This window comes from Acinetobacter sp. AOR14_HL (assembly GCF_027855175.1).
Taxonomy (GTDB): domain Bacteria; phylum Pseudomonadota; class Gammaproteobacteria; order Pseudomonadales; family Moraxellaceae; genus Acinetobacter; species Acinetobacter calcoaceticus.
Genome location: NZ_JAKTII010000022.1, coordinates 57672 through 115342, shown reverse-complemented (window position 1 = coordinate 115342; position 57671 = coordinate 57672). Strand labels below are relative to the sequence as shown.

At 38.1% G+C, this 57671-nt stretch carries 57 protein-coding genes and 1 riboswitch (2 of these 58 cut by a window edge); of the genes, 18 read left to right on the top strand and 39 right to left on the bottom strand.

Annotation, left to right across the window (positions count from 1 at the left end; all coding sequences use genetic code 11):
* The 3 genes from MKL38_RS18635 to MKL38_RS18625 all read left to right on the top strand — a co-directional run.
* Positions 1–295, top strand: partial view of a hypothetical protein gene (locus MKL38_RS18635; protein WP_270904073.1) — the 3' portion only. It extends 107 nt beyond the left edge of the window; the window shows 295 of its 402 coding nt (coding positions 108–402); its start codon lies beyond the left edge, outside the window; it ends in the stop codon at positions 293–295.
* 95 nt (positions 296–390) lie between these two features.
* Positions 391–1335, top strand: a complete 945-nt coding sequence (locus MKL38_RS18630) for an ABC transporter permease (protein ID WP_270904072.1) — start codon at positions 391–393, stop codon at positions 1333–1335.
* On the top strand, positions 1335–2216 hold the full coding sequence (locus MKL38_RS18625) for an ABC transporter ATP-binding protein (protein ID WP_270904071.1): 882 nt from the start codon (positions 1335–1337) through the stop codon (positions 2214–2216). Before MKL38_RS18630 ends, MKL38_RS18625 begins: the two co-directional genes overlap by 1 nt.
* 48 nt (positions 2217–2264) lie before the next feature.
* On the opposite strand, the gene MKL38_RS18620 is transcribed toward MKL38_RS18625, so the two are convergent.
* The 5 genes from MKL38_RS18620 to MKL38_RS18600 all read right to left on the bottom strand — a co-directional run bounded on the left by MKL38_RS18620 (position 2265) and on the right by MKL38_RS18600 (position 6216).
* Complete coding sequence (locus MKL38_RS18620; RefSeq protein ID WP_270904070.1) at positions 2265–3287, bottom strand: ABC transporter substrate-binding protein; 1023 nt, start codon at positions 3285–3287, stop codon at positions 2265–2267.
* On the bottom strand, positions 3284–5095 hold the full coding sequence (atzF, locus tag MKL38_RS18615; protein WP_270904069.1) for an allophanate hydrolase: 1812 nt from the start codon (positions 5093–5095) through the stop codon (positions 3284–3286). Before atzF ends, MKL38_RS18620 begins: the two co-directional genes overlap by 4 nt.
* A gap of 12 nt (positions 5096–5107) precedes the next feature.
* The gene (locus MKL38_RS18610) at positions 5108–5542 is read right to left on the bottom strand and encodes a CopG family ribbon-helix-helix protein (RefSeq protein ID WP_001118705.1); all 435 of its coding nucleotides are present in this window, start codon (positions 5540–5542) and stop codon (positions 5108–5110) included.
* Between the two features lie 4 nt (positions 5543–5546).
* Complete coding sequence (locus MKL38_RS18605; protein ID WP_017390353.1) at positions 5547–5672, bottom strand: hypothetical protein; 126 nt, start codon at positions 5670–5672, stop codon at positions 5547–5549.
* Between the two features lie 190 nt (positions 5673–5862).
* Entirely contained in the window at positions 5863–6216 is a 354-nt protein-coding gene (locus MKL38_RS18600; protein ID WP_270904068.1) for a winged helix-turn-helix transcriptional regulator, read from the bottom strand.
* Between the two features lie 92 nt (positions 6217–6308).
* Between MKL38_RS18600 and MKL38_RS18595 the strand changes: the two genes are divergently transcribed.
* The gene (locus tag MKL38_RS18595) at positions 6309–6845 is read left to right on the top strand and encodes an NAD(P)H-dependent oxidoreductase (RefSeq protein WP_270904067.1); all 537 of its coding nucleotides are present in this window, start codon (positions 6309–6311) and stop codon (positions 6843–6845) included.
* Positions 6846–6885: 40 nt separating this feature from the next.
* Here MKL38_RS18595 and uca read toward each other — a convergent pair whose 3' ends face one another.
* The 4 genes from uca to MKL38_RS18575 form a co-directional block, all read right to left on the bottom strand.
* A complete protein-coding gene (gene uca / locus MKL38_RS18590) occupies positions 6886–10491 on the bottom strand; it encodes an urea carboxylase (protein ID WP_270904066.1) in 3606 nt (1201 codons plus the stop codon).
* A 2-nt stretch (positions 10492–10493) separates the two neighbouring features.
* A complete protein-coding gene (locus tag MKL38_RS18585) occupies positions 10494–11147 on the bottom strand; it encodes an urea amidolyase associated protein UAAP2 (protein ID WP_005041686.1) in 654 nt (217 codons plus the stop codon).
* A 15-nt stretch (positions 11148–11162) separates the two neighbouring features.
* Entirely contained in the window at positions 11163–11903 is a 741-nt protein-coding gene (locus MKL38_RS18580) for an urea amidolyase associated protein UAAP1 (RefSeq protein ID WP_270904065.1), read from the bottom strand.
* 28 nt (positions 11904–11931) lie between these two features.
* Positions 11932–12027: riboswitch (guanidine-I (ykkC/yxkD leader) on the bottom strand.
* A 295-nt stretch (positions 12028–12322) separates the two neighbouring features.
* Positions 12323–13273 (bottom strand): 3-hydroxyacyl-CoA dehydrogenase NAD-binding domain-containing protein, encoded by a 951-nt coding sequence (locus MKL38_RS18575; protein WP_270904064.1) that lies wholly within the window; start codon positions 13271–13273, stop codon positions 12323–12325.
* Positions 13274–13477: 204 nt separating this feature from the next.
* Here MKL38_RS18575 and yddG point away from each other — a divergent pair, with 204 nt between their 5' ends.
* A complete protein-coding gene (gene yddG, locus MKL38_RS18570; RefSeq protein WP_270904063.1) occupies positions 13478–14404 on the top strand; it encodes an aromatic amino acid DMT transporter YddG in 927 nt (308 codons plus the stop codon).
* Positions 14405–14436: 32 nt separating this feature from the next.
* Here yddG and MKL38_RS18565 read toward each other — a convergent pair whose 3' ends face one another.
* Positions 14437–15510: an alpha/beta hydrolase gene (locus MKL38_RS18565; protein WP_270904062.1), complete on the bottom strand. Its 1074-nt coding sequence runs from the start codon at positions 15508–15510 to the stop codon at positions 14437–14439.
* A gap of 229 nt (positions 15511–15739) precedes the next feature.
* On the opposite strand from MKL38_RS18565, the gene MKL38_RS18560 reads away from it, so the two are divergent.
* Together MKL38_RS18560 and MKL38_RS18555 are read left to right on the top strand one after the other, a co-directional pair.
* Complete coding sequence (locus tag MKL38_RS18560) at positions 15740–16171, top strand: SRPBCC family protein (protein ID WP_045125272.1); 432 nt, start codon at positions 15740–15742, stop codon at positions 16169–16171.
* Between the two features lie 362 nt (positions 16172–16533).
* Positions 16534–16767, top strand: a complete 234-nt coding sequence (locus MKL38_RS18555) for a hypothetical protein (RefSeq protein WP_003651015.1) — start codon at positions 16534–16536, stop codon at positions 16765–16767.
* A gap of 53 nt (positions 16768–16820) precedes the next feature.
* On the opposite strand, the gene MKL38_RS18550 is transcribed toward MKL38_RS18555, so the two are convergent.
* The 14 genes from MKL38_RS18550 to MKL38_RS18485 form a co-directional block, all read right to left on the bottom strand.
* The gene (locus tag MKL38_RS18550) at positions 16821–17375 is read right to left on the bottom strand and encodes a TetR/AcrR family transcriptional regulator (RefSeq protein ID WP_270904061.1); all 555 of its coding nucleotides are present in this window, start codon (positions 17373–17375) and stop codon (positions 16821–16823) included.
* A 701-nt stretch (positions 17376–18076) separates the two neighbouring features.
* A complete protein-coding gene (locus MKL38_RS18545) occupies positions 18077–21238 on the bottom strand; it encodes a hypothetical protein (RefSeq protein ID WP_270904060.1) in 3162 nt (1053 codons plus the stop codon).
* 355 nt (positions 21239–21593) lie between these two features.
* Entirely contained in the window at positions 21594–22814 is a 1221-nt protein-coding gene (locus tag MKL38_RS18540) for a chloride channel protein (RefSeq protein ID WP_270904059.1), read from the bottom strand.
* A 303-nt stretch (positions 22815–23117) separates the two neighbouring features.
* Positions 23118–24836: an acetyl/propionyl/methylcrotonyl-CoA carboxylase subunit alpha gene (locus MKL38_RS18535; RefSeq protein ID WP_270904105.1), complete on the bottom strand. Its 1719-nt coding sequence runs from the start codon at positions 24834–24836 to the stop codon at positions 23118–23120.
* A complete protein-coding gene (locus MKL38_RS18530) occupies positions 24836–26419 on the bottom strand; it encodes an urea amidolyase family protein (RefSeq protein WP_270904058.1) in 1584 nt (527 codons plus the stop codon). Before MKL38_RS18530 ends, MKL38_RS18535 begins: the two co-directional genes overlap by 1 nt.
* 32 nt (positions 26420–26451) lie before the next feature.
* The gene (locus tag MKL38_RS18525; protein WP_270904057.1) at positions 26452–27267 is read right to left on the bottom strand and encodes a putative hydro-lyase; all 816 of its coding nucleotides are present in this window, start codon (positions 27265–27267) and stop codon (positions 26452–26454) included.
* A 2-nt stretch (positions 27268–27269) separates the two neighbouring features.
* A complete protein-coding gene (locus MKL38_RS18520) occupies positions 27270–28034 on the bottom strand; it encodes a LamB/YcsF family protein (protein ID WP_270904056.1) in 765 nt (254 codons plus the stop codon).
* Positions 28035–28068: 34 nt separating this feature from the next.
* Entirely contained in the window at positions 28069–29322 is a 1254-nt protein-coding gene (locus MKL38_RS18515) for an NRAMP family divalent metal transporter (RefSeq protein ID WP_003650999.1), read from the bottom strand.
* Between the two features lie 342 nt (positions 29323–29664).
* A complete protein-coding gene (mumR, locus tag MKL38_RS18510; RefSeq protein WP_127491274.1) occupies positions 29665–30576 on the bottom strand; it encodes a LysR family transcriptional regulator MumR in 912 nt (303 codons plus the stop codon).
* A gap of 91 nt (positions 30577–30667) precedes the next feature.
* Positions 30668–30847, bottom strand: coding sequence for a zf-HC2 domain-containing protein (locus MKL38_RS18505; protein WP_017400102.1), 180 nt, complete (start codon positions 30845–30847; stop codon positions 30668–30670).
* Entirely contained in the window at positions 30841–31461 is a 621-nt protein-coding gene (locus MKL38_RS18500; protein ID WP_270904055.1) for an RNA polymerase factor sigma-70, read from the bottom strand. The genes MKL38_RS18505 and MKL38_RS18500 overlap by 7 nt, the downstream gene beginning before the upstream one ends.
* A gap of 2 nt (positions 31462–31463) precedes the next feature.
* The gene (locus tag MKL38_RS18495; RefSeq protein WP_270904054.1) at positions 31464–32219 is read right to left on the bottom strand and encodes an HvfC family RiPP maturation protein; all 756 of its coding nucleotides are present in this window, start codon (positions 32217–32219) and stop codon (positions 31464–31466) included.
* Positions 32170–33033 carry an HvfB family MNIO-type RiPP peptide maturase gene (locus tag MKL38_RS18490; protein ID WP_270904053.1) on the bottom strand — a complete coding sequence of 288 codons (864 nt, stop codon included), beginning with the start codon at positions 33031–33033 and terminating at the stop codon, positions 32170–32172. Before MKL38_RS18490 ends, MKL38_RS18495 begins: the two co-directional genes overlap by 50 nt.
* A gap of 69 nt (positions 33034–33102) precedes the next feature.
* Complete coding sequence (locus tag MKL38_RS18485) at positions 33103–33375, bottom strand: HvfA family oxazolone/thioamide-modified RiPP metallophore (RefSeq protein ID WP_270904052.1); 273 nt, start codon at positions 33373–33375, stop codon at positions 33103–33105.
* 164 nt (positions 33376–33539) lie between these two features.
* Here MKL38_RS18485 and MKL38_RS18480 point away from each other — a divergent pair, with 164 nt between their 5' ends.
* Complete coding sequence (locus MKL38_RS18480; protein ID WP_270904051.1) at positions 33540–34145, top strand: HvfX family Cu-binding RiPP maturation protein; 606 nt, start codon at positions 33540–33542, stop codon at positions 34143–34145.
* Positions 34146–34269: 124 nt separating this feature from the next.
* On the opposite strand, the gene MKL38_RS18475 is transcribed toward MKL38_RS18480, so the two are convergent.
* The 6 genes from MKL38_RS18475 to MKL38_RS18450 form a co-directional block, all read right to left on the bottom strand.
* Complete coding sequence (locus MKL38_RS18475; protein WP_270904050.1) at positions 34270–35214, bottom strand: DUF4424 family protein; 945 nt, start codon at positions 35212–35214, stop codon at positions 34270–34272.
* A gap of 124 nt (positions 35215–35338) precedes the next feature.
* Positions 35339–35683: a hypothetical protein gene (locus MKL38_RS18470; RefSeq protein WP_005047854.1), complete on the bottom strand. Its 345-nt coding sequence runs from the start codon at positions 35681–35683 to the stop codon at positions 35339–35341.
* A gap of 312 nt (positions 35684–35995) precedes the next feature.
* Complete coding sequence (locus MKL38_RS18465) at positions 35996–36454, bottom strand: hypothetical protein (protein WP_270904049.1); 459 nt, start codon at positions 36452–36454, stop codon at positions 35996–35998.
* Between the two features lie 250 nt (positions 36455–36704).
* Positions 36705–36899 (bottom strand): hypothetical protein, encoded by a 195-nt coding sequence (locus tag MKL38_RS18460; RefSeq protein WP_270904048.1) that lies wholly within the window; start codon positions 36897–36899, stop codon positions 36705–36707.
* A gap of 174 nt (positions 36900–37073) precedes the next feature.
* On the bottom strand, positions 37074–37391 hold the full coding sequence (locus MKL38_RS18455; protein WP_270904047.1) for a hypothetical protein: 318 nt from the start codon (positions 37389–37391) through the stop codon (positions 37074–37076).
* Positions 37392–37531: 140 nt separating this feature from the next.
* Positions 37532–38236, bottom strand: a complete 705-nt coding sequence (locus MKL38_RS18450) for a hypothetical protein (RefSeq protein WP_270904046.1) — start codon at positions 38234–38236, stop codon at positions 37532–37534.
* Positions 38237–38557: 321 nt separating this feature from the next.
* Here MKL38_RS18450 and MKL38_RS18445 point away from each other — a divergent pair, with 321 nt between their 5' ends.
* Positions 38558–38734 carry an ArsR/SmtB family transcription factor gene (locus MKL38_RS18445; RefSeq protein WP_270904045.1) on the top strand — a complete coding sequence of 59 codons (177 nt, stop codon included), beginning with the start codon at positions 38558–38560 and terminating at the stop codon, positions 38732–38734.
* Positions 38735–38792: 58 nt separating this feature from the next.
* Here the strand turns inward: MKL38_RS18445 and MKL38_RS18440 are convergent, their stop codons facing one another.
* The 4 genes from MKL38_RS18440 to MKL38_RS18425 form a co-directional block, all read right to left on the bottom strand.
* Positions 38793–39500, bottom strand: a complete 708-nt coding sequence (locus tag MKL38_RS18440; protein WP_270904044.1) for a hypothetical protein — start codon at positions 39498–39500, stop codon at positions 38793–38795.
* A 130-nt stretch (positions 39501–39630) separates the two neighbouring features.
* The gene (locus MKL38_RS18435; RefSeq protein ID WP_205469531.1) at positions 39631–40401 is read right to left on the bottom strand and encodes a hypothetical protein; all 771 of its coding nucleotides are present in this window, start codon (positions 40399–40401) and stop codon (positions 39631–39633) included.
* Positions 40402–40481: 80 nt separating this feature from the next.
* Positions 40482–41036 carry a TetR/AcrR family transcriptional regulator gene (locus MKL38_RS18430; protein WP_270904043.1) on the bottom strand — a complete coding sequence of 185 codons (555 nt, stop codon included), beginning with the start codon at positions 41034–41036 and terminating at the stop codon, positions 40482–40484.
* Between the two features lie 732 nt (positions 41037–41768).
* Entirely contained in the window at positions 41769–42011 is a 243-nt protein-coding gene (locus tag MKL38_RS18425; protein WP_045435854.1) for a CPCC family cysteine-rich protein, read from the bottom strand.
* 218 nt (positions 42012–42229) lie between these two features.
* Here MKL38_RS18425 and MKL38_RS18420 point away from each other — a divergent pair, with 218 nt between their 5' ends.
* Complete coding sequence (locus MKL38_RS18420) at positions 42230–42739, top strand: GNAT family N-acetyltransferase (protein WP_270904042.1); 510 nt, start codon at positions 42230–42232, stop codon at positions 42737–42739.
* Positions 42740–42750: 11 nt separating this feature from the next.
* Here the strand turns inward: MKL38_RS18420 and MKL38_RS18415 are convergent, their stop codons facing one another.
* Positions 42751–43350: a TetR/AcrR family transcriptional regulator gene (locus MKL38_RS18415; RefSeq protein ID WP_270904041.1), complete on the bottom strand. Its 600-nt coding sequence runs from the start codon at positions 43348–43350 to the stop codon at positions 42751–42753.
* Between the two features lie 180 nt (positions 43351–43530).
* Between MKL38_RS18415 and MKL38_RS18410 the strand changes: the two genes are divergently transcribed.
* From MKL38_RS18410 to MKL38_RS18400, 3 genes are read left to right on the top strand one after another with little or no spacing between them, the layout of a single operon-like run.
* Entirely contained in the window at positions 43531–44583 is a 1053-nt protein-coding gene (locus MKL38_RS18410; protein ID WP_270904040.1) for a sugar phosphate isomerase/epimerase family protein, read from the top strand.
* A 21-nt stretch (positions 44584–44604) separates the two neighbouring features.
* A complete protein-coding gene (locus MKL38_RS18405) occupies positions 44605–45504 on the top strand; it encodes an alpha/beta fold hydrolase (protein WP_270904039.1) in 900 nt (299 codons plus the stop codon).
* Positions 45488–46402, top strand: a complete 915-nt coding sequence (locus MKL38_RS18400) for an alpha/beta hydrolase (protein WP_270904038.1) — start codon at positions 45488–45490, stop codon at positions 46400–46402. The genes MKL38_RS18405 and MKL38_RS18400 overlap by 17 nt, the downstream gene beginning before the upstream one ends.
* Before the next feature lie 121 nt (positions 46403–46523).
* On the opposite strand, the gene MKL38_RS18395 is transcribed toward MKL38_RS18400, so the two are convergent.
* Positions 46524–48470 (bottom strand): acid phosphatase, encoded by a 1947-nt coding sequence (locus MKL38_RS18395; protein ID WP_270904037.1) that lies wholly within the window; start codon positions 48468–48470, stop codon positions 46524–46526.
* 152 nt (positions 48471–48622) lie between these two features.
* Entirely contained in the window at positions 48623–49996 is a 1374-nt protein-coding gene (locus MKL38_RS18390) for an EAL domain-containing protein (protein WP_270904036.1), read from the bottom strand.
* Between the two features lie 369 nt (positions 49997–50365).
* Between MKL38_RS18390 and MKL38_RS18385 the strand changes: the two genes are divergently transcribed.
* From MKL38_RS18385 to MKL38_RS18370, 4 genes are all read left to right on the top strand, one after another.
* A complete protein-coding gene (locus MKL38_RS18385) occupies positions 50366–50872 on the top strand; it encodes a sigma-70 family RNA polymerase sigma factor (RefSeq protein ID WP_004642252.1) in 507 nt (168 codons plus the stop codon).
* Between the two features lie 30 nt (positions 50873–50902).
* Positions 50903–51859: a FecR domain-containing protein gene (locus MKL38_RS18380; RefSeq protein WP_270904035.1), complete on the top strand. Its 957-nt coding sequence runs from the start codon at positions 50903–50905 to the stop codon at positions 51857–51859.
* A gap of 68 nt (positions 51860–51927) precedes the next feature.
* On the top strand, positions 51928–54471 hold the full coding sequence (locus MKL38_RS18375; RefSeq protein WP_270904034.1) for a TonB-dependent siderophore receptor: 2544 nt from the start codon (positions 51928–51930) through the stop codon (positions 54469–54471).
* 153 nt (positions 54472–54624) lie between these two features.
* The gene (locus MKL38_RS18370) at positions 54625–55323 is read left to right on the top strand and encodes a DUF1826 domain-containing protein (RefSeq protein WP_270904033.1); all 699 of its coding nucleotides are present in this window, start codon (positions 54625–54627) and stop codon (positions 55321–55323) included.
* 43 nt (positions 55324–55366) lie between these two features.
* Here the strand turns inward: MKL38_RS18370 and MKL38_RS18365 are convergent, their stop codons facing one another.
* A complete protein-coding gene (locus MKL38_RS18365) occupies positions 55367–55837 on the bottom strand; it encodes a Csu type fimbrial protein (RefSeq protein ID WP_270904032.1) in 471 nt (156 codons plus the stop codon).
* Between the two features lie 519 nt (positions 55838–56356).
* Between MKL38_RS18365 and MKL38_RS18360 the strand changes: the two genes are divergently transcribed.
* Positions 56357–56794, top strand: a complete 438-nt coding sequence (locus tag MKL38_RS18360; protein WP_270904031.1) for a DUF2147 domain-containing protein — start codon at positions 56357–56359, stop codon at positions 56792–56794.
* Between the two features lie 103 nt (positions 56795–56897).
* Here MKL38_RS18360 and MKL38_RS18355 read toward each other — a convergent pair whose 3' ends face one another.
* On the bottom strand, positions 56898–57671 hold the 3' portion of the coding sequence (locus tag MKL38_RS18355; protein WP_270904030.1) for an AraC family transcriptional regulator. It continues 177 nt past the right edge of the window; the window shows 774 of its 951 coding nt (coding positions 178–951); the start codon falls outside the window, past its right edge; it ends in the stop codon at positions 56898–56900.

The window sequence follows — 57671 nt, the reverse complement described above, 5'->3', positions numbered from 1 at the left end:
AGATAGTTTCGATCAAAATTTTAAGATGGTCACGGTTCAAGGCCACAGCATTGGTTTCGCCGAAGTGCATAGTTTATTTAGCCAAAATATCGGGAACAAACCTTCTTTAAAAATCGACATTATTAAGAGTACAGCTTTATACGAATTTGAAAATTATTGTTGGGTGCAATATCAGGAACATCAGCAAACGAGTGAAACCGAGACAGTACGGACTTCTACAGCCTGCATTAAAGTAGAAGGCGAAAAATGTTATTGGACTTATTTGCATGAAACTTTAGTTCCCTCATCTTATTAACTCATCTAGAGCACCTTAAAGATGGCACTTATTTTGCTTAACAATATTACGTTTTATGAAAATCGTAATACTGATCAAAATGGGGAGCTCTCGATATGGGTTATGTTGCAAAGGAATTTACGCGAAAGAACAAGCTGATTCTCAGTATTTGTTCTTTCGTTATTCCAATATGTCTTTGGTGCGCAATCAGTTACTTACCTTTTGTTTGGCATCATCAAGTACAAATCACGAGTTCGGGAAGTGTTTCTTACTTACAAGTAGGAAGTCGTGTTGATAAAAATGTGTTCTATCTCGAGGCACAAAATGCAGTCAATCGAAATTCTGCACCACCACAAGGTATTTTGGTCAATCCGATTTATTTACCCGCTCCTCATGAAGTCGCTCAAGCTTTGGTGACTGCATTTACTACGCCACCCGAACAACCTGATTCGCCGTGGTTTCATCAAAGTTTATGGCACAGTATTAAACTGGTATTTTCAGCTTTTTTCATATCTTCATTAATCGGGATTCCACTAGGTATTTTGTGTGGTTTTTCTAAGCGCATTTCACTGTTAACAGAGCCTTTTGTCGAGTTTTTCCGTTACTTACCTGCTCCTGCCTTTGGTGCACTTGCAGTGGCAATTTTAGGGATTAATGATGCACCTAAAATTGCAATTATTCTGATTGGTACGCTTTTTCAGCAAATTCTAATTATTGCCAATACCACCCGAATGGTAGATCGAAGCTTAATTGAAGCTGGCTATACCCTTGGCACCAATAAGCTCAAAAGTTTATTTCACGTGGTGATTCCTGCTGCCTTACCTGATATTTATCGAGACTTACGTGTGCTATTGGGCTGGGCTTGGACCTATTTAATTGTTTCAGAGTTGATTGGTACAACCTCTGGTATTACTTGGTTTATTACCCAACAGGCACGCTATCAAAACTTTGACAATGTCTATGCGGCTATTTTGATTATTGGGGTGATTGGACTGGTCTGTGATTGGGTATTAATGAAGTTAGGTGAGCGGATGTTCACTTGGAAAGTAGGAGCAAAGTAATGAATGATTCAACATTTAACGCGCATGAATACTTTCAAAAAATTTATGAACGTCCTGTTATTTTAGAAGCTAAACAACTGAGCCAAGTCTTTAAGCATGGACAAAGCGAACGCACTGTTTTAAATAAGCTCGATTTAAAAATTCATAAAAGAGAATTTGTTTGTGTGATTGGTCCTTCTGGTTGCGGTAAATCGACACTGAGCCGTGTCATTGCAGGTTTAGACGCATACCATAGTGGTGAAGTTTTAGTAGACGGCGAATGCATTACGGGTCCATGTCCTGAACGCGGCATGGTGTTTCAGGGTTATACCCTTTTCCCTTGGAAAACTGTAAAAGAAAACGTGATGTTTGGCCCACAAATGCGAGGAGCTAGTCAAATGACAGCTGAAGCTCAAGCACGCGAATGGATCAATATTATTGGTTTGGAAAAATATGAAAATCAGTATCCACACCAACTTTCTGGTGGTATGAAACAGCGCGTTGCGATTGCTAGAGCTTTAGTTAATCAACCTAAAATCTTACTCATGGATGAACCTTTTGGTGCACTCGACCCACACACTCGTCAAAAAATGCAAAAACACTTAATGGATTTATGGCAAAACATTGATATCACCATTATTTTTGTGACTCATGACATGGATGAAGCCATTTTACTGGCAGACCGAATTGTGGCACTCAAAGCCAACCCAGGTGAAGTTAAGGAAATTATTGAAGTTAATTTACCACGTCCACGCTCACTGGACTTAATGACTACCCCTGAGTTTAAACAGCTCCGCTCACGGGTAGATTATCTAGTACATGCTGAAGAAGATGAACTTGACCCAGCTTTGCAAGATTTACCAAAAATTCCGCGTATGACTCAGGTCAGTACAGAGAAATAAGTAAGACATTAAAAAGCCCAAGCTGAACTTGGGCTTTTTTTATTTGGCTTATTTGAGCTGTTCTATCAGTGTTGGATAAATCAGCCCATCTACATTTTGTTCAGTTTTATAAATACCGTTTTCAACGTTAAATTTATTGACGTGATAAGTAGAGCCATAAATCGAGTCAAAACCTTCCGATTTAGCAAATACTTTTTTATTGGCATTGATATCTAATAAATGTGTACCGCTGACCATCGACTCATATTGTTTTGGGTCGACCCCTGAACGGTTTGCCATAATTTTAACTGCATCGGCATGAGTTGCAGGGTCATTAATATATTTAACTGTTTTGTCCCACACCTGAATGATTTTTTTCCATTCTTCTTGATGTGCAGTTAAGTGGCTCATGTTGACGGTCAAAGTGTCATAAATTAAACCCGGCTTGTCTTTAGAGGTATAGATAATTTTAGAACCTGCCACTGCTTTTAATGCCTGACCTGCAACGGGTTGCCAAACAGCGATTGCAGAAATATCTGGGCTATTAAAAACTTGAGGTAATTGGTTTGTCGCCGAATTTACCAGCTTTATCTCATTCGCTTTAATGTTATGGTCGGTTAAAGCAGTTGCTAGTAAAAGATGATCAACCAAGCCTTTTTCGACACCGATTGATTTTCCTTTTAAGTCTTGAATGGTACTAATACCCTCTTTTGCAATAATGACATCATTGCCCGCAGAATAATCTGTTGCCATGATCATCATGCCTTGCGTGCCACCCGAAGCTGTTACTAAGTTATCGCCATTGGTGACCAACACAGCATCGAGCTGATTTGCTGAAAAGGCTGACAGAGAAGCCGAATAATCAAACCATTTAAATTCTACATTCAACCCTGCTTCTTTTAACCAACCTTTTTCAATAGCCACTTGCCAAGCCACCCAGCCCGGCCAATCACTATAGCCAATGGTAATTGGTTTTGTATTTGTGGCTGCCTGAGCATCTTGTTTAGCCTCGGGCACTTTAGCTGTATTGTCACATCCACCCAATACAACTGCCGATAAAATAGATACGGATAAAAACGCTTTTTTAATCATATAGAAACTTCCCCAATATTTTTACTAACAACACTTTGAGCGGTTTGACTGAGTGACTGTATATAGGCTCGCCAGCCTCCAAAATGGCTAATATCAGTTGCATCTTGAATGGCATAAGCTTCACAAATAAAGCCTTTGACCCATGTTCCATCTTTTAGTTTGAGGTTGCCAATGCCAAGCGGTGCAGGCACTTCAGCCACAATCGCCCCAAAATTTGCTAAAGGAACATCCCACACTTCAACTTCAATGGAAGTACCTGCTGCATCGCATTGCAGGCCGGGTTTTGGTGGTGTGGTATTTTTTAAAGCAAAGAGCTTATAGGTATCTGCGGTCTGAGTTTTCTTGAGCAAAGTAGCATTACGGCTAGTCAGCTGAAAATTAAGGGGCATACCTGTTAAGTGAGCTCCCACAACCGCAAGCTGCACTGAATGATTCGACTGGATCTCTATACTTTTTTGATAATGTTGAGTTGATTTACCTAAACCCAGCAGTGTTTCGGTTTGCCAAAGCTGCGCAAAATTTGCCAGTGCCTGATCGTGCCAAGCTGGAGCAATAAAGGTTACCCCGCTTGGTAAACCGTCATCACGCAGTACATTTGGTAAGGCTAAAGCAGAAAGATCTGAAAAATTGACAAAGTTGGTATAGGCCCCCATGTGCGCATTTTTAGTCAACGGGTCGGCTTCAACTTCGGCAATGGTATAAATGGTTGGCGCTGTCGGAACCATCAATGCATCAAAAGGCTGTAACGCCAAATTAATTTTTCGCGCCAGTACAGCGCGGTTATATTCAGCTTGAAGTGCATCTGTTGCTTTGAATTTATCTGCCTGCGCAATAATTTGAGCAATGACTGGATGAGCCTTTTCACGTGTTGTCATACGTTCAACGGCGACTGTTCTTTCCGCTACCCAAGCATCGTTATACAGTGCAACGGCAAGCTCATTAAACGCGCTGAAATCTATACTCTCAACTTCATAACCGAGTTTTTTAATGCGCTCAATTGCAACTAAAAAGGCTTTTTCAGATTCAAGATCACCATAAAATTCAAGCTGGGCAGGAATGGCAATTTTTCGTTTAGAAAACTGAGTTGGTACATTGGCTGGATGTGCTCGTGAATATTCATCTGCCTCATCATATCCCTGCATTAAACTGGCAACGGTCCAAGCATCATCAATATGCAGCGCAAAAATAGAAATGACATCAATGGTTTGACATGCAGGAATTAAACCTGTGGTAGAAAACCAGCCCTTTGTCGGCTTAAGGCCCACAATATTGTTATGACCCGCAGGTACACGCCCTGAACCTGCCGTGTCTGTTCCTAAACTAAAAGGCACAATACCATTGGCAACCACTACTGAAGAACCAGAGCTTGACCCACCGCTAATATATTCGGGATTAAAACTATTTTTTACTGCACCGTATGGAGAGCGAATGCCAACCAGCCCCGTTGCAAACTGATCGAGGTTAGTTTTGCCCACCACAATCGCCCCTGCTTTTTTCAACTTGGCAACTACAGTGGCATCTTGCTTAGCTAAATATTGAACCTCTTTACAGGCAGCAGTCGTGTGAAAGCCAGCGACATCAATGTTGTCTTTGACTGCAAATGGCACGCCGTATAGAGGTAGGTCAGCAATATTCTGGTCTTTTAAAATATCAATTTGCGATTGAATCTGCTCGTTCGATGCAATTTCAATCCACGCATTATCATCATTTTTAATTTCTGCAACGTAGCCAATCAGATCTGCAAGATGGATTTGCCCGTTTTGATATGCTGTTTTCCAGTCTTGAATTGTCCATAAATTTTTCAACACGCTACTCCTCATTTAGTCATTTTGCTGTATAGGCGGCATCACGGCATCCATCAGTTCTAAATGCCCTTTAATTACCCCTTTCAGCACAATAAATTGCTGGCTAATTTGTCTAAGCTCAGAACTTGCGCCCTGCATTAGCATGACTTGCAATATCTTTTGCTGGTCGAGCTGGATATGAAGTGAACTAATTACCTGTGCTAAAAACTGTTGTTGTAAATCAACCAATTGATTACGCAAGGTCATCTGGCTAGCGTCGTAAAGCAGCGTCAAGGTGCCCACCATGACTTCATTGGCCTGTGCCTGCTCTGCAATCAGGTGTTTATTAATCATGTCGACAATTGCTTGCGAGCGACTTTCATAGTTCTGCTCGACAATTTTTTGGTCGAGTGCGTTGAGTGTCGTTTCAGGCACGGTAATACTGATTCGAGCTAACTTTTGTTTTGCCACAGTCTTATCCTTTTGTTTTAGTCGGATAATTGTTTTGTTTGATATATACGCCTGCGCGAACGCTGAGCAATTCGACTAAAAAGGCTTTTAAAGTTTGCTTTGGTTGAGCCACGGGTTTTACATCGTTCATATCGCACCTCTAGCTTGGTATTACCAAATTCAGTTTTTGTATTACTGATAAGAGATGCAGAAAATGTGCCAGTTTTAAAGCGTGGTTTTGATAGGCTGGGCAGAAATTTGTGAGTGATTTTTGGGCAAAAAAAAGCCCCATGCACAGAGATAGGGCTAATATTTAAGTTTTAAAAACTAATTTTTTAATGTTATTTCGGACTAATCATCGTATGTGCCCATACCGATAAAGACTCTAAAACAGGCTTGAAAGTCTGGCCCAATTCGGTCATTTCATAAACCACCTTAATCGGTGCTTTTTCACCATAAACAGTTCTGGATATTAAGCCACTTTGCTCTAGCTGTTTAAGTTGGAGGCTTAAAGTCATTTCAGTGATGGTTGGCATTAATTGATTGATTTCATTAAAGCGTTTTGGCCCATCTTTTAGATAATACATAATAACGCCTTTCCATTTTCCACCCACCAAATCCATAGCCATACTGATATGACATGGATACGTTTTTCCATTCATGGTGATTTCACATTTATTTTCAGTATTTGCCACTTTTAACGCCACCTATCAACTTTGATAGTTATTGTACACCCATACTATAAAAATTATAGTGACTATGATTTTTATAGCTACAAGGCATTATTATGGCTTTACTTATTTTGGCCCATCCCTACTACGCTCAATCAATTGCAAATAAAACGATAGTGAATGAACTTATAAAAACCTATCCGGACCTTGAAGTGCGAGATATTTTCCAGCTCTATCCGGACTATCAAATTGATGTAAGTGCTGAACAAGAAGCGTTGTTACGCCACGACACCATCATTCTGCAATATCCAATGTTCTGGTTTAATATGCCGGCAATTTTGAAATTATGGTTTGATGAAGTTTTTACTTATCAGTTTGCTTATGGCTCTCAGGGCGATAAATTAAAAGACAAAAAAGTCATTATTAGTATGACGGTCGGCCAAACAGAAGCAAACATGGTGAACGACCAAGAAAACTTAATCGATAGCTTTTTAAAAGCGGTTCAATATTCAATTCAATATACGCAAATGCAGTTAAGCGCCACTTACTTGCTTTATGACGTATCACCTTTATCAGGTAATCCAGAGTCGAAAATTAAATTAGAAGCGGTTGAACATGGTCATAAAGTATTAAAGCATTTGACCGAAGCATAAGGTTTAAAGAGAGCATCAATATCGATGCCCTCTTTTGGGTTTAAGCGACAGGTGCCAAGGTAAATAGCACTTGTCCCGTTTTTACAGTTTGCCCTTTTTCAATGGTAATGGTTTCAACCTTCATGCGTTCGGGGGCAATAATCGGGATTTCAATTTTCATTGCCTCAATCACCGCAAGAGTTGCACCTTCTTCAACAATATCTCCCGACGCGCATTCGATTTTCCAGATTGACCCCGGCATATGCGACTCAACTGCACAGCCCCCTTCAGGAATAACTACGGTTTCACCTTCATCAACTGCATCTAGGCTTTCAGAGATATATTCTTGCAAACCGGCTTCATGCCAACGGCGTCGTTCAGCCTCAAAATTGGCTTGTTGCATGTCTTTAAAGGCTTGAATGCTGTCTTGATGTGTTTTTAAAAACTCGTTGTATTCTTTTAAATTGAGCACACCATCTTCAATGCGAAGTTGTAGACGGCCTGCCTTAAAGTCTTCACGCATTTGCAGAAGTTTAGTCTCAGAGACTTCATAAAACTTAACTTGGTCAAAAAAGCGCAGTAGCCACGGTTTGCCATCTTCGAAGTCGGCATTTTTACGGTAACGACTCCACATTTGGGTAGTACGGCCAACAAACTGGTAGCCACCCGGCCCTTCCATACCGTACACACACATATAGGCACCACCGATACCCACGGCATTTTCAGGTGTCCAAGTTCGCGCAGGGTTATATTTTGTAGTGACTAACCGTTGGCGTGGGTCGAGTGGTGTCGCAACTGGCGCGCCCAAATACACATCGCCTAAACCCATAACTAAATAATTTGCACTGTAAACCACATCTTTAACCGCTTGCTTTGAAGCTAAACCATTAATACGGCGAATAAACTCGACGTTATCCGGGCACCACGGTGCATCTGGACGAACAATTTGCGTATAGCGCTCGGTTGCGAGTTGAGTTTGTGAATCTTCCCAAGCTAAAGGCAAATAGACAGTCCGTGAAGAAACCTGCATATTTTGAATGTCGGGTAACTCGGCTTCTGCTTGTTGAAGTTTCTGTAAAAGCTCAAGTTGATCGAGCTGGATTGAATCAAAATGAATTTGTAGTGAACGAATGCCCGGTGTTAGGTCAATAATGCCCTGAATGTTTTGATCTTTGACCCATTGCATGAGTGCATGAATACGGAAGCGTAAATTCAGATCGAGTACCAACTCGCCATATTCCACCAACAAATAGCTATTTCCAGCTGGTCGATAGGTCACACTTGGTAAGTCGGCTTCACCCTCTAAAGTTGCTAAAACTGCATCTTTTAGAGTATCGGGTTCTGCTTGAATGGCTGGATTAAAATCAATGTGAGTTATATTAGTCGAGATTAAGCTTTGATGATATTGTTGATCAAGTGCTTTCGCTTGCGCATAACTCACAGGCACAAATTTGACTTTATCGCCTGCTTTAAGTTGCCCGATTTTCCAAAGCTCGGAATGAATGACTACCGCGGGACATACAAAGCCGCCTAAGCTCGGACCATCCGGACCCAAAATAATTGGCATATCTCCCGTAAAATCAATTGCCCCAATGGCATAAGCATTGTCGTGAATATTGGATGGATGTAAGCCTGCCTCACCGCCGTCTTCACGTGCCCACTCAGGTTTTGGGCCAATTAAGCGAATGCCTGTGCGGCTTGAGTTATAGTGAATTTCGAACTCATTGGCAAAGAAGGTATCAATATCTTGTTTAGTGAAAAAGTCTGGTGCGCCATGTGGACCATACATCACTGCGATTTCCCAGTTTTGGGTAAAGCTAGGAATTTGTGCTTGAGCCAATGCAGTGGTCGAGTGAGTTGAATATTCAGTAATCGGCAGCATGTCACCAATTAATAAATTACGTCCTGCATGCCCACCAAACTGCCCTAAAGTAAAAGTTGCTTGTGACCCCAAATACTCAGGAACATCGAAACCACCTTTAACGCCAATATAGCTACGGCAACCTGAACGAATGATGCCGCACTTTAAAATCTGGCCTTTTTTCACATTGATGGTTTGCCACATCGGTACATGTTCACCATCAAGTTTTGAAGGCATATCACCGCCGGTAATCACAATTTGGCTATCGCAGTGAAACCTTAAAGCTGGCCCTTGCAAGGTACACTCAAGCCCTGCCGTATTTGGTTCATTGGCTAGAAGCTGGTTTGCCACAGTTAAACTGAGTGGATCGATCGCACCTGATGGCGGTACACCGACATCCCAATAACCTAGTCGACCTGTTACGTCTTGAATGGCGGTTTGAATACCAGCTTGCAACACCTCAATTTTTTGAGTTTTCCATTCAAAAGTATTTAAAAATCGGGTGGTTTGAGTACCTAAAGCAAACACATCGCAAGCAATAATGTTTTGCAAATACTCCAAATTGGTTTCAATGCCAGCCACTTGTGTATTTGCAAGACTAGCACTCATTGTCTGTATGGCTTGGTCCCGTGTTGCAGCAGTCACAATGATTTTGGCAATCATCGGGTCATAAAAAGACGATACGGTTGAACCTGTTTCTACCCATGTTTCGACTCGTGCTTGCGGGTCAAATTTAACATGGGTAAGTAAGCCAGCACTCGGCTGGAACTGTTTAATCGGGTCTTCGGCATAAAGACGAACCTGAATAGAATGTCCTGTTGGTTCTAACTTTTCTGTTGGTGCTGACCAGTCGCCACTTGCCAAGGTGACCATCCACTCAACTAAATCGACACCAAACACTTGCTCGGTCACGCCGTGCTCAACTTGCAAACGCGTGTTGACCTCTAAGAAATAAAATTCTTGGGTTTCAGTGTCCATGACAAACTCAACTGTGCCTGCCGAGCGATAGTTCACCGACTGCATCAGGTGAATGGCAACTTTTTGAAGGTAGTCACGTTGCTGTTCATTTAAGTGAGGCGCTGGTGTTTCTTCAATGACTTTCTGATTACGGCGTTGCACCGAACAATCACGCTCCCCCAAAGCTAACACTTGCCCTTGTCCATCACCAAAAATTTGAACTTCAATATGGCGCGCATGTTGTACAAATTTCTCTAAGTACAAACCCGCATCTTTAAAATTGACCTGCGCTAAATAAGATACGGTTTGATAGGCATCTTTTAATTCGGTTTCATTCCAGACCAAACGCATGCCAATACCACCGCCACCCGCGGTACTTTTAAGCATGACCGGATAACCAATACGGGCCGCTTCAGTTAAAGCTTCAGCTTCGTCTGCAAGTAGTGAACTACCCGGAAGTAAAGGCACGTTGCTTTTAATAGCGAGTTCACGGGCCGTATGTTTTAAACCAAAATCGAGCATTTGGCTTGAAGTTGGCCCAATAAAAGCAATGCCTTGGCTTTCACACAAATCACAGAACTCGGCATTTTCAGACAAAAAACCATAACCGGGGTGAATGGCTTCTGCCCCCGACTGTTTTGCAACCTCAAGGATTTTTTCAATATTTAAATAGCTTTGATGAGCAGGAGCAGGACCAATCAGAAAAGCTTCATCGGCCAAAGTCACGTGTAAAGAATCACGGTCGGCTTCGGAGTAAACTGCAACCGAAGCAATACCGAGTTTTTTAAGGGTACGAATTACGCGACAGGCAATTGCACCGCGGTTAGCAATTAGAACTTTTTTAAACATGCTTACACCCCTTCCGCTTCACGGACAACCAGTTGAATTTTGGTTGGGTTATAGGCATTACATGGGTTGTTCAGCTGCGGACAATTGGAAATTAAAACAATTAAATCCATTTCTGCCCGAACTTCTACATATTTACCTGGTGCTGAAATTCCATCATCAAATTTAAGCTGACCGTCTGGCGTAACAGGCACATTCATAAAAAAGTTAATATTTGGGCCGATATGACGGACATTTAACCCATGCTTTTTTGCAATGGGATGTTTTGCCAAGGCATACATAAAATTGTTCCGGCAACTATGCATAGGATAAGTTTCATGTGCATAGCGAACTGTATTACTTTCACATGAACAGGCACCACCAATCGTGTCATGACGCCCACAGTTATCATCGTGAATAACCGCAATTGGGCGGCCAAAGTTACTATAGAGCTTCGTACCCTTTTCTAAATAAATGTGTTGGTTGATCGCCAAGGTATCCATTGCACTATAACGCTCAGTTGGGTTTTCGGCGCTCATAAACAAAGTATCGACCGCTTGGTTTCCCTCAAGATCAATAATTCGAAAATATTGGCCCTTTTTAACCTCGCACATCCACGCTTCACCCGCAGGACAAACCTCATTTAAAACTGCTTTTTCAAATGATTGTAAAACTGTCATGATGCTTCTCCTGATTTAAATATTGTTAAGTGCGTAGTAGCGGGCTGTGTTTTGAAACGCACGCTGATTTTGCGAACACGCATCACGACAAATATCGCTATCTGTTAAAGGATTGGCTTTAAATAAACTGAGTTGAATATCGGCGGGTTGATAGCTTGGGCTGGTGTCTAGACCATGCGGCGCGGCAGATAAAAATAGCAGGCAGTCCATTTCAAAACGCAGTTCAATAGTTTGATCGGTGTTGTCAGAACTGACATAGGACAAAGCACCACTTTCATCTGCCGCAACTTTAGAAAATAGATTAACGGCGGCACTAAGGTCTTGGCTGGCAAGTCCGTATTTACACATTTCAATGAGTAGGCTATCTAAGCCGTTTTGGTACATATCATTGCGGGCATCTTGAAATGTACAAGTACCGAATTGCTTTTCAATTTGTTCTGGTCGGCTTGGACCACAGAGTGCATCGTTCCAACCATGATCATCATGAACAATTGAAGCCATGACACGGCCAAGGTCTGAATACAGTACATTGGAAGCTTTTAAATAGGCTGTGTGTTGCCCTTTTAAACTGTCAGGCATGTTAAAGCGTTCAAGCACATCGGCAGCATTTACACAAAACAAAGAAACGTTTGCTTGCGCGCCAAGTGATTTAAATCTAAGAATGGTTCCCTTTTGAATACGGCCCGACCAGTGATGTCCACCGGGTAAAAGTTCGGTCCAAATCGCCTGATTGTTATGATAATTTGCAGTGTTCATAGCTACTCCTGTCGGATAGTTTTAGACTTCCTCCCGGGCTTTTATCCCTCCGTGTAGTTCGCTAGGAACCGTGAACTCTCGGTCCAGTCATACATGAAGTATCGGAACCCTAGATCACTTTTGATTGTTTATGACTATGCAAAGGACATGCCAGCTTAGTATTACGTTTTTGATTAAAAGTAATACTAAATTTGAGCAATTTGGGTGCGGTTTAAAATACAAAGTAAAAAGCTGCACTAAAAATTGTGCATTTCATAGCATCAGTACCGCATCGACACCGCAGTAATTATCTCAATAGGGATTTGAATAATATTTAATGAATGCACAGCAATTTTAATTAGGAATGTTTTTCTTATTGATCTAACAAAAAGCCAATCATCTCTACAGTAAAATGATTGGCTCTGCCATAGAGACTGGGCTTAATCTAACTTGAGCTGCTGTCTGAGCTTTAAGATATCCACCAATCCTTTATCTCTGGTTTGGTATAAATCGATATCTTCATATTGTGTTAACAGCTGGTTGGTTTGTGTTTCTAATAAGTCTGTTGTCTCATCAGAATGTTGAAATGCTTGCATATCGTTCCACCATTCTGTCATTGGTGGGCCTAAATGATGAATCGCCTCTTTAAAGCCCTTTTGGTTTGCAAGCTGCATATTAATATAGGGGCCAAATAGTGCCCATCTTAAACCCGGCCCACTAGTAATCGCGACATCGACATCTTCGGCAGAGCACACGCCTTGTTCAACCAGTGAAAAGGCTTCTCGCCATAGCGCAGCTTGCAAGCGGTTTGCTACATGCCCTTTGACTTCTTTATTTAAAACGATTGGATTCTTGCCCAATTGTTTATAGAACTCGGAAGCCTGTTTTAAAATTTGTGGAGACGTCAAATTACCACCAACAATCTCAACCAAAGGTAAAAGATGAGGCGGATTAAAAGGATGCCCTAGTAAAATACGTTCAGGATGTTTGGCCTCTTTTTGAAAATCAGACACTTTTAAGCCTGACGAACTTGAAGCAATAATGGTGTGTTCAGGGCAATATGATGTGATTTCTTGATATAGCTTTTGTTTTACATCCAGACGTTCAGGGGCATTTTCTTGAATAAAATCTACATCTGAAACTGCATCTTTTAAGTGATTAGAAATTTCCAGATGAAGCAGTACATCTTGTAGAGAATGGGTGTATTCAGAGTTTCCATCCAAAGCCAATAAATCATTTAAATTTGCGTATATTCTTTTTTTAAAAATCGCTTCATCTATAGGATACAGGTCATAAACCTTAACTTTAAATCCTTTATATAAAAATAAGGCGGTCCAACTTGCTCCAATTACGCCTGCTCCTACCACACCAACCGTTTTAATAACTTCCATATTTTCCTCGTAAAAATGTTGTTTTATTCGAAATTTCTTTACCCAATTGAATGCTTAAACAAACATAGCAGATTCAACCAATCAATAAATTTAATTGTTTATATTTTATATAATTTGTCCTATATTCCCTATCTTGAAAATTTATTCCTTTCGCCAGCACAGCTTAATCTTTTACCATTTTCTAACCGTTATTTACTGAATTTTATGTCAAAAAATCTAGCAACATTGATTGGTCTAAGCGCCATTCTCATGTGGGCATCTATGGTCGGTCTGATGAAACAAGTCAGTGCCGCCATTGGACCTGAGCTAGGTGTTACGCTTATTTATTCTTTAAGTGCGCTACTGTTGCTTGCCATTTTCAAAGTTCCAGACTTTAAGCAGATTTCTAAAAAATATTTAATATTAGGTACAGTCCTGTTCGTTGCTTACGAACTGTGTTTTTCATTTGCAATTGCTTACTCTCAAAGCCCTCAACAGGCAATTGAAGTCAGCATTGTTAATTATCTGTGGCCGAGTTTAACGGTTTTGGCTTTTGTTATTTTTAAGGAATTAAAGTTTAATTTTCTTATTATTCTCGGCTTGCTTATTTCAATTTCCGGCATTATTTTTATTCAAACTGGAAGCGGTGATTTTAGTCTAAGTAGCATTGTCGATAATTTGCATAGCAACCCTCTGAGCTATATTTTGGCATTTGTAGGTGCCATTATTTGGGCTTTTTACTGTGTACTCACCAAAAAAATGAGTAATGGGCAAAACCCGATCTCTATTTTCTTTGTTTGTGTCGCACTCACACTATGGCTCAAGCTGCTTCTCTCTGGGCAATTTGCCATTCCTTCAATGGATATTCCAACTGTAATCACCCTTTTAGTTGCATCCGCTGCAATTGGCTTTGGCTATGCGGCATGGAACATTGGCATCATTCATGGAAACATTACCATGCTTGTGGTTGCCTCGTATTTCACCCCTATTATTTCATCTATTTTGGCGATGTTTGTTTTACAAACTCAATTGTCCTTAAGCTTTTGGCAAGGAACAGCCATGGTTACGGCTGGTTCATTTATTTGCTGGATTTCAACCAACTGGTCTGTGATTCAACCTTTCTTTAAAAAATTAAGAAATAAAAAACCGTAACGAGCAGAATTAAAACGAGTCACAATTACTCGTTATTTCACCGTAGTGCTGTAAAAGCTATCAATGGCATCAACCATTTGAGATAAACCCGGTTGCTCTAATGGGTAATGCCCTGCATTTTCCAATATTACGGTTTTTACAGGTACCTTCTGAATACGGCTAAGAAATGGTGTACTTAAGTCAAGTGAAGTCCAACGGTCTTTTTCCGGTTGAGTTAACAATACTGGGCACACATCAAACTCTTCAGGCGTCACTTCAGGTTTGTAATGTATATATGAGTCTAAAAATGTGAGTGAAACCGAGTTACCAGCCGAAGTTTTATCTTTCATAAAGGCCTTTAAAGCCTCTTTATTGTTCACCAAAGTACTCATTTTACTTGCCCAGCTCATTGGAATCCGCATTGAGGCCAGAGGTGTTTTTGCAGTCAAATGCGCAATTGGTGTCCCTACTCGACTCATAAATAAGTTACTTGCTACAGTGTCTGTAACCTTCTGACTACTTGTGTCAAGAAAGGTCATTCCAACAATTGCTTTCACTTTTTTATTCTTAGCTGCAACGTGATACGTCAGCATTCCACCTGCGCTTAAGCCATACAGCACAACCGGACGACTATCTTTTGCTAATTCAATATCAATTAAATCACTACCAGCCTGCACCCAATCGTTATAGCTAATAACCTTGCCTTTGCTAACTTGAGTGACACCATAGCCCGGCATATCGACTGCAATTGTTTCATATGCCCGATCAGCCAATGGTTTACCTAAAATCATCGACATTTGTCGGCCATTCGTACCTACACCATGAAATAAAATCACTTTAATTTTTGCATTTGGATTTCGATAAGTATCCAAATGGATGTTATTACCATTCCAAGCCCACCATTCTTCTTTTGGTAACTGCTCTTTAGGAATATGAAATTCGTGAGGAAGAAATTGTTCAATTTGTTGCCAAGCAGCTTGATTTTGATAACCCATTGCCGAATCTCCTGATTTTATTTCTTTAGCGGCAGATGCACTTGTGACACAGACCATTAGACCTATTACACTTATTTTACTTATTAAATACCGCATAACGCCTGCGGGCTTTGTTGGTTGAACAGCATTCATTTTTGTTGTACTCGTTCTTATCCCAAGCATAGATATTAGGCGTTTAAATTTTAATTAACCATGTTAGGTTAGAGCAGATGTTTTAGTATTTAGGTCAATTGATAAATTCAGGGTCTGAGTGCTAAAGACTTAAAACTCCGATGAAGTAGAATTCCCCCATTGCCCAAAGCGTGCTAATATCCAAATTCTGACAATCACCAATGTCAAAATTATTTTCAGAGGAAATAAGATGTTAAAAACTCAAAAAATCAACATCGTACAAGAATTTGATGCACCCGTAGACAAGGTCTTTGCAGTCTTGAGTGAACATGAAAACCTAAGCAAACTTTTCGCTCCTGCTAAAGTGACTCGCATTAGCAACGGAAAAGACGCTCGTAATGGTGTGGGTTCTGCTCGTAAAATGTCTATACCATTTACACCTTCATTTGTAGAAACAAATTTAGTCTACAAAGAAAATGAACTGATCGAATATGCAATCACAAGCGGTATTAGCCCAATTAAAGGTCACCGTGGTGTAATGAAGTTTATTGATTTGGGAAACAACCGTACTCGTTTGGATTACACCATTAGCTTTAAAGGTCGAGTGCCTTTTCTTGGCCCCATCATTAAAGCAGCTTTACAAAATGGCGTAAGCCGCGGACTTAAAAAACTTAAGTTTTAATCGCTAACTTAAAAAGTAAAAGGCCCGATCTAGGGCTTTTTATTGGTCCACAAAAACAAAAGCCGACTCGTTAAAGTCAGCTTAATACCACAGTGTGAGAAAATTGCTTAAATAGTTATTGTTCGTGGCAATCTTCTATCTATTTTCTTTTTCTACCATTAATTTACACCTTGGTTATGACTGTTTGATTAAAAAGAAATCAAAAATACCAAATAAAATGCAAATTAATTCACTCTTAACAAAATAAATGCAATTCAATTAACACTTATTAAAAATGATGTATATCAACTACATCTTTAGAAATTTTCTAAAGTTTAGTATGCTGAAAATAACTTACTAATTAATAGAAAATAAGCAATACAATGGAACATCAGAGTTTGTTAAAGGAATTAAATTCGCTTATTGAATATTATTCCAAAAGAACAGATTGTCCACCTACCAGAATTCGTATAGGTTACAGAGCCTATGCCAAACTCATGCAGAATCCAAAATTTGCTGATGAAGTAACAAACTCTGCTTTAGATCCAAACAAACGTAAATATAAAAAGATGAAAATCAAAGTCACTAAAGATGACGATCAACTAGAGCTCGAATAAATAAAAAGCCCAATGACGGGCTTTTTACTTTTAAAAAGTGTGTGGATTTAGAGCTAAGAGAGCATTATTAAAAAATAATTTAGTAACTTGTCTCGCTCATCTACACTGTTTTTACTTAAAAGCTGAACCATTGCCCCATCAATCACGAACAAAAACATGTGGGCGTCTTTCATTGAAGCCGTAGTTTTGACGGTTAAAAGCAGTTTATAAATTTCGTTGATTAGCCAAGTTCTATATTCAATCACCACGCTATAGGCTTTTGGGTAGAGCTTTTCAATTTCAAAAATTGCTTTAAAGGGCAAATGATAAAAACCATTTAAGTCAGCATGTAAAAGGTAAATCTGCTTGAGTTTATCAAGCACCATTTGCTCTTTGTATGAATTAAGAATGGAGAACACTTTTACTTTGAGCGCATCTTTTTGAAAAGTCAGACACATCTCGATCAGTCGTTCTTTTGAGTGAAAGTCATTATAGAAAGTAGCTTTGGGAATTTTGGATTCCGCAATAATTCGGTCAACACCGACCTTATGAAAGCCATCTTGATTAAATAAATCTTTTGCTGCGTGAAGCACGCGCAGCGCTCTAAATGAAGATTCTAAATTTTTCATGTATACCGCTTAAAATAATTTTTTGTTGTATCTAAAAGAGATAGAAATGCCGTCACTCTTAAAATGAGTGCTAAAAAACAGGCATGGATAAGCCGCACAAAAATGTGCCCTAAGCTATCTCGGGTTTATTGTTGCTATGATTTTTTAGTCGTAACGATTCTTAAGGCGTAGAAAACCTAGAGTCGATTAAACCGTTTTATAGACTGTTTAATTGGTATGGGTAGAGAGATTTTGGCAAAGGCCAAAAATTGAGAAGAATTAGTACGCATAGCGGACTCCTTTGTTAACAAAAGAAATCCTACCGATCACTGCTAAATGATGGTGGCAGGACGAAAGAGGGTTAGCAGACTGGCAACAAAGAAACCAGCACACCCGAAGGTGTCCCCCTTCCGCCCTACCGTAGAGAAAAAGGGGGCGAACGAGTTCACGATACACAAAACTAGGTTTCGTATATCGTCTTTGTTAGATAGGGTCTGCTAAAACCCGCTAGCAATGTAGGCCAGCCCGCAAAGGATAGTATTCGCTTTTGTTATCGTCAAGCGTAGGAAATGACATTTGTATTAAAGTAGAGCGGTTGCGGGAATAAAAAAGCCATTACAGTCTGAGTAATGGCTTGGGATTAGGTAGAGTTATTTTAAGAGCCTAATTACATGTCGTATCTTTTGGGCTTACTACTTTAGCAATTCAAATATAAGGATTTTTCAAGTTTCATTCACTATATTTAGATTAAATCTGAAAATTTTATAATTTTCTTTAAATTTCAATGCCATTTCATATTTAAACACTAAGTCACCAGTAAGATCATTTGGATTTTTTAAATCAAATAAAACATCAAAGAATTCCGATCTTTTATACTGATAAAAACTTAAAGATTCAAAAATACTTTTACTGGTTAAAAGAATATAATCTATATCATCAAAAAAAAGATCATATACTTCACATTCACCAATATGACAAATATAACCATCATTACTACTATTTTTAAAGTGTATAGGCATAGCTTCATTTTTATTCCATTTATAGCGACGAAGTATATTCTTTAATTTTTGATTACCAACTAAAAGAATAGGTTCTTCAATTTCACTAATTTGTACAGTAATTACTTGAAGAATCTCTTCTATAGATGTACTTGAATAAGTATAAGAAATCGGGAGTTTTAATATTTTAGATATAATAGATTTTTTTAAATGCCTTAAAATACCATCCTTAATCCACTCTTCCTCATTAATTACAACTTCACTAGTAACTCCATCAGCAATATATTTTTTCTCATAGTTTTCAAAAGTAAAAATTCCACTTTTAAAATCATTAGATTTACTTTCAATAAATTCAAATAAATTAAAAGGATAAGATGCTTTTTTATCTTGAATTATACTAGATGCAATTTTAGATAATGCTAAGATTTTCTCTGGATCAATAGGAGCATCGATAATAGACTTATTATTTTTATTTTTTAATTTTTCAATAATATTTTCGATTGATTTTATAAAATTTTCTTTAAGATCAGAAAACACATCATCTTCGAATAATATATATTTATAATTTTCTTCTTGCCATTTATTCAATGTAAAAATCCATGATTCTAAATCAAGAATAATATAATTAATATCAGCTAAATTATAAAATTTAGTGGAAAGAAGCTGATAAAATTTAGAAGACAAGTCCCATTGATTTTTAGAAAGTGATAGTGCAATTTCTATATAACTATCCTTCAAGCTATTTACTCCTTCAACTGAACCCATATATGTTCGTCCAGTTATGAGTTGATCTTTAAATAAATTACTATAATTCTCTATAATTTGGTTAAGCAATGATTGATATGAATTCTCTTTACTTTGAGAATAGTCCCTATGCCTGATATAAGTTTCTACCAACTTTCCAGCATTTGAAATCGATTCAAGATTTTCAGATATAGATGTTGGATGTATTCTCCGCCCCATTAATAATGCATCTATCATTTCTTTTATAATATCTATAGATAAGAAACTACTCTTTTTCAGCAAATAACAAGCTGTTATTAATCTTAAGTCAAAATGATAGTTTTGAAAAGCAAGCTGATAAGCAGTTTCTCTAGAGTATTTTTCTGAACCAGTAATTATATTCCAAATAAAATCAGTCTCAGGTATATTAAGCATAGAAATGTTTAATATAGTAGAATTCCACATATAGCTATCATAAAAAGTGGATCTACTCGTAAATTTCTCTAACCAATGATTTAGCATATCAATGCTCCAACCAACTGCTCGAGAATTTTTGAAAGATAATGCTGCTATTATAGTCTTTGCTGTGAATTGAAGATGGGTTTTAAAAGCTAATAAAGTCTGCTCATTCTTATAATCTCTTTTCAAGGGTGGTTCAATATATTGAATCCAGCTTTCCCAAGAACCTACAAACTTATTTAGAATTTCTTCATAATTTTTATCAGTTCTAGGATTTCTATTAATCTCAAATGAATACCACTCTAGAAGAATTTCCCATAAGTTATAGTTTTGTTCAATGTGTGTTTTTATTTCCTCATCTGTAAGGCTCGATCTATATCCATATAATCGCTTATGAAAATATAAAATCTCATTATAAAATTCTGTATTATCGATTATTTTAAATACAGATGCTTTTGATATAATAAAATACTCAACTAATAAATTATTAAAATAACTTCTACCAAAAATTGAACCATCCGTTAATAACAACCAATTATCATTTCTTTTATTATCATTAAAAAATTCTAATGCAGAAGCAACATTCACATGATAGTCAATTAAATTTCCTATGGTTTCCTTAAATGCACGAATATCATTATCCCTTAAAGATAAATGAATAGGATCTATAAAGTTTTTAAAAAGATTAAGTAACTCTTCATCACTTTCAATAGCTATCTTCTTATTAAATGAAAATGAATAATTATAGAGAAATTCAAGGCATGGCAAGAAGCTAAAACCTTTAGTTTTTCCTATCAAATAAAACTCATCACCGATTTCTCTAATATCCCATATTAGTTTTTGATCTTGTTTTTTCCTATATTTAAGATAGTTTGTTTGCAAGTAAATAACCAAATTAATTAGATAAAATCTAATATTAATCAATTCATACTTATTCTTAATTTTTATTTCTATAGGTAAAATCTCTGAGTCATCCCAAGAGAAACTCAAAAGCTTTAATTTTTTTGTATCAAACTCCTTTATCAATCCATAGTAGGGTGCATTTTTAATAAAATTATTTTTCAACCTTTTACTTATATCGATTCGACAAGCTTCCTGAATTGAAAATCGAAGAATTATTTCCTCTCTAGAATGATCATTCATTATTAGAAAAGTTTTACTAAAAAACCATGCCGTTAGAAAAATATTAAATATTAGCCATATTGCGGATGTAATGCAAAATACTAAATAAATAGAATCAACTAAAAAAGAGCGAATGAAAAAACTTATAAGAATAAAAATTGATAAAGCTAAGCCACTTAAGCCTGCAAACATAAAACCTGAATATTTTTTATAAATTGGAAATATAACACTATTCGATGTTTTCTGATTAGAAAAAATACTAATAAAACTGATGACCAATGGATACACCACACAAACAATTGTCAGCTGAGCACCCAAAAATGTACTTTGCCACGAAATCAACTCTTTCCAAGATAGAAAAAAATCTGAATAACTTTTTGTTATTTCAAGCTTGATCAAAAAATATATAAGCCAACTAATCAGAACAAAGTAGATACTGATAAGAACTGTATATTTCTTATAATTGGTAGACCAAAGAATGATATTTCGCTCTAAAACGTTCCACCTTGTCTTTTGGTAAATTTTATTTTTATAAAGTGTTTCTTTTAGCTCTTTTTCAATTCTATTCTTAAGTGTTTGCATGATATCTTATGTAATACTTTGTCTTTTAAATTATAAACTTAAATTAATATATTCGCAAAAAAATAGGTCACATTCAGACTAAAAATTCAATTTCCTCATTAAGAATGATGTACATTTATTGGAGATCTATAACCCTAAATAACGACAGACTAAATAAGGCTTTTTCCTTTAATTAGCAGTAATACCTTTAAATCTTTTGTATTAGCTTTATAAGAAGCTTTTATCTACTATTTTAATTTTATTGTTTCAACTGTTCTAATATTCAATATAATACCTAGACAAAGCTTCTTTAATTTTACTTCAAAATGATTCAGAGGCCTTTCAGCTAAAGATTTTTCTTGATAAGCAAAATTTATCAATCCATCAACTTCTTACGGCGATACAACCCACAATTCCCAGAAAATAGCGCTGCCAACAAACAAGTAATAATGGCATAAGTCGCAACATTCATTCCAAATAGCTCAACAGCTAAAATAATAGACGTCAACGGCGCTTTACTCGCCCCCGAAAACAGACTCACCAAACCTAAGCCTGCAAGCAATGAAATTGGCAAGTTTAAAACCGCCCCTAAAGCATTACCTAATGTCGCACCCACATAAAACAATGGCGTAATCTCACCACCTTTAAAACCCGAACCTAAAGTAATGGCAGTAAAAATGGTCTTGTTAAAAAAGTCGTAAAATTCAATCGGCACATAAAAAGATGCAATGATTTTATCTGTGCCCAAACCATTGTATTGCTGATGCGCAGTGAACAAAGTAAGTAGCATAATCACGATACCGCCCACCATCGTTCTTAATGGCAAATAGCGAATGTATTTGTAAAAGATGTCACTGGCAAAATGGATTGCAGCAATAAAGAAACGTGCAATCAAACCAAAGATTAACCCTGCCACAATTAAGTTCATGAGCGTGCCGAAATGAATAGGCGGAAACTCACTAATCACATAAAAAATGTGTGGGTGAACAATATCGAATAGCTCAGGGATGGTCGATGCTACAAGAGCAGACACAAAACATGGAAACATGGCTGAATATCTTAAATTACCTAAAGCAGTAATTTCCAAGCCATAAATTGCACCCGCCAGAGGCAAGCCAAATACCCCTGCAAAGCCCGCACCAATACTGGCGATTAAACAAATTTTTCGGTTATCTTCCGAGACTTTTAATATATGGCTCAAGTGATCAATTAAAGCACCTGAAAGCTGAACTGCTGGTGCCTCACGCCCTGCCGAACCACCAAACAACTGCGTTAAAATTGAGGTGATAAAAATGATGGGGCTCATTCGTTTTGGAATGAACGATTTAGGCTGGTGAATTTCATCAATGAGTAAATGGGTTCCCCGTTCAATGGGTGAACCATATTTTTTAATGAGATAACCAATACCAAACCCAACAAAAGGCAAGAAATAGATGAGCCAGTGATGCAGACTTCTGACTTTATTTGAAATATCAAAAGCCACAAAAATTAAAGTCGAAGCCAGCCCCGCGACGACTCCAATCACAATCGAGATGACGAGCCAATAGACACTGTATTTTAGAATTTGATCATATTCAGATGAAGGTAGAATTTTCATTCGCGTTCTTCAATTAGCCTTTAAAATGGATGATAAATTCTCAATTTTTTTATGCAGCCAGCTCATTAAGTGAGAAATGCTTAAACTGGTCTAAAAATTAAAGCTCGCATAAGGCGAGCTTTCAATACAGTGATCAATCTTGATATCACCAAACTGGGCGAAATATCTCATAACCCATTCTGGCTTTCAAGTTGAAAATGGTTAACGGGTACTGTGAAAATGGCTAACTGAGTTAATAAATAAGCATTCGATTTGACCCGATCAAACAAGAAACACAATCAGGCCAAATCACATGTTCAAATCTTAATTAATACTACCAATAATGGTTTCTGCATGGCAGGTCGCGCCCTTCTCTGCCTCTATCTGAATCACCCCACTGCGATGCGCCAGTACCTGAACTTCCATTTTCATAGCTTCCATAATGGCGACCACTTGCCCTTCTGTGACTTGCTCTCCATTTTCGACTTTCCAAGCGCTAATCACACCATTAATTGGGGCAAGTAAATGCTCAGCACTTACTTCTGGCTCGTTAGTTTGTGCTTGACTTGCCGTTGCTGGACCTTGTGCAAACATGCCCGCTGGTAAACCTAAACGGTGTAACTTGCCATCAATTTCAATGTAGCTCAGCAACATCGGTTGTTGATGGTTTGGAATACCGCGTTTAGTTGGCTTTAACTCTTGTTTAAAGTCATTCTCGATCCAACGGGTGTGTACATTAAATTCATCTGTAAAGTCAGGTTCATTGAGTACCGCACGGTGAAAGTCTAAAACCGAAGCCACGCCTTCAATTTTAAATTGCTTCAAAGCACGTTTAGCGCGAGCAATTGCAACTTCACGGGTTGGACCAGTCACAATCAGTTTTGCCATGAGTGAGTCAAAGTGGCTAGACACTAATGAACCAGTTCGAACGCCTGTATCCACTCGTACACCATTACCAAACGGTGCCTCAAACAAACTCAACACACCAAACGCAGGAATAAACCCACGTGCTGGGTCTTCGGCATTAATACGAAACTCAATCGCATGGCCTTGGGCTTTTGGAGTTTCTTTAATGGAAAGCGCTTGGCCCTGCGCGACACGAATTTGCTCTACCACCAAATCGACTTTTGAGGTTTCTTCGGTAACTGGGTGCTCAACTTGCAAACGTGTGTTTACTTCTAAAAATGAAAGCTTTCCATCGCGGCTCAGTAAATATTCAACTGTTCCTGCACCAACGTAATTTGCAGCCTGACAAATGTCTTTTGCCGAGGTTAAAATTTGTTGATAAATCTCGTCGCTAATAAATGGTGCTGGCGCTTCTTCGACTAACTTTTGGTTACGGCGTTGCAACGAGCAATCACGTGTGCCAAGTACAACAATGTTGCCATGCTGATCGGCAATCACTTGCGCTTCTACATGGCGCGGTTTATCGAGATATTGCTCGACAAAACATTCACCACGACCAAAGGCAGCTTTTGCCTCTCGTACTGCCGACTCATAAAGCTCTTGAACTTCTTCGAGTTTCCACGCAACTTTTAAGCCGCGGCCACCGCCACCAAACGCAGCTTTAATGGCAATCGGTAAACCAAATTGTTTAGCAAACTCTAAAGCTTCATCTGCATTGTTGAGTGGATCTTGCGTACCTTGAACTAACGGCGCGCCCACTGAAGCGGCAATTTTACGCGCTTCGATTTTATCGCCTAGTTTTTCAATGGCACTTGGTGAAGGCCCTACCCATTTTAAGCCTGCATCAATCACGGCTTGGGCAAATTCGGCACGTTCAGATAAAAAGCCATAACCCGGATGAACCATAGTCGCTTTCGATTTTTTGGCAACTTCGATAATGGCAGGAATATTTAAATAGGTTTCGCTGGCAGTCGCACCAGCCAAGCCCCATGCTTCATCTGCAAGTTCGACATGCATGCTGCCAATGTCATCATCTGCATATAACGCAACCGATGCAATTCCCATATCACGGCAAGCATGGATAATACGAACGGCAATTTCACCACGGTTAGCAATCAATAATTTTTCTGTATTCATCATTCATTCTCAAAATCTGTAAATTCTGCAATTTTTTTAAATTTGATATGGCAACCTGCTGGTATCTGCGCCACCAAATCCCAATGGTGTTTAGCAACAGCGCCAATGACTGGATATCCGCCCGTTAAAGGGTGATCATTCATAAACAAAACCGGCTGACCACTCGGTGGAATCTGCAAAGCACCAATGCATGTGCCTTCACTTTCCAGTTCATGGGTAATTTTGCGAGATAAAGGCTGCTCACCTGAAAGTCTTAGGCCGACTCGGTTGCTCTCATTGGTCACCAACCATTCTTGCTGACACAGCAGTTCAATACTGTCTTGCTCAAACCAGTCTGTGCGTGGTCCCATCACAATATCTAGCTCAACTACTTCACCAGCTTTTGGCAAATCGCTTTTGCCTACTTCATTTACACTAATGTTGGCTACCTTCACCTGTCCTAGATAAATCGTATCTCCAAGCTTTAAAGGCTCTGGCCCTAACACCGCCAAGCTGTCAAACGAAGCACTATTGAGTACTGGTTCAACGTCTATGCCACCACGAATAGCCAAATAATTTCGAAGCCCTGCTGTCGGTGGCTGAATTTGAAATTCATCACCTTCATCCAGATCAATCGGTTGATAGCTTTCAAAGTCTGCTGTTTGACCATCGGCAAATTTCACACGAATGTTTGAAATGGCACCTGCAACCGCAATAACGCCAGCATGCTGCATTTTGGCTTTTAAGCCACCATTTAAAACTTCAATGACGGGTGTATCGGTTGGGTTACCCACAATACGGTTAGCACTATGCATGGCAGATAAGTCCATTGCACCTGCGACTCCGACACCAATATTGGTCTGGTTTAACCGTCCTTCATCTTGAATAAGCATCTGTAAACTTGGTGCAGTGATCTTAAACAGTGGTGTAGATTGTTTAGGCTCAACCGTACGAGTAATTTGCTGCGGTACATTTACGGTTGTTGGGCGATGCGTAACATCTTCAAAATGTACGGTCATGCCCGGTAACAGCAATGCAGGATTTTTACGCTCTAAATCCCACATTTTTTCCGATGTTGTACCAATAAGCTGCCAGCCACCCGGACTGTCTTTTGGGTAAATACCAGAGTATTTTCCAGCCAAGCCTAAAGAACCTGACGGTATTTTTTTACGCGGAACTGTTAAGCGTGGAATATCGGTAAAAGGCCGATCGGGACTGCTCATATAAGCAAAACCCGGCGCAAAACCAATAAAAGCCACATTCCACACGCTTTCGTGATGTTTTCTAATCACATCTGCGATCGACAAACCTTGTAACTCAGCAACCTGAGCAAGGTCTTCACCGTCATAACGAATCGGTACAATTACTTCTTGTCCGCTACGCTCAAATCCAGAATCAATCTTGAGGCTCTGAATTGAAGCAACCAGCGTTTTAAAATTGGTTTCGATCTCGTTAAAAAAAACCAAAATTGTTTTTGCAGCAGGGACTAAGTCTTTAATTCCATTCAATTGCGTATTTTGCAATTTATTGTACAACGCCAAAGTTTCCTCTAGGCTCGCAAGCTCAATCAGAAAACAATCGGCGTTTACCGATAAAAAACGCATTTGCTTATCCTTTTAATTCTTCTTTAGTCCAGTTAGCCAATCCAAGCACGGTCAGGAATGTCGGTAATAAACATGTGACCCGGTGCATGACTAATCGCAAAAGGAATTTTCGAGTTCATGACTGCCGCTTGAGGCGTTACACCGCAAGCCCAAAACACTGGAATTTCACCCGCTTCAATACGTGAGGCATCACCAAAGTCTGGCTTATTTACATCCTGAATTCCTAAGCTTTCAGGGTGCCCGATATGCACAGGTGCACCATGAACACTTGGCATACGCGCGGTAATTTTTACAGCTTCACTAATTTGATGAGATGGAATTGGTCGCATTGAAACCACCATATTTCCAGAAATACGCCCTGCTGGCTGGCACTGAATATTGCTCAGATACATCGGCACATTGGTGTCATCATGGATATGGCGAACTTCAATACCCGCTTCTTGCAAAGCTGTTTCAAACGAAAAACTACAACCAATTAAGAAAGTAACCAAATCTGGATGGGCATTATAAATCTCGCTTGCATCGGTCACTTCATCGACCATTTCGCCATCTTTCCAAACGCGATAACGGGGGAAATCAGTTCGGATGTCTGAGTCTGCGGCAAGCTTGGTTGCATAGATGCCTTCTTCGAGCACATCGAGCACTGGACAACTTTGCGGATTACGGTGTGCGTAAAGAAGGAAATCGTAAGCCCACTCTTTTGGCACTGAAATCATGTTGACCTGAGTCATGCCAGCCGCCATTCCTGCTGTTGGTTTATCAAAACCTGCACGGATTTTTAAACGCGCATCTAACGCAGCTTCAAGCTGAGCTGGGTCGACTTTAATATCCTTATACATTGTGCTCATCCTTATGCTTTGTTTACAAACGGGCGGATTTCAATATTGTTTTTTACAAGCTCGGCTTTAATGGCTGCCGACATTTCTAGCGCACCGTCAGTGTCGCCATGTAGGCAAATGGTGTCGGCTTGAATTGGGGTAAATACACCGTCAATTGACTCAACTCCACCATTTTTAAGCATTGAAACCACACGACTGGCAACAAATGCCGAGTCGTGTAAAACCGCACCTTCTAGGCGGCGAGATACCAATGAACCATCGCTGTTATACGCACGGTCAGCAAATGCTTCAGACACGACTTTTAAATCAGCCGCACGTGCCTGCTCTACTAAATTTGATCCAGCCAAAGCCACCAAAACCAGTTCAGGGTTATACATTTTAATCGCATCAATCACGGCTGCTGCTTGAGCTTGGTCATGTGCAATGGTGTTGTAGAGCGCGCCATGTGGTTTAACGTATTGCACTTTTGAGCCTGCCACTTTAGCCAAGCCATCGAGTGCAGAAATTTGGTAAAGCACATCAGCAATCAATTCGTCACGTGACAAATCCATATTACGGCGGCCAAAGCCTACAAGGTCTGGGTAAGACACGTGAGCGCCAATGGTCACGCCAAGCTCAACGGCTTTACGAACCGTTTTTAAAATGCCGAGTGGGTTGCCCGCATGAAAGCCACAAGCAATATTGGCACTGGTCACGACAGGTAAAATCTGGTCATCATTACCCATTTTCCATGACCCAAAGCTCTCACCCAAATCACTATTTAAATCTACAAACATGGCATCATTCCTTTATCACTTAACAAAGTCTGGCTTAAAGCTTGGTCAAATAGTTAAACACTGTCGTAAACGACATATAGCCCATCCACCACGTCAACAGACATGTTAATCCACCCAAAATAAGTAACCATTTTGGATAGTTATAATTACCCATTAAATCTTTACGGCATGCAGCAACATATACAAAAATTGTAAGGCCAATTGGCAACACTAAACCGTTAAAACCACCGACAAAAATGAGTAGACCTGCTGGAGTTGCGCCTAATAACACATACAGCAATAAAGCCAATGCGATAAAAGTAATGGTCGTATAGTTGTTTTGTTTTGGTGTTAAGTTCTTTTTAAACACGTTAAAGAACGACACTGAAGTATATGCTGCGCCAATGGTGCTACTAATGCCGGCTGCCCAGAAAATTAAACCAAATAATTTAAAACCAAATGTGCCCGCTGCATATTGGAATGCTTGAGCTGCAGGATTGGCGTCATGGCTGGCTAAATCAATATTTGCACCACTCACCACTACACCTAAAAATGCTAAAAACAGCACATAGCGCATGATGCCGACAACAATAATGCCCTTGGTTGCAGCTTTAGCGACTTCATCAATATTTTCAGGACCAACAGCGCCTTTATCGAGTAAACGATGTGCGCCTGCATAGCAAATATAACCACCAACCGTACCGCCGACAATGGTCGTAATAATGGCGAAGTCAATCTGATCTGGAGCAAAGGTTTGATGTACAGCTTGACCCACAGGAGGCATTACGATGACGGCAACAATAATGATCAGGAGAATTTTAAGCAATCCCAACACGATCATGCTTTTATCCATGGCAAGCGTTGCTTTTCTTGAGGCAAAAATCAAAATGGCTAACGCACCACTTAAAATACCGCCCCACTTTGTGTCTAGGCCAAAAAGCGCATTTAGACCTAAAGCCGCACCTGCAATGTTACCAATACTAAAGAAAAAACCACCTAGAATGACCAGAAAAGCCAGTAAGTAACCACTGCCGGGAATTGCTTTATTGGCAATATCCGATGCACGCATTTGAGTGAGTGTGACCACTCGCCAAATATTTTGTTGAACCACATAATCAATCAGAATGGAAACTAAAATGGCAAAGCCAAATGCCGCGCCTAACTTCACTGTAAATACAGCAGTTTGGGTTAAAAAGCCGGGCCCCATTGCAGAGGTCGCCATCATAAAGATTGAGGCAACAATGGCCCATTGGCGATCTGATAAAAAAGAAGATTTCAGTAAAGACATATTAATGCGTTCCTCATCCATTTGAGCTTAACAACGCTATTTGCAAGTTGAACCAAGAACACCATTTCGTTCCCAAACGATATTCTTTAATCCTTTTAAATGACAAAGATTCCCTGTTCCCCAATCAACACAATCGGTGATCAAATCTTGTATCTAAAATAAAAACATAGCTAATCCCTACGGACAATAAGACTTTTTACATAAAATAAAAACATCAAATATTTGATTTTAAATGATTTAATGTTTATTAAAAAATCAGGATAAGTTTTACTTATCAAACTTCATAAGCTGCTTTTATGACTTTGCATGCAAGCAGCCTATTTAAAATAAGAAAAAATATTTTATAAAAAATAATAACAGCGCTTATTTTTGGATTTTTTCATTGAGGCTTTTCATGGCACTTTCCGAGACTTTAACGGCAACCTCTGTCAATTTTTCTTTCAAGGCAACATCATTTCCTTGAATGTAGATCGAGGTAAAATGAAAGGTCTTTAACTGAATGGGTGTATTTAATATTTCTAGTCGGCCATCAGTAATTTCTTTTAAAGCGGTTAAGGTCGGCACGACAGCAATACCTAAGCCTTGCTCAGCTAAACGCAACAGAGTTGCCAATGAATAACTGGTAATTGAAAGTGGTTCATCAATCCCTTGTTCTTTCATTCTGGCTTTCAATTCTTTATAGGGATAAGTAATTTTTGGATAAGTTAAAATGGTATGAGACATGAGAGTTTTAAAAGACATTTGAGCCACACAGCCCTTAAATGACGGCGAAGCCAAAAAGCTCAGCTCAAAGTCACACAATGCCTGTTCAATACATTCAAAAGCCAACGTTGGCCCCAACAAAAAGGCCATGTCCAAATCACCTGTACGCACACCTTCTTGTAAGTTAGGTGTTAGGTCCACCACAATTTCTACTGAAATTTTTGGAAATTCTTGCTGAACCTTTTCGATATATTCAACCAACCATGTATAAACAATAGTTTCGGAAACGCCTAAACGAATGGTACCAGTCAGGTGCTGGTTTTCAGTCAGTTCAGCCACCAGATCTGTCTCTAGTCGCATAAATTTTTCGGCGTACTTAAATAAAGTTAAACCTTTGTGTGTTGGTTTAAGCTGCCGATAACTTCGATCTAAAACTTTAAAGCCTAATTCATTTTCAAGAGATGTGATTTTTTGAGAGACCGCAGGCTGTGTGGTTTGTAATTTAGTCGCGGCCTTATTGAAGCTCTTTAAAGTCACAACCCAATAAAATGCTTCAAGATTCTTTAAATTCACGTTTCATCCTGTCTTAAAAAACTCCTTTACTTTTATAGTATGGGAGTTGTTAGCGTGATTAGGCTAGCAATAAATAAATTTTTAAATAAAATTAGCCATCCAAATTTTTAAATGCTTTAGAAAGCTGACTAATTGTTTTGATCTGTTTTGAATAACGGCGGCATGAGCGGCACGCCAATAAATGCAGTTGTAAACCACTTTGCTCACGTAATAACAATGGTCTATCTTGCTTTTCAGACAACAGTTGAGTGGCTTGTCGACATGTCAGCATGAACAATCCTCCTTCAATAACCATTTATTTTCTAAACATTCACGTAGTCGGGTACGACTCCGATACATCAACACATTAAAGTTTGAGATAGACAATTCCAACTTGCTACAAATCTCATTAGAACTCAGCTCTATCACCTCTCTCATCATAAAAACTTGAGCATATTTGGCGGGTAAATGATTTAAACAAGCTTCAAAAATCATCCAAAAATCTGCCTGCTCCATCATTTCTTCAGGGCTTTGCCATGCTTGAGGCGCTTCATATTTATGCCAATGTCCAGAAGCATCAAACAGTGCATCAATACTCAGTTCACTTTCCTCATCTTTAAATAATTCAGTCATTGCGACCAAGCGCGATTTTTGCCGAATCATATCAATAATTTTATTTTTTAAAATGGCAAACACCCATGTTTTAAACGCAGCACGCCCTTTAAATGAATCTAAATGCTGGAAAGCACTCGTTAATGCCTCTTGCACCACATCTTCAGCTTGAGGAAGAGAAGAAAGCTGTAAAAAAGCAAATTTTATCATTTGCTGTCTTAAGTCTTGTAAAAAGGCTGGATTATGCAACTGATCTTCTATTTCTTCATGATCAGATGCCACGGCTGAAGTCATCCTTATACCTCTTTAAAATCATGGGGAACTTGAATCAATCGCACTCGAGTTAAAAGTGCTTTTAGTTCTTGAATCTGCAGATAAATATCATGTTCAGACAAATCAGTGAGTACAGATTGAATGAGTGTATGAATATCTTGGTCAGTTAACTTTACATTTTGAGTCAACTGTTCAATCACCATAGCAAACAAAGGCGAAAGCTGTTCAATACATACTTTGTCTTGTTCATCTCGCCAGACCATAATTGCTCCAGGCATAGACTCGACCTGTTCTGGAGTCATTAAAGTTGTCCACGTATAAACGGGATATTGATAAACCAATACCCATACCTTCGTGGTTAACTGCCAATCACAGTTTTTCTGCAAGACTATTTTTTCAATTTCAACAGTATCTAAATACAACTCAAGCCATTCAAACTGCAACAACTCAGCCAACCAAGGATATTCTTGCAATATCGGGTGCTGCTGATCTGTCAAATACTCTCTAAACTCCAGAGAAATATCATTATACCAAGGTGAGCGGCACTGGGCTTTTTGAAAAAATTCCGAGAGTAATTGTTGCCACTTTAATTCTGGCAACATCGCACGAGCTACGGGATAAACTAACTCAATAAATGAGCTGACATTATTAAAAAGCAAGTCTCGATAAATATGCATTCGTTCGGCAGGAAGAGCTTGAGGTAATTCCAAATCAGGATCTCTAATCCAGTCACAAAACTGTTGTTGCATGGTTTGGAAGGATATTTGATTTTCCTTCATAGCCACTCTCCTGTTGTTGAATTATTTTAATTTTGGCTAGTTCCTCTTCTAGCTCTCGCCATGATGGAATATTAAAGTCGCGCTCAAGTAAAGTTGCTTTCACACCACATACTTGATAGGTATATCTCAATAGTTCCCATACGCGATCACAAACTTCTGCGCCATGCGTATCAATTAATAAATTTTTCTGAACTTGTTCATGCCCAGCAATATGTAAATAACGGATTCTCTCTTTTGGCATCTCCCGAATAAATCCAAACGCATCACTGCCATGATTAATACTGTTGACATAGACATTATTTACATCCAGAAGTAAATCACAGTCTGCATATTGAAGAACTTCACGGATAAATTCCGCTTCACTCATTTCAGCATTGGGCATTAAATAAGTAGAAACATTCTCTATGACTAATCGTCTTCCTAAAATATCTTGAACACGTAAAATACGTTCAGCGACATATTTAACAGCAGCTTCAGTCATGGGGATTGGCAACAAATCATATAGATAGCCCCCATCATTTGTATAACTTAAATGTTCAGAATAAATAGAGACATCATATTGTTCTAAAAAGCTTTTTATTTTGCTGATAAATTCAAGATTCAGTGGATGAGGACCGCCAATAGACAATGACAAGCCATGACAAATTAATGGGGCTTTTTCAACACACTGCGCGAGTAATTTTGCATGTCGTCCACCAAAACCTAGCCAGTTTTCAGGAGCAACTTCGATAAAATCGGGACATGTTTTTGCATCTAAAAACGAATCTATAAAATCACGCCTTAAACCCAGCCCTACGCCTGACAAATCCATCATGGTGATTTCTCCTTTTGGAAATGATGCCGACACTTACCAGAAGGTCGACATCATCCATGATCAGATTGTTTACTTAGCGCCGCACTTACCGTCAGCGACTTTTTTATCTGCACCGCACTTGCCGTCCGCTGCTTTTTTATCTGCACCACATTTTGCTTCGGCAGACTTTTCGTGGTTTTTCATTTTGTTGGCTCCGCATTTTGCTTCACCACATTTTCCATCTGCTGCTTTGGTTGCATGTGCTTCGGTTGTTGTATGGGTTGCTGCTACCACTTGTGTAGCGCCAGCAACTGATAGTGCTAATAATGCCGCCACTGAAGTCATTGAGTTGAGTTTATTCATTTTAGTATTCCTTTAAAGATAAATTCTCGGTTTGTACATTTGTACGTATAGTTAGACGGACCAAATCCTTTTTTATTACACCTTAAATAAAAATTTTTTTTATGTAAGAAATACAGTTCCTATCCGACTAATTAATATTCAATCGCATCGGATGTGAAATTATCATGAAGAATTTTATTTATGGTTTATCTCAATATTATCAAACACTGGGTAAAACTCTACAACATGCGGACGGCGTCGCAGCTCTGGCTCTTAGATTGTATTTAGTTCCTATATTTTGGATGGCAGGTACAAATAAATTAATGCACTTCAATGATATTGTAGAGTGGTTTGGCAACTCAGATGGAGGTTTAGGACTTCCCTTTCCGCATTTAATGGCCCTGCTTGCAACAACAACTGAACTCGCGGGTGCAATATTATTAACATTTGGCCTCTTTACTCGCTTAATTAGTATTCCCCTCATTATTACGATGTTGGTTGCTATATTTACGGTACATCTACCAAATGGATGGCAAGCGATTGCTGATCCAAATGCACCCTTTGCAAACATGCAGGTCTTGGAGTCAGCTGAAAAGTTAGAAAAGGCTCGCGAAATATTACAAACCTACGGCAATTATGACTGGCTCACTTCCAATGGTTCGTTTGTAATTTTAAATAATGGAATTGAGTTTGCCACTACGTATTTAGTCATGCTTCTCGCACTGCTTGTTCTTGGAGGCGGCCGTTATTTTAGTTTAGATTATTGGATTAAAAAGAAACTGTCTAATTAATCATTACGTTAAGAACCCTCATGGCGGCAACATTGAGTATCTTTTTCTTATTGTGTGCCATGTTTAGCTCATGACACACAATCAATAGTGAGGCAATTTGGTAAAACCAGAAGCTTGTATGAAATTATCTAACTCTCACAAAAATAATATCAAGGTCTTTTTTGGGTACAAATTTGGTTTTGGTCATCTGAAATTGAGTTGGACTAATCTTTTTAACTTGACCATCCCAGCAAAAAGAAACCAGTTCATTTTTATCGCGCTCAATGGTTAACTTAAAGTTTTCAATCGGCTTTGCCCAATTTGCACCTGTCGTCAAAATATAGCCCAAAGCACTAAATGGTGAATTTTCTGCACGGGCTTTTTTTAAGCCCTGCTTAAATTGCTTATCCATACAAAATTGTCGGCTATCTTCCTCGGGATATAAAGCAACAGAACCACCCACCAAAGGTTTATATTCATGGTGAATTTTAGTCAAACTATTGGCTTTAAAGGTTTGCTTCCAACTATAGATCACTTGAGATGACCACGGGATTACATCATCTTTTTTAAAATTAGCTAAAATTTTCTGTATTTGTGGTTTATTACATTGCTTTAGCTTATCTACATAATACTCATAATCATAGTTATTACGCAGCCACGGGTTGAGCATATCTTTTTCACTAAAACCGCATTGCTTAAACTCATCTGTTGCATCAATTAGCGATGATTTTTCATCTTTTTGAATAAACGTTCTGACATGCATTTCCGGTTTTATATTTTTCCCATCCACCACTATCTTAAAACTTTTTAGAAGTTCTTCGGTATGGGCAAAATCAGACTCAAAAAAATTATCAATGCGCGGTAAGGGAAATAAAATGGTTTCAGTGACCTCTTTATTGCTTAGGTTTTTATAGAGGTAATCGACCTTAATCAGTTTTTTACTAATAAATAGATCTTCGCTTTGCATGGCAATCTGCGAATTTTTGAGATATTGAATTCCACCCGTACCGACATAGCCCGTAGAATCATTGGCTACGCTATAGGTCGATAGTTGAATTAATACAGCAAAAGTCATTACAAGCTTTTTCATTTTAAAGCGCTCTATATCATTTTCTAATTATGGAATGTCAATCTGTGGTAAATCATATTATATATTTCACCCACAAAAAACCGTCTAAAGACGGTTCGTTCATGAATTTAAAATCTAATTCATTTTAATGATAATTTAGTTTTTGCCTCATCATCTTTTTTTGCACACTAATTTTTCCAATAAAATTGGTTAGCCATAAAATGCATTCATCACGATGTTCAAAATGAGGAATCAAACTTAAATCAACTTTTATATCTCTATCTGCTAAAGGCAAACTCAGGCAATATTCAAAATCGATAGAGTTATACTTTAATTTTAGATCCTTTTCTTCGGCTTGCTTTTTGATTTCAGCCATAATTCGATTGAGGTTAACAATCAAGTTATTTGAAACTTGGTTATTTTCATAAATACGTTCATATACATTTTCAGCAACATCTATGTATTTAATTAGCTCGGCATTTTCGTTCATATTATTTATATTCCCCTTTTTTTAAAGATTATGAACAGCTAAATGTTTAATTGCGTTACTTGACACATTGCTTATGTGAAAACCGTATATTTTTCTTTATTAACAAATATCTCTAAGAGATTGTTATCTATTATGATTCAATAGATATTTGCACATTTGTATACATTTAAAATTTTCTAAAATCTAAATTTAGACAATGTTAAAAGTTAGTTAGGATGGGATTAAGACAAAAAAAACCGCCCCAGAAGGCGGTCGCTGAAGTTAACCCAGCAGTATATAGAAGTGTGGTGGACCGTCACTTCTACATTCTTTTTATGAAGGAGTTTTATTGGTTTTAGTAAAATCTTCAGATTTAAAATAATTGATAATCAAGTCTGCATGCTCTTCTTTTTGAGGAGCTACAGATACAGGAAATGCATCTTTCGACATCTTAAAACCTGGTGGAAGAAATTGCGAAATTGGTGGCAATTTAGGTTTTCCACCTTCCGTAATTCTTTCAATAAAACCTGCTAACCAAAGAAGATACTCTCCTTCATTTGCAAATTTTGGCATGACACTTAGGTCAATTTTAACTTTGCATTCACTTAAAGGTTTGGTTAAGTTCTCTTCAAAATCTATATAGTTGAACTTGAGCTTAAACTCAGTACCCTTGATCGCTTTTCGAATCTGACTAATTAAACAGTTGAGATTCTGAGTAATGTCATCAGTGAATAAGCTATCTTTTTTAATATTTTTATAAACCTTTTCGGCTACAGCTAAATACTTTGGCATTAACCTCTCTCCGTACTATTGTTATAAAGTGCTGATCTAAAAATCTTTTATGACTTTGATTATGCTCAAAGAAATGTAAGCAAAGGTAATCTTATTGGTGTGGTTTGTAAGTAATTAACATCTTATGTAAAGAAAGCCTAAAAAACACCTAAAAAAATTATGGTTTTGATAACTCATCCACAAAATGAATGGTTGAATAGAGATAATTAGAAACATTTACTTTCATATTATTTTATACCAATTGGTAAAATTAATATGTTTTCATCTGTTTATCACGTCGCATCAAACCCAAAACAGATCTACGCACTCTTATTTCTTCCTCAGAAAAAGGCAAGTGTTCTGTGAGTTCGTAAATTGAGAGAGAATTATTTTCGATCAAGAAGCAGTCTTGCTCTGTTGTCCAATTAGCCGTAGTGGATTCAGTTTGTTTTAAATAGCGTTTCATATTTCCTAGCAGACTTGTTTACACATACAAAAAGCCTGCCTTTAGGCAAGCTTATATTTTAGATTTTAAATTGATCATTATTATAGCAGTCTATAAATGATATGTTCAGTTAATATTGTAGCTGCCCTAACTGAACATTATAAAAAAGCCCACTTACTGTGGGCTTCTTGATTGTTATTGTGCGGCATTTACCCCAACAATAAACTGACTACAATTAGAACCTTCAGATGCATTACCTAATTGCTTTTCAGAGAATTTGAATTTGGATGCAACTGACTTGTAATCTTTTTTAAGGCTTTGTCCTGTTAGCTCACCAAGCTCTTTCACTTGTTCTGGTTTCAAGATGTCATGTTCAACAGCTTGGTTTACCATTACACATGCTGCGGTCATCGCGTCATAACGCGCAGCAGTTTTAGAGTAACCTAGAGCGCCGATTACTCCACCAACAATTAAACCAATAATTACCGCTAAACTTACATGCATTTTATTCATTTTTTAAATACCTAAAAAACTAATCAAAAGAGGAACACTTCAAAAGGATGTGCTCAAGTCCAATTAGGATAAATGTATTTATCTGATATCAAAAATTAGAATCTGTCAGATTTTTTGATAGATAAAGAGATTTCTAATCATCAAGGTAAAAATGGCTTTGTTAGAAAAACAAATCCGACAGAGAAAAATGCATTATCGTGATGAGAAATTTGATTGCCATAACTTGCATCTAATTGAATAAAGTCTTTATAGACCATGTATCTAAAACCTGTCTGGTAAAAGGAGTCGTTTCGGTCATTACCATATACTTCGGCAGTGAGCGTTAATGGATGAGTAAGTTGTGTTTCGGTTCCAATTCCCCACGTGGTCTGGTTTTTATGCGTGGTATTTTCACGTAACCAACCAAGGTTGGCATGGATTAAAAATTTATCATCGAAAGTAGAAACACTTAATGGAACGTTAACAGTCCAATCTTTCTTAGAAGAATCTTTAGTATTCATTTGAGTGCCAAAAGAAAAACCAACTCCCCAATCATTGGTTTCTAAAGGCTTTAATAAGGTTTTACCTTGTAAGGTTGCATAGCTGACGTGCTCAGTATCATCGTTTACTCTTCCCAGCCCTACAGCAAACTCAAAATTGCCACCAAAATTACAGGCAGGCATTGCCCAATATTCTTTGTTGTCAGGATTATGCTGCATCCATGTTTCGAGTTGACAGGTTTTTGGAGAAACAAGAGCTGCATCGTCAACAACCATAGGTCGTCCACTATGGCTAGCGTTAGATAAAGCCAATAAACAGAAACCAAAAATAAGTGAGCGTTTCTTTAAAGTAAATACCACTGGCATCACTCCCATAAGTTATGGAGCATATGCGAGTACTGCAACCCGTCATGATTAAATCATGGGCTAATAATAGAAATGAAAAGATGGAAATAAAAAACCTCTTCTTGCATCCACAAAAAGAGGTCTGTTAGGACTTCAGTGGATACTTAGACTATTACCGATCGACTAGTGTCACTCGAACAAGTACTCACAATGAAGCTCCTAAAAATTTGTTGGGCGGATTCTAAAATTAGCTTTGTTAAATATCAAGTTAAAATTTAGTGACAAACTCATCACCCAACCCCCAACAAAAAATATTCAAGCAACCGCTCTCTTTCATCTGGTTTGTTAGGATCTAAAAGAGTTTCTCTTAGCCAATCCTCTCTTTCTCAGCATCTTGCAAAAATGCGTGAGGAAGGACTAGTTGCGTATCGTCGTGAATCACAAACGCTGTATTACCGTATAGAAAATCCTGATATCGCAAAAATCATAGCGCTGCTTAAAAGTATTTTTCAGTCTTAAAGAAAGCCATATGGAAATATATGACTTTTGTTATGAATAAGTATGGGACTAAAACACTCTACTTATTCTTATTTAAAATTCTTTTACTTCGCTTTTGTTTTTTGCTTGGCACAGACATAGGGATAGCCACCTTACCTGTACCTAACCCGCGGAAAAAATAATTAATGATATATAGAAATAAAAGACCAAAATAAAAAATAGGAAATATACTAAATACAGTTATGATGATTTCCCATATCATCACCCCCACTCTGTAATTATACCCAAGTACTATAAGTCCACCTCTACGTCTGGGTCTCTGCTGAGTAATATCATCCTCAATAAAGTGAAAAATTCCGATAATAAAACATAGGGCAAATAAACTTGAGACTAATGTCTTTTTGATTAAAGGTTTCTCTAACCAAGGGTATTTTTTTGAAGATTCAAATTCGGCTTTAAAAAATATTTTATAAATTTCCTCTTGATAAGCTTTATTAACCCCATATTTTTTAATAAAAAAAAAGCAGATAACACAACCAACAAAGAACATGACTATGGTTATATAAAGACTATAAAGAATCGTAAAAAACGGTAATGGGCCTTTCGTACCAACAGTCACATGCATAGTTTGTGTGATGTATTGATATAGCTCATACTGCCATTCGTTTTTAGGATAGGCAGGAAATACAAATAAAGGAATAATAAAAAGAATGGAACATATAGCTATACTTCCTTTGTTCTCCTTACTTTTCAGTGCAATAGTAGACAGAAAGTTTTTAGAGGCCATAACTATATTTTACTATTATTGATGTTTCACCTTTTAATACCTCATTTGATAGTATCATTTCATCACTCACGTTCTAATCTTCAAACCAAATAAGTTGCTAATTTAACTAACATTATCTCTAATCTCAACATTAAACTCTCTTGACTATTGATATACTTTTATCTAGCTTAATATCTGTCTTAGCACCGATTTCTGATCGCAATAAATACATAACATTACTTATGCCCTTATTTAAATCTTCAGTAAACTCTTTAATAATTCCAGTTATTTTATTATTTTTTTCTTCAAATTCTTCTTCTTTATCAATAATCGGTTGCATAAGTTTTCCTGCATCCTCAATTTTAAATTCTATCAACTTAAATATATTTTCTTCTCGCTCATCTTGAAGATTATTAATACGCAACTCATCCAGTTTATGATATAAAATATTTAAATTATCCAAGCTATCACTATGTCTCTTTACTAAGTTTTCTAGTTCTTGAGATAAATCGAAGTACCCCGTAAGCTCAAACATTAAAAACTCAATTCTTGGCAATATTAAATTAACAAAATCAACAACTTCCTTCTTTGTTCTTGTATCACATACAAATATAACTTTATCAAGATTTGTAGAAAAAGCCATTATTCTTTTCCACAACTCACTTTGGAAAGAATGCTTTTCAATTTGCAATACTTGCAAACCTGATAATAATAAAGAATATGATTCTGCAAACTCTAAATATACATTTTTCCTAGTTTCTGCTAATCGAGATACTTTTTGCAAATGTAATGCTGTATACCAAGAAAGTAAAATACCAACTACAATACCGATAGCTCCAATACATGAAGCAATTAATGTGTAATTAGCCTGAATTTGTGCACCTTTTAAAGTAGCAATTGCTGAAAATAACTCTTCACTCATACAAAAATTTAAACAGAAGTTAGTAGATAACTTCTAATCATTACACAGAGTTTATGATCAATAAACTTATAATAGTTCCCTCACCCAAACCCCAACAAAAAATATTCAAGCAACCGCTTTCTTTCATCTGGTTTATTGGGGTCTAGAAGCTGAACCATTGCCCCATCAATCACAAACAAAAACATGTGTGCATCTTGTTTTGAAGCATTTTCATTAGTTGTTAAAAGCAAATTATAGATTTCATTAATGAACCAGTTCCGATAGTCAATTACGGTCTGATAAGCCTTTGGATGTGTTTTCGCAATTTCAAAAATGGCTTTAAACGGCAAATGATAAAGCCCTTCTAAGTCGGCATGCAAAAAGTAAATCTTGCGCAGTTTTTCAACTAGGGTTAATTCTTTTTGAACATGGATAATTGAAATTACCTCTTGCTTCAGGCCATCTTTCTGAAAGGTTAGGCTCATTTCAATGAGACGTTCTTTTGAATGAAAGTAGTTATAAAAAGTAGCTTTGGGCACTTTTGCCGACTCGATAATTCGGTCTACCCCGACGTTATGAAAGCCGTATTTATTAAAGAGAAATCTTGAAGTGTGAAGCACGCTTAAAGCACGAAATGGAAGATCTGAATGTGGCATAGTTTTACCGTTATAGAAAATTATTGTTGTATACAAATGAGATATAAAAACCGCTGCCGTTTTTTGGGAGAAAAAAGGCATAGCAAAGCCCATAAAGACTGTGCGTGGCACATCTCAAGTTTTATTGTTGATTAAGTTTTTAGACGAAATAATTTAAAGCCTGAAAACCTTACGGCGATCAAACTGCTTTAAAAGTTTAAGTTGTGTCGATATAGCTTTTGGCAAAGGCTGCCAAGAAATAATGAATGTGCAAAGCCAACTCCTTTTTATTTGGAGTTCTGCCAAGACATTAGAATTATGGTGGCAGAACGAAAGAGGGTTAGCAGACTGGTACGACAACCAGCACACCCGAAGGTGTCCCTCTCCCGTCCTACCGCTACGGGAGGAGACGAGGAGTCTACGCATAAGACTATCCCTCAGAAGGGATAAATTCTGATGCGGTCGTATACGGTCTGCTAAAACCGACTGGCAATGTAGGCCAGCAGGCAAAGAATAGTATTCAACCCTCTTTCAGTCAAGCACACGAAATGACAATCGTATTAAAATAGATCATTAAAAAGTAAAGATAAATAATTAAAATCTATTGTTAAATTGGGGTTTATAAAACACTAAAATAAAGACAAATGGCTATTTTTCTGCTTTAAGAATTTCCAATAAATTGATAAAACCTTATTACAAAGGATGTAAATATGTAATTTTATTCCAACCCATTTATACAAGTATATTTATTTATCAAGGTATTTCCTCTTCAAGAGGTTTACGGACATACGGTATCAATTCTTTTTTTATTGCTCCAAATAATTGAAAATTTTGTTTAGCCATATTTAAGCTAATGCCATTTGCCCCACCCATATAATCAGGATCTTCATTCTGAACATTATCATCTTCCCAAAAACAAATTGGACAGATTTCAAACGAATCATAGGCTAAGTCATCAAATGTAAGATAACCACAACATAGACATGCGTAAGACACTATTTTATCCCATCTTTGTCTATTCCAATAAAGTATACCATCAGTAAGTTTAAACACATTTTATGGATAGCTCATGAATGTGTTCCTCTATTTTTACCATTCAAAACTAAAATTTTTTATAGCTATTATTGGTCATGGTTTATTAGTTATTCTAACTCTAGTATTAATAATATATTTTTGATAACAATTAAACTTAAGTAATTTATATAAGGATGGTTATGAATCTGCATGAAGTGAGCATTTCTACTCAAAGGCTTAATCTAAAACCATTTTCAGCAGAAGATGCCGATGAAACATTCAACTGTATTACCCCTACCCTGACACGCTATATGGCGTGGGGCCCTCAACCAAGACATGAGTTTGATCAAACTTGGAATGGTTGGTTAAAAAACTTCAAAGCTGAATCTGAAATTATATTTGTTATAAGAGAGGCACATTCTCAAATATTTGTAGGTCTTGTTGGTCTACATCGTATGCAAACTCCTCATCCAGAGTTAGGAATCTGGATACGCGAAGATTATCATTATCATGGTTATGGAAAAGAAGCTGTATCAGGAGTCGCTAAGTGGGCAGTCGACTTTGTTAAACCTGAATATTTTATTTATCCAGTCGCTGAAGAGAATTATCCAAGTCGAAAAATTGCTGAATCTCTGGGAGGCAAAGTAGTTTCAAAATCTACAGGTCCCAAATACGAATTTGTAACCTATGAGATTCCTGTTAACTTTTAAACCTCAATTCACTAAACACTCACAACATATTGATCTAGATTTTTTAATGCAAAATTAATCACTTGAGAAAGCTCTTCTTGCGAATATCCATCTCTTGCTTGAACAGATAATCCATGGAGAACGAGCGCGTAATATTGCCCTAAGGTTTTAGGGTCAGCCTCTGCAACCAATTGACCATCTGATTTTGCTTGAACAAATCGATCGACCAGACTTTGGCCCCGTGTAATACGCTGTGCTTTCATCCAGTCTAAAACAGCTTGATTTTCTTCGCCTAGCACACTCGCTGCAGACACAACCATGCACCCATAGGAATGGTTGGCTTGCGTGTAAAGTGCTAGCGCATCTTGGAATAATTGGCTGATGGCATCCTTAATATTTTTTTGCTTTAAAGCGTTTAGCGCGAAATTACCTTCGTTCTTTTCATAGTGATTTACGGCCTCTCTAAACAGAGCCTCTTTAGAACCAAATGCTTTATAAATTCGAGCTGAGGCAATCCCCAAAACTTCAACTAAATCTGACATTGATGTGCCTTCATAGCCGTGAAGCCAGAAAAAATCTCTCGCTTTTACGAGGGCTTCTTCTCGATCAAACTCTCTTGGTCTGCCAGCCATAATGACCCTTCATCAAATTTAGTACGTCTTTTCATTATTATTCGAAAAAAATATTTTCACAAATAAATCAATGAGATTTATTCAAAATAGTCCCGTTTTGTTTTGATTTTCAAATAAAAAGTTGTTTTTATCCAAAATTCAGCCTATTGTTTGTCGATCGACAACTAATTAGGTTTTATTATGAAAACCATCAAAGGCCCTAGTATTCATCTTGCTCAATTTAGCGATGATGTTTTCCCTTTTAACCGTCTAGAAGATATTGCTGCTTGGGTAGCAAACCAAGGCTTTGAAGCGGTACAACTACCTGCTTGGGATAAGCGTTTATTTGATGTCAATTTGGCAGCAGAAAGCCAAGATTATTGCGATGAAATATTAGGTACTTTAAATAATCATGGCTTAAAAATCAGTGAGTTAACGACTCATATCTTTGGACAGTTAATGGCTGTGCATCCTGCTTATGACTCAATGTGCGATAACTTTGCCCCATCTCATTTGCATGGCAATTCATCAGCTAGAACCGAGTGGGCAAAACAGCAAATGCTCGCTTCAATTCAAGCATCTGCCCGTTTAGGTCTTAAAGACATGGGGACATTTTCAGGCTCTTTGGCGTGGCCTTATGTATTTCCATTTCCTCAAAGACCGTCAGGACTCATCGAAACGGCTTTTGATGAATTAGCGCGTCGCTGGCTTCCTATTTTGAATGCTTGTGATGAACAAGACGTCAACCTTTGCTATGAAATTCACCCCGGTGAAGATTTGCATGACGGCATTACATTTGAAATGTTTTTAGAGCGAACTCATAACCACCCACGTTGCCATATTCTTTTTGACCCAAGCCATTTTGTTTTGCAGCAACTGAACTATGTGGAATATATCGATATCTATAAAGATTTCATTCGCATGTTTCATGTTAAAGATGCCGAATTTAATCCAACAGGCCGCCAAGGGATGTACAGCGGCTATCAAAGCTGGGGAAATCGAGCAGCTCGATTCCGTTCTACGGGTGATGGTCAAGTTGACTTTAAAGCGATTTTTTCCAAGTTAGCGCATTACGACTACGAAGGCTGGGCAACGTTGGAGTGGGAATGCTGCCTGAAAAATAAAGATGATGGCGCACGCGAAGGTGCCGAGTTTATTAAGCAAAATATTATTCATGTCACCGATAAAGTGTTTGATGACTTTGCTGCTGCCCCTGTGAATCAGACTCAAATTAATCAGTTATTAGGTATTTAAGGAATCGTAAGAGAACTCAAAATGAAAACTCAATTATTCAATGAAAACTCACATAACGAATTCCATCATCATTACACTCACATCGAAAGTAAAAAATTACACTACGTCACCTTAGGGGAAGGTCCAGTTGTATTACTGATTCCGGGCTGGCCGCAAACATGGTACGCGTGGCACAAGGTCATGGTTGAACTGGCAAAACAGGGTTATCGAGCAATCGCTGTTGATTTACCCGGGACCGGAAATTCAGCTCCACTGGAGGGAAGTTACGATACGGGGCGTATTGCTAAAATTCTATCGATGCTTATGACTGAACTTGAATATCCAACTTATTCGGTTGTTGGTCACGACATTGGCATGTGGGTTGCCTATGCGCTTGCATCTGACTTTCCTGAGTCAGTGACTCGTCTTGCGGTAACAGAAGCAGTGATTCCCGGTTTAGCGCCCGCACCTCCTATTTTTGTTGAGCCGAGTGAAAATATCTTTCTTTGGCATTTCATGTTTAACCAGACCTTAGATTTACCCGAAGCTTTAATCGCAGGCCGTGAAGATACTTATTTAAATTATATGTTTGATAAATGGTCGTGGCACAAAGATAAAGTGGCGATTGAAACTTATATTGAAGCCTATAAAATTCCGGGTCGATTAACGGCGGGTTTTAATTATTACCGTTCTATTCCAGAGACCATTCGTCAAAATAAAATCAGAGAAACTAAAAGCTTAGACATGCCAGTTTTAGCAATAGGCGCTGAACATGCCACAGACAATGCACCTTATGAAACCATGAAAAAGGTTTCACCGCATTTAACCAGTGCGATTGTAAAAGACTGCGGTCATTTCATTATGGAAGAACAGTCAGAAACATTTAGTTCTCTCATTTTAGATTTCTTGCAGCAGGAAAAAAGCTATGCCTCTACTTGCTGAAATTGAAAGCTGGCTTAAGTCCAGACCAACCACACAGGCTGTAAACTCGTTGCAAGAGCTAAGGGAACAAGTAAATAAAGACATTATTGATCAGCAAGGCATTCATCATGATGCAAGCTATCAGCAAAGTTTTCATGTGGCTGTTTCAGATGATATGGAAATTGAGGTTCGTGTTTATGTTCCCCATTCCCTTGAAAACACTGAGCAACGGCCCGCTTTAGTTTTTGCTCATGGTGGAGGCTGGTGTCTGGGAAGTTTAGATGCATGGGACCGCTCGTGTCGGTTATTAGCAGAATCCACTCAACTGGTTGTGTTTTCTGTGGACTATCGATTGGCTCCAGAGTTTAAGTTCCCAACACCTTTAAATGATTTTTTTACGGCCTTCCGTTATATCAGCGAGAATGCTTCAATATTTGGAATTGATCCCAACCGTATTGCTGTAGGTGGAGATAGTGCCGGCGCAAATATAGCTGCGGCCACATGTCTCATGGCAAAACAACATCCAGAAATTAAGGTGAGCCATCAACTTCTGTTCTACCCCGCCTTAGATGCAACCATGAGTAGCAATTCTTATAGCCAATACGCAGAAGGTTATGGTTTGGAGTCATCCACAATGGTTTATTGCTGGGATCAATATGTGCCGTATGAAAGTGAAAAACAGAATGAACTTGTAAGCCCGTTACTCGCTCAGTCTTTAGATGGATTGCCGGATGCGACCATTTTTATTTGTGAATATGATCCCGTTCGCGATGACGGTGAAAGATATGCTCAAAAATTGTGGGATGCCGGTATTCAGGTGAACTTTCATTTGTTAGAAGGAATGATTCACGGTGCGATTCACATGTTGGCCATTCGCCCCGAGAATGTAAAATCTATCTATAGCAAAATTCGTATGTAGATAGATTTTTCGATTATTTAAACATATTGCTTAGTCGGGCCACTCTTCAAAATTGTTTAATTACACTTCTGGAGTGGCCCAATTAAATTTTAACTATGGATATTGGTTATCCGAGTTACGCTTATGAGACCGTGAACTTAACGCTATTATTTTGATAGATTGGCGTAATATCCTTGCCATTCAGTGTCACTTTTTTGTAGGTGCCTTGGACTTTTTTAGCTGATAACACCGTATAAGTGCCTGATGCTAAATTGTCTTTTGTAACGAGCTGCAATGTTCCATTTAAAGTCAGGGTATTTGCCACCTGAACTGCTGGAAGTACATTCGATTTAAACGTGATGTTGAATGTCGTTTCTGCAAGCTGAGTTAAATTACCCGCAATGTTAACTGTTTTTGCTGAGTTGGTTTTTAATAGGCTATTTTCATGCATATAAATATCGCCTTGACCAGCACCATGCTCAGACAATATTTCTAAACCACCTTGCTTTAAATCAATACCACCAGTAAACGCGTTATTTCCTGTAAGGGCTAAAGTTCCCGTGCTTGATTTGGTCAGTTTACCCGCACCCGTAATATCATTACTCCATTGGTCATATTGGCTAAAGCCACCTAAACTTGCATCCATGGTCAGATTTACGTCACCATCAAAGCTGCCATAACCTGCGCCCGCTCTAAACAGGTTTAAGCGGCCATAACCTTCTACGTCGTCCATGACAGGATACCCCGAAGCAAGCGCAGTCGATTTTAGAACTACTCGGCGCTGATCGGCAGTTAAATAAGGAAGTCGGGTTTCTAATAAAACTTCGGCTCCTTTAGGCACGGTGGCTATTTTTGTTTTATCGCCAATTTGGTTAAAACCATAGGTCATCCAGTGATTGACCTGCTGTTTTAATTTTTCAATATCGGCAAAACGGTCATTAGCATCATACGGTGTTTTAGACAAACCATAAAATGATTCAAACGTTGAGCTATTGGTTTCTTTCATAAGCTGTGTTTGAGCTTGTAAATAAGCTTCTTTTCGTTGCTCTACAGTCATGGCATTTAAGTTTGCAACATCTGCGGCAATTGATTGAAGTCGTCCACCAATCACGTCCATCGCTGAATGCATTCCCGCAATAATACGTGAATCACCCAAATCTAAACCACGAGCGATTAGTTCCTGATAACGTTGGGGTACTAAATACGCCATCGCAATTGCATTTCGACCAGCTTCAGCTGTGTGTCCACTTGGGAATCCACCGTCAGTTGCAGGCGTACTACTTTTTGCAGACTCTAAACTAGGCACTACAATAACTTCAGAACTCCAACGCCACGGGCGAGCATATTTATAAAAACGTTTTGCAGACTCTGTCGAAGAGTTATTCCCCATCGCTTGAACAAATTCAACGACTTTTCCAAAGTTGGCGTTTCCATCGGCCGTGGTTAGTCCACTATTATTTCCTTTGTCATCATATTTTACTTGTGCGGCATCGGCTGGTACTGAATTGATTGTGGTGGTCTGCCCAGTGAGTTTTCGCCACGGATCGGTTAATGCTCCCATCCCTGTCGTGACACTATAGCTTTTTCCGCGTCTATCATCTAAATAGGCACGTATAGCTTCTTCGTCTGTACGTTTATGAGTCGTCTGAATTGAATAATTAATGTTGTAGTTCAATACATCTGCATTCTTTTTTATACCGTCCGTACTGTCACCCGGTAAACCTGTCCAGTTTGATGCGACTACTGCCGGAAAGCCGTCTTTTGCCTCCGCAGATTGGCCTGCATCTACAAATAAGCTTGAGGGCGTCCATACATCTAAAAAGCCACTCAGCACACGTACACCAGCATTTGTTTCAACCGTTGCATATCTTGCATCGCCACGTTGATTGGTCATCCATGAATCTACCATGGTGGTGATATTTGATGGTACAGGAGCGGTATCTTCATATCCTACGCCCTTTGGCGCTGCTGGTATTTCTTGATTTGCTGCAGAATTATCATCAGAAGAGTTACTGTCATTACAACCCGTAAAAAAGACCGAACAAGAGATAAGAGAAAGTAAAAGTGTATTTATTTTAAAGCTTGACATGATGTAACCCGTTTAATAAATATCCGTATCTTTCATCATTAATGTTTAGTTGTTATTACATATCACCAGTTAATTTAAATTTTTCTAAATAATGTAATTTCTCTTTTTTACGTTCCATATTTGTCTGTTAAAGGCTGAAATAGCCATTTTGCTTATTTACTGAAATGCGGCAATTCTTTAAGAAAATCATTTAATGGCATTGGACATCCCCATAAATAGCCTTGAAACTCCGTGCAGCCATTGTTTTTAAAAGCGCTAAACTGTTCAGCAGTTTCAATCCCCTCTACTAACACTTGTAGGTTCAAATCTAGTCCAATTTTAATAATACCAGTGACTAATTTATTACTGCGTTTATCATCCAAAGCTGCTTGTACAAAGCTACGATCAATCTTGATTTGTCTAATGGGCATCTTCTGTAAATAGCTTAAAGATGAATAACCTGTACCAAAATCATCAAGAGAAAGCTGAATTCCATTTTTAGACAAGAAATGCATTTTTTCAATCATGCTTACACAATTCGTTAAAGCAATATTTTCAGTGATTTCTAATATGAGTCGAGATGGATTTATCTCATACTGCTGAATCAGTCCGATCACACTCTGCTCAAAGTTTGGTTGCATAAAGTGATCAGCACTAATATTGATTGAAAGCGTAAGATCTTTGGTCTCGTCTTTTTTACTCCAATCTTTTAAAACTTTGCAGGCTTGAGCCAATACCCACTCCCCAATCTCTGGCATTAACCCAAAAGTTTGAGCCGCGGGAATAAAATCTTTTGTGGGAACATAACCTAAAACAGGATGTTGCCATCGTAATAAAGCTTCTGCGCCAATTAGTGTTTCAGAAGCATTGATTTGCGGTTGATAAAAAAGCTCAAATTGTTCTTTAGCCATTGCTAAGCGTAAGTCTTGCACCATGGTATTTTCTGTTTGTATCTCTAATTGCATGGTGTAAATTGAAATACAAATCATGAGTGTAGCGACACAAGTTGCAATCCATCCACCATGGTCACGAATATCTTCGGGCAAAGGTATAGCGCTATCAAGATTAAAAGAGCTGCCACTAAAAAATATAAAGCACCCGATCGACAATAGAATTAAAACAATTTGTAAAAAGCTTGGATTTCTACGGTAATTTAAATACCCCAATATCGCCCCAGCAGGTAAAAACAATTGAGCCACCTGCGGACGGTCACTTGTAGCTACATCAAAAAATAAGCAAAAAATGACTGGAAAAACAAGCAAAACGACTTGAGATAAAAGAATGCCCGCTGAAACACGGTTTATATAAATGAGAAAAAGGCTAAATATGGAGATCAGTGTAAAAAAGATGTCCATACCAACAATCAACCACATTTGAGAAAATGCGAAATATATGGTCCAAAACAAGCAAAAAATAATGCAAATAAAGATATTCGCTTTTGCTGCGATTGTAAGCTGCTGATCCTTTACGGCGCGGTAATTTTTCTGACGTTTTTTAAAGTAAGACGAAGCTATCATAAATAAATCAACCGTAAAATATTTCTTCATAGACCCCCATCTTGATCATTGATTTTCCTTTTCAATATTCACCAATAAAACTTCATGTTTTATTCCCTTGTTCTTTATATGATTCGAATTGAGATCGGTGTTGTTTTAATTGTGGTGGTACAGTCCAGTTGTTTAATTGAATGATGTTGCTTTTTCAATCACCCTATAATTTTAAAGTATTATTCCCTAACGATACATGCCTCAGCGACGAAGGTACAGGCTTTAAATAGTGAAAAATTAGAACATTACCATTTTTAGAATATATCGTTTCAATGATTGATATTAATAATAATTATCATTACTATTTAAGAATATCTTAAATGTTTGTTTAATTGTGCTACTCATTACCAATTTGTGGGCTCCTCTGCTATGAACCTGAATGTAGATAAACAAGTATGGTTTAGCCAAATTTACCGTTCTCAGCAAACCACGCTCTTGTCATGGTTTAAACATAAACTTCAGCACCATCATCAATCTGAAGACCTGAGTCAGGAAGTGTTTTATCGTGCTTTAAAAAGTGAATATAGTTTTAAACAAATTAAAGAGCCGCAAGCATGGCTAATGGGGATCGCCAAGCATGTCATTATTGACCATTGGCGCCGTCAACATATTGAAAATCTCTATCTCGATGCCCTACAACATCTTCCAGAAGAATATTATCCCTCTGCCGAACATGAAGTTTATATTCAAGAAACCTTGTATCAGGTTCATTTAATTTTAGAAAAACTCCCTACCCGAACAGCTCAAGTGTTTTTGATGTCGCAACTAGACGGCATGACTTATCGAGAAATTAGTGAAAAAATCAATATTTCTGAGGCCACGGTAAAAAGAGATATGAAACAAGCTTTTTTAGCATGTATAGACCTTTATAATTAAACCCGTTAAACGCGCTTAAATTGCTACCCTATGTCAGATATTACGAAAATCCCTCATCATGTTTTAGATGCAGCCGCAGATTGGTTGGTACTTTTGCATTCAGGGGAAATGACAGCGTTACAGCAGCAACAGTTTGAGCAATGGAAAGCTGAAAAAAAAGAACATCAATTAGCACTCCTGCAAATGGAAAAATTTAGCCACGGTTTATCAAACCTTGCAGGCAGCTTCCCTTCAGAAGCGTTAGTCCAGTCCAATCAAAAATTTAATCTCGCTGCAAAACGTAATATGCTGTTAAGCCTTTCAGGTTTAGTCATCGTTGGCTTGTCTGCCTATTTCATACCTTGGGAAAAATGGCAGTCGGACTACCACACCAAAGTGGGTGAAATTAAAAAAGTATCGTTAAAAGATGGTTCACAACTGGTCTTGGCAAGTAATTGCTATGTCGATGTAAATTTCACGCAAGAGACACGTCAAATAAAACTGATTGATGGGGAAATTTATATTGAAACGGCAAAGGATGCTCAGCATCGGCCATTTATTGTCGAAACCAAGAATGGTTCAGTAGAAGCCTTAGGTACTCAATTTTCAGTGAGACAAGAAAATAGCGAACAAACAAAAGTTAAAGTCTATAAACATGCGGTAGCCATTGAGCCAGAGAACTCATCTAAACGGCAGATATTAAAACAAGGTCGGCGTGCTTTTTTTGACGAAAAATATATTTCAAAGTCTCTTCCTCTCGATAACGATCAACCGTATTGGACCCAACAACTTTTGGTCGTAGATCAATGGCCACTTCAAAAAGTGTTGGATGAACTATTCCGCTATAAAAAAGGAACCTACCACCTCGACCCAGAATTGAAAGATATTAAGATTTCTGGCGTGTTTTCTCTAAAAAATCCTGAGCAAAGCTTAGAAACTTTGGCCTATGGCCATCAACTTGAACTGACCTATTACAGTCCTTATCTGTTAAATATAAAAAAAAGATAAAAAAACATGACCCTTTTTTTGATCTGGTTCGACTTATAGAGAAATACACTCTCTGTCGAGAAGACCACATGAAGGATTATCAAGCAAAAAGTAAATTGGCTTTGGCTATACGTGCAGTGCTGTGGAGTACGCCATTGGTGGTCACGGCGCTTACCACAACTTCTGCTTACGCTGCGCAAACTTATCGCATTTCAATTAATCAAAGCACACTTGATCAGGCCATTAAGCAACTTGCGATTCAAACGGGTACGACCATTAGCTACGATAATGCGAGCCTTTCAAAAACAAAAAGCAAAGCGCTTAAAGGGAATTATGCTGTTGATGATGCCTTAAACCTTTTATTGCAAAGTCACCCATTTGAAGCCGTTAAAGTCAACAATGGCGGCTATAGCATCCGAGTGAAGTCTTCTCCCGCTCCGATTGAACCCAAAGTCTTTCAGTTGGAAACGATTAAAACCAAAGCAAATAGCAGTAAAGAATTTGATACGGCAGGTGGTGAAGCAGGTACAGCCCATTTAGCAACAATTCATGTTAATGCCGATCATGGTGAAAACCTAACAACCGAAGATTCAGGTTTATATACGGCGAAAGCCACCACTGCTTCTACTGGCTTAGCTTTAAGTTTGAAAGAAACGCCTCAATTGGTCAGTGTAATCACCAATCAACAAATGAAAGATCAGAACCTGACACAACTAACCGATGTTGTAAGTCAGGCGGCAGGCCTCTCAATTAAACAAGGCGGAAATATTGGTAGTGATAATTCCCCTATTTACGCTCGCGGTAAAGAAGTGGATAGTTATTTACTCGATGGAGTGAAGCTCATGAGTTCATATTCAAGTATTTTCCAAAGTCAGGACATGGCTTTATTTGACCGTGTAGAGGTTGTTCGAGGTGCAAATGGCTTAATGACAGGTGCCGGAAGTGCAAGCGCAAGTATTAATCTGGTCCGAAAAAAACCATTACAAGACTTTAAGGCTTCCGTGAGTGCTGACATCGGTTCTTGGGATTCTTACCGTACCGATATTGATGTTTCAACACCGCTTAATGAGTCTGGAAGTATTCGTGGTCGTACCCTGTTTGCCTACCAAAAATCAGACTCTTACATCGACCGCTACAACGAAGAACGTAAAGTGGCTTATGCCGTAGTAGAAGCCGATTTAACCGACCAAACCAAAGCAAGTTTAGGTGTTAGTTACCAACAAATTGACATGACTGGTGTCGCTAGGGGTGGTTTACCTAGCTTTTATACCGACGGGAGTTTAATCGTCTGGTCACGTTCAGATTCAGCGGCAGCGAGTTGGACGGGTTCTGACCGTTCTACTACATCTTACTTTGCCGATATTGAACACAAGTTTAATGACCGCTGGAAATTAAAAGGTGTGGTGTCTAGAACAATTACCGATTCGGATGAAATTGTAGGCTATACCTACTCAAGTAAAGGAATCGATAAAGCCACAGGTAGCGGGGCGATGTTGTATGCAACCCGTTGGGATTATCGCCCTACTCAAGACTTGTTCAATTTAACCTTAAACGGTTCATTTGATTTATTTAATCAAACTCATGATGTAGTACTCGGCACAACCTACACAAAAAGTAAAAATAAACGCCCCACCTATTCTGGCTGGAATAACACAGTTGACGATAAAATGACATGGGATGGCACTCTAAAAAATATTTTTGCTTGGGATGGCAGTACACCTAACCGCCCTGAAACAAAAATAGATGGTTGGTACAGTGGCGATGATCGTAGCCAATCTATTTTTGGTGCTGTTCGTCTTAAAGCAACAGACAATCTTGCTGTCATTTTAGGTACTCGAATTGAAGACTGGGAACGTGTAACGGGCGATCATTCAGATGCTAAGAATACGACTACCTACACAACACAAGAAGAAAGTGGCAAGGTAATTCCATATGTGGGCATTACCTATGATTTCACTGACAACTGGACTGCGTATGCAAGCTACACCAATATTTTTTCACCACAAGATAAGAAAGCCGTTACAAGCGAATACATAGACCCATTAATAGGCAATAGTACCGAGCTGGGTATTAAGGGTGAGTTTTTTGATAATCAGTTAAATGTTGGCGCTGCTATTTATCAAACTAAAGAGGACAATACAGCGATTGCATTAACCAATGTATTTGCCCCAGATGGTTCTCAAGCATATCGAACAGAATCTGGCACAAAAAGCCGCGGTTTTGAAATTGAAGCGACAGGTAAGTTGACTGATTTATGGCAAGTTTCCACAAGCTTTAGCCGTAACTTATCAAAAGATAGCCAAGACAACCGATTAAATACCGGTGTGCCAAATAACACAGCCAAACTGTTTACGACCTATACCCTGCCTTATCTTGATGAAGCGCTTACCATTGGGGGCGGCATTCGTTGGCAAAGCGAAATTTATGAGAAAAATGCAGTCTCTGCAACGGGTAGATTTACTCAAGAAAGTTACGCTTTGGTCGACTTAATGGCGCGTTATAAGGTGAACAATAATCTTATGCTCAACTTCAACCTTAATAACTTATTTAATGAGAAATACCATTTAGCCACCACAAATAGCTATTACGGCGCTCCAACCAATTTTCGAGTGGGCGTGAAATATGAGTGGTAAATAAATTACTCGACTTTTAAAAACCTTACTTCAGAGGCAAATAATATTCTTCTGAAGTAAGGTTAAATCTACTTAATAAGCTGGACTAGGATATTTTCGCCTAAGCTCAGGCTATAATATTAGACATGCTCTATTATTTTTTTTAATTCTCATATGAAGAATGCATTTTCTGACAGCAATCAAATTAGACAAGTTTCTAGTTTCCCTGAACTTATAAGTACAAAGTTTCAAGGAGAGGCAAATGCGATGTGTTGGCACAGAAATTTGGTTGGTGACTTTAAAGAAATTGTGAATAAACTTCATTTAAAAGAAAATATTACAGAAGTTTCTATTGAAGACCTTTTAGCACTACCGCTTTCAGAACAAGGCAATTTGGCAAGGGAAACTATTTTAGAAGATATCGAGCAGTTAACTGAATTTGGCGCATCACCTGTACTTAATTTGCTTAAACATTATGAGCGCGATGAAGAGCTAGATTTCATTTCAACAGACGTATATTCATTTCATGTTGATCGCTCCCCCATTGAAACAGACACCTTTTTATGTACCTATCACGGCGCTGCAAGTGATATTGTGCCCAATGATCAGGTTGAACAAAAAGTTTTAATTCCAGAAATTAGAGAAAAGCTCAAAGCATTATATGAAGGCCCAGATGCTGAATTTGAAGCCTTTTTGGCAGAGTATTTTTTTGATTTGCATTATCAGCCTAAATCTAACGCCCAACCTGTAAATTTAGGCACAGGACATTTGTGGCGTCTGGCTGTAGACCATCCTACTCAAAAGGTTTTGCCGTGTGTCCATCGGGCGCCTGTTGAAAAAAATGGTGAATATCGATTGCTGTTGATTTGTTAAATATTTCGGTGGTTCTTATATTCATCATTACTTTTTTCTACTCTTAATATATGACATTCACACGGACCCAATCTTCATACTTGGTTGCCTGAACATTGGTACTCGATGTAATTGCCCCATGAATAGGAATAATTTCTTTCATTCCTGTAGCGACTCCTGAACGTATTTTACTTCCCGACCCTCCCCAAATTTGAGTATGGCCTGCATCTTGATAGAGTACATATGCAACAGATGCTGTGCTGGCAGCAGATTTAAGTTCAAAGTTATTGTCTGAAGTTACCGCCAATTGATACGGTGTATTTTGACTACATTGGACAGATACATCCGTTCTTGCACCAGCAACTGGCTGAGAGCGAACAACTGAACCAAAATCTAAATTTCCTTGTGTGGAAACTTCACACGTTTCTACAATGGTTAAACTGACCTTCAATGATGTAGATGTATTTCCGGCATCTGCACTATTTATTATCAGCATTCCCATAAGAGAAAATAAGGCGTATTTAATGACTTTCATTTCTTCTCCTTATATTTTCGTTCTAATATCTATTCGTCTTTATATTGTTATTTCTCTGTTCTTACTAAAGAAACAGTTTTCAGGATATTTTAGTTATAAAACTTAATATTGCGGACTGTCAATCAATACTAAACAAATGATTTCCATATTATTTTTTAGAATTTGTGATGAATTACACGCAATCTAACCAATTTAAAAAGTAGTTGATGTTTTTATTTCCCTTAAACACTTTTTTTGTCATCATTTATCACAATTTATATCTGCCTAATCAGTGCATGCTTCAAAAAGTTGTTAATAACTTATGATCTGATAATCAACTTTTGAGGATGTATTTGTTAATTCTGTCTATTATCGCAATTGCATAAAAAAAACGATCAAAATAATATTACGGGAAATAGATTATAACTTTACATATTATTTATCTTATTGATTCAATATAAAGAAGATTGTGAAGTTAAATTTAAAATGAATGATTCTGGCAATTAAAGCCACCTGTTTTTAATTAGAGAAACTATTGATATGAAAAAATATTTATTATTACTTTTACTCAGCTTTTATTCGATTCATTCATTTGCTTCAGACAAATTACATGGCAGTGTTTGGAAAACAATTGATGATGCAACCAATGAACCCAGAGCACTGGTAAGATTTAGCGAAGATAAAAATGGTAACCTCTCTGCTAACATCGAAAAAATACTCGTTCCGAGTGAAGCCAATAAATGTACGATGTGTGAAGGTACCTACAAAAACAAATCTTTAATTGGTTTAACCATCGTCAAAAATTTAAAAAGTGTAGGTCAAAATAAATATGACAAAGGATCTATCCTCGACCCTCAGTCAAATAAGACATATCGTTTTAGTGCAACAATGTCACCAGATGGTAGCAAACTTATCGCGCGTGGATACATTGGTATCTCTGCAATTGGTCGGAACCAAACGTGGTATCGAATTAAATAAGCTTCGAGGTCTTTAAAAGACTTTATTTATAAATTGCATGGTTTTTTGACTTAATCCTTTATCTCAAGAGCCATGCAATTTTTTCAAAATTGTCTGAATATTCTTAACAGTTTTTAAAATATTCTCGAGGTGTTACACCAAAAGCCTTTTTGAATGCATGGCTAAAATGTGAAAAATCAGTAAAACCATAATCTAAAGCTACTTCAGAAATGCTAGCCACCCGACCACTTTTTAGTGCGTCACGACTTGCTATTAAACGTTCAGACCAAATGACTGACATGACCGTCTTTTGATGTCTTGCAAATGCCCTACTCAATGTTCGTGTTGATACACAATGTGTCTGTGCAATCTTTTCTAAGTTAAGTTCAGGATTTTGTAAATTTCTTAAAATAAAACTCATAGCCTTACTATACAAATCCCGCTCAATATTTACCTTCGCAATATCCTGTACTTCTAAACTTAATACCAATAACTCTAAAGCTGATTTAGCAAAGCGTTCAGCAAAATCTATATTGGAAAAATCAAATGCTTGATCTACTGATTGACGTAGCATCTCACGCAAAGGAATAATTCCAGGCCGAGTTTCATCCAAAACTTGAGCAGTTAAATGTTCAATATTAGGAACACGATTGATTAATAAATAGCGAGGAATTCGGATTAAGTGATTTTTGTTTCCGGCTAAATTGAACTGAAAGGTTTGTGCAGCATCGTATAGCATGAGGCTATTATTTCGGTATTGTGTTGTTCTGCCACCTTGGGCTAGTTGTCCACAACCATTTTCCATAAATCCAAGCCACAAATCATCATTTGGCCCAAACCGTAGATGCTTTTCGGTGCGTTCCCAAAAGTGCATAGTTGATGAAACAGTGCATATATC

Bases quoted from the DNA above. Each gene is read 5' to 3' on its own strand.
- MKL38_RS18380 (WP_270904035.1), top strand. From the start codon at position 50,903: ATGTCAGATATTACGAAAATCCCTCATCATGTTTTAGATGCAGCCGCA.
- MKL38_RS18515 (WP_003650999.1), bottom strand. From the start codon at position 29,322: ATGGATGAGGAACGCATTAATATGTCTTTACTGAAATCTTCTTTTTTA.
- uca (WP_270904066.1), bottom strand. From the start codon at position 10,491: ATGTTTAAAAAAGTTCTAATTGCTAACCGCGGTGCAATTGCCTGTCGC.
- MKL38_RS18390 (WP_270904036.1), bottom strand. From the start codon at position 49,996: ATGAAGAAATATTTTACGGTTGATTTATTTATGATAGCTTCGTCTTAC.
- MKL38_RS18540 (WP_270904059.1), bottom strand. From the start codon at position 22,814: ATGAAAATTCTACCTTCATCTGAATATGATCAAATTCTAAAATACAGT.
- MKL38_RS18620 (WP_270904070.1), bottom strand. From the start codon at position 3,287: ATGATTAAAAAAGCGTTTTTATCCGTATCTATTTTATCGGCAGTTGTA.
- MKL38_RS18430 (WP_270904043.1), bottom strand. From the start codon at position 41,036: ATGCCACATTCAGATCTTCCATTTCGTGCTTTAAGCGTGCTTCACACT.
- MKL38_RS18625 (WP_270904071.1), top strand. From the start codon at position 1,335: ATGAATGATTCAACATTTAACGCGCATGAATACTTTCAAAAAATTTAT.
- MKL38_RS18485 (WP_270904052.1), bottom strand. From the start codon at position 33,375: ATGAATAAACTCAACTCAATGACTTCAGTGGCGGCATTATTAGCACTA.
- MKL38_RS18595 (WP_270904067.1), top strand. From the start codon at position 6,309: ATGGCTTTACTTATTTTGGCCCATCCCTACTACGCTCAATCAATTGCA.
- MKL38_RS18520 (WP_270904056.1), bottom strand. From the start codon at position 28,034: ATGTTTGTAGATTTAAATAGTGATTTGGGTGAGAGCTTTGGGTCATGG.
- MKL38_RS18575 (WP_270904064.1), bottom strand. From the start codon at position 13,273: ATGGAAGTTATTAAAACGGTTGGTGTGGTAGGAGCAGGCGTAATTGGA.
- MKL38_RS18410 (WP_270904040.1), top strand. From the start codon at position 43,531: ATGAAAACCATCAAAGGCCCTAGTATTCATCTTGCTCAATTTAGCGAT.
- MKL38_RS18580 (WP_270904065.1), bottom strand. From the start codon at position 11,903: ATGAACACTGCAAATTATCATAACAATCAGGCGATTTGGACCGAACTT.
- MKL38_RS18505 (WP_017400102.1), bottom strand. From the start codon at position 30,847: ATGCTGACATGTCGACAAGCCACTCAACTGTTGTCTGAAAAGCAAGAT.
- MKL38_RS18630 (WP_270904072.1), top strand. From the start codon at position 391: ATGGGTTATGTTGCAAAGGAATTTACGCGAAAGAACAAGCTGATTCTC.
- MKL38_RS18525 (WP_270904057.1), bottom strand. From the start codon at position 27,267: ATGAGCACAATGTATAAGGATATTAAAGTCGACCCAGCTCAGCTTGAA.
- MKL38_RS18465 (WP_270904049.1), bottom strand. From the start codon at position 36,454: ATGCCAAAGTATTTAGCTGTAGCCGAAAAGGTTTATAAAAATATTAAA.
- MKL38_RS18490 (WP_270904053.1), bottom strand. From the start codon at position 33,033: ATGATGGATTTGTCAGGCGTAGGGCTGGGTTTAAGGCGTGATTTTATA.
- yddG (WP_270904063.1), top strand. From the start codon at position 13,478: ATGTCAAAAAATCTAGCAACATTGATTGGTCTAAGCGCCATTCTCATG.
- MKL38_RS18550 (WP_270904061.1), bottom strand. From the start codon at position 17,375: ATGAAAAATTTAGAATCTTCATTTAGAGCGCTGCGCGTGCTTCACGCA.
- MKL38_RS18360 (WP_270904031.1), top strand. From the start codon at position 56,357: ATGAAAAAATATTTATTATTACTTTTACTCAGCTTTTATTCGATTCAT.
- MKL38_RS18370 (WP_270904033.1), top strand. From the start codon at position 54,625: ATGAAGAATGCATTTTCTGACAGCAATCAAATTAGACAAGTTTCTAGT.
- MKL38_RS18470 (WP_005047854.1), bottom strand. From the start codon at position 35,683: ATGAACGAAAATGCCGAGCTAATTAAATACATAGATGTTGCTGAAAAT.
- MKL38_RS18375 (WP_270904034.1), top strand. From the start codon at position 51,928: ATGAAGGATTATCAAGCAAAAAGTAAATTGGCTTTGGCTATACGTGCA.
- MKL38_RS18435 (WP_205469531.1), bottom strand. From the start codon at position 40,401: ATGAGTGAAGAGTTATTTTCAGCAATTGCTACTTTAAAAGGTGCACAA.
- MKL38_RS18450 (WP_270904046.1), bottom strand. From the start codon at position 38,236: ATGCCAGTGGTATTTACTTTAAAGAAACGCTCACTTATTTTTGGTTTC.
- MKL38_RS18535 (WP_270904105.1), bottom strand. From the start codon at position 24,836: ATGAATACAGAAAAATTATTGATTGCTAACCGTGGTGAAATTGCCGTT.
- MKL38_RS18385 (WP_004642252.1), top strand. From the start codon at position 50,366: ATGAACCTGAATGTAGATAAACAAGTATGGTTTAGCCAAATTTACCGT.
- MKL38_RS18480 (WP_270904051.1), top strand. From the start codon at position 33,540: ATGAAGAATTTTATTTATGGTTTATCTCAATATTATCAAACACTGGGT.
- MKL38_RS18475 (WP_270904050.1), bottom strand. From the start codon at position 35,214: ATGAAAAAGCTTGTAATGACTTTTGCTGTATTAATTCAACTATCGACC.
- MKL38_RS18440 (WP_270904044.1), bottom strand. From the start codon at position 39,500: ATGGCCTCTAAAAACTTTCTGTCTACTATTGCACTGAAAAGTAAGGAG.
- MKL38_RS18415 (WP_270904041.1), bottom strand. From the start codon at position 43,350: ATGGCTGGCAGACCAAGAGAGTTTGATCGAGAAGAAGCCCTCGTAAAA.
- MKL38_RS18530 (WP_270904058.1), bottom strand. From the start codon at position 26,419: ATGCGTTTTTTATCGGTAAACGCCGATTGTTTTCTGATTGAGCTTGCG.
- MKL38_RS18495 (WP_270904054.1), bottom strand. From the start codon at position 32,219: ATGAAGGAAAATCAAATATCCTTCCAAACCATGCAACAACAGTTTTGT.
- MKL38_RS18395 (WP_270904037.1), bottom strand. From the start codon at position 48,470: ATGTCAAGCTTTAAAATAAATACACTTTTACTTTCTCTTATCTCTTGT.
- MKL38_RS18365 (WP_270904032.1), bottom strand. From the start codon at position 55,837: ATGAAAGTCATTAAATACGCCTTATTTTCTCTTATGGGAATGCTGATA.
- MKL38_RS18560 (WP_045125272.1), top strand. From the start codon at position 15,740: ATGTTAAAAACTCAAAAAATCAACATCGTACAAGAATTTGATGCACCC.
- MKL38_RS18500 (WP_270904055.1), bottom strand. From the start codon at position 31,461: ATGACTTCAGCCGTGGCATCTGATCATGAAGAAATAGAAGATCAGTTG.
- MKL38_RS18565 (WP_270904062.1), bottom strand. From the start codon at position 15,510: ATGAATGCTGTTCAACCAACAAAGCCCGCAGGCGTTATGCGGTATTTA.
- MKL38_RS18405 (WP_270904039.1), top strand. From the start codon at position 44,605: ATGAAAACTCAATTATTCAATGAAAACTCACATAACGAATTCCATCAT.
- MKL38_RS18585 (WP_005041686.1), bottom strand. From the start codon at position 11,147: ATGACAGTTTTACAATCATTTGAAAAAGCAGTTTTAAATGAGGTTTGT.
- MKL38_RS18455 (WP_270904047.1), bottom strand. From the start codon at position 37,391: ATGAATAAAATGCATGTAAGTTTAGCGGTAATTATTGGTTTAATTGTT.
- MKL38_RS18420 (WP_270904042.1), top strand. From the start codon at position 42,230: ATGAATCTGCATGAAGTGAGCATTTCTACTCAAAGGCTTAATCTAAAA.
- MKL38_RS18545 (WP_270904060.1), bottom strand. From the start codon at position 21,238: ATGCAAACACTTAAGAATAGAATTGAAAAAGAGCTAAAAGAAACACTT.
- MKL38_RS18460 (WP_270904048.1), bottom strand. From the start codon at position 36,899: ATGAAACGCTATTTAAAACAAACTGAATCCACTACGGCTAATTGGACA.
- MKL38_RS18400 (WP_270904038.1), top strand. From the start codon at position 45,488: ATGCCTCTACTTGCTGAAATTGAAAGCTGGCTTAAGTCCAGACCAACC.
- MKL38_RS18555 (WP_003651015.1), top strand. From the start codon at position 16,534: ATGGAACATCAGAGTTTGTTAAAGGAATTAAATTCGCTTATTGAATAT.
- MKL38_RS18605 (WP_017390353.1), bottom strand. From the start codon at position 5,672: ATGAACGATGTAAAACCCGTGGCTCAACCAAAGCAAACTTTAAAAGCC.